Source organism: uncultured Psychrobacillus sp. (genome assembly GCF_938022135.1).
Classification (GTDB): Bacteria; Bacillota; Bacilli; order Bacillales_A; family Planococcaceae; genus Psychrobacillus.
The window spans coordinates 1-57,671 of sequence record NZ_CALIED010000084.1; the positions used below are offsets into that span (position 1 = coordinate 1).

A 57,671-nucleotide genomic window follows, 5' to 3' on the forward strand; every position below is an offset into this window, starting at 1 on the left:
GGCTTATCGCTCACCCCGAGGAAAGCGTCCGGCTGGCGCGGAAATCAATTCTACTTGCCGACTTAGAACACATCATAAATCAACCCTAGTCTTTAACATAGCCTTTATTTAAAAGCTTTGTTAAAGCTATTGGTTGATTTTGACTAACAATTCTTTTTATAGTGATTAAAAAAATATCCTCCCCTAGTTGCACTAGGAGCCCATTATTTTAATGGGTTTTTAATTCACTTTGTTTTAAAGATGGCATATACATAAGTAGAGATTAAATGAGGAGGGGACAGATTGTTACTTTCGGAACTTGCAGAAAAAGAGCTTATTCAAGTGAAAGATGGATCGAGATATGGAAGGCTGGCAGACACTGAATTATTATTTAATCCACAAACGGGTAAAATACTTGGGTTTGAATTATATCAAAAATCTTCATCTTTTTTTCAATCCAATAAAGCTCCTAGGAGAAAAGAGTTTATATCCTGGGAAGAAATAATTCTTATTGGTAAAGATCGAATTTTGTTCAATGAAACTGACTCTTCGATAGAAACAAGTGTATACCCATGAAGAAAAAAATTGCAATTATCGGAACAGACCCACGCTTAAATTTTTTGCAACAATCTGTGTCTGACTATTTAGATACTCAATTGTATCCAACGATGACATGGGATACAGAACTCAGAGAAACTATTTTTGCATATGAACCAGAGGTTATTTTTTTACCGATTCAACCAATCCAAACAGATTGCTCCTTGGAATTGCCTCCCAGTTGTCAAACCCTTTTTATAGGTAAAACAAACGAAAGCATTGATAGGGAATCTAAAAAAGATACTATTCAGCCCTTTTATTATTTAGAGGACGAAGAATGGATTTGGGAAAATGCCAACCTCACTGCTGAGGGCTTTATCAATTATTTTTACTTATATGAAAAACAAGCAATTTATAACAAAAAATTCATCATTACCGGATACGGAAGGGTAGGTAAAAGATTAGCACTTGCTTTGCATCATTTGGGAGCCGAAGTTATTATCTCTGTTAGATCGGAGCTTCAACTTTACGAAGCTAAAAGCTCTGGCTATCAAATAGTAACCCTTGATAATGTTTTGGACCAGCAAGGTAAGGACGCCTATCTGGTTAATACAATCCCTACCAAGTGGTTAAAGAATGAAAATGCAGCCTCTTTCAATCGAGTTTTTGACCTCGCCTCCAATCCGGGCTGTCTCTTGGATAACGAAAATAACATCCCTCTGAATTACAGTCTCTCCACCAGCTTGCCAGGTATGTACTTTCCGCAAGATGCAGGACAATTACTTGCCAGGTCTGTTTTGAAGCATCTTGCTTTTTAGAGGAGGAAAAATAGTGTTAGAAGGTCTACGTATTGGTCTAGGAATCACCGCTTCTCATTGTACGTATGAGGAAGTGATACCAATGATTAAGCAATTTACGGATGTTGGTGCGACAGTTGTGCCAATCATCACTTTTTCAGTTTTAACAGCTGCTACTCGTTTCGGTACAGGAGAAGAGTGGGTAGAAAAAATAGAGGCAGCTAGTGGCAATAAGGTAGTTTCCAAGATAGTAGAGGCAGAGCCTTTTGGTCCTACTAATCCACTAGACTGTATGGTTATTGCACCAATGACGGGTAACTCCATAAGTAAGTTAGCTAATGCACAAACAGACTCACCTGTATTAATGGCTGCAAAGGCCACCTTGCGTAATGGTAAGCCTGTGGTGCTAGGTATATCCACAAACGATGCATTAGGCTTAAATGGAACGAATATTATGAAGCTGCTCACTACAAAAAATATTTATTTTATCCCCTTTGGTCAAGACAATCCATATAAAAAACCTAATTCTTTAATTGCAGATTTCACAAAAATTGTACCTACTGTTGAACACGCAATAAATGCAAAGCAAATTCAGCCTTTACTAATTGCCTATCAATTATAAATATTAAAAATAGTGTATTATTATTTAATTTATGATACAATATCGCCAATATGTTTTGATTTTTGAGAGGAGAGCTTTGCATGTCAAAAAATTATACAACAGCTATTGTAGGAGCTACAGGTGCTGTAGGTCAAAAAATTATAGAGCAACTAGTTAAGAGAAGCTTTCCTTTTTCTACCTTGAAGTTATTAGCTTCCAAAAAGTCTGCAGGAAAACAGATTGATATTGACGGGAAAATTTATACAATAGAAGAAGCTACACCAGAAGCTTTCGAAGGTGTTGATATAGCATTTTTTTCTGCGGGGGGCTCTATTTCAAAAGCATTGGCTAAGGAAGCTAGTAAGAGAGGCGCTATAGTAATAGATAATACGAGCGCATTTCGAATGGATCCGGATGTTCCGCTAGTAGTACCAGAAGTGAATAAATATGCTTTAAATGAGCAACAAGGGATTATTGCTAATCCTAATTGTTCTACTATTCAGATGGTTGTTGCATTAGAACCAATTCGTAAGCATTATGGGCTATCAAAGGTCATCGTTTCGACTTATCAAGCAGTATCAGGAGCTGGGGCTGCAGCTATTCAAGAATTGACTGCTCAAAGTGAGAGAATAATAGAAAGACAACCAAATCCTGAAGTTTTACCTGTAAAAAGTGCGGAGAAGCATTATCCAATTGCAGGTAACGTAATTCCTCAAATTGATGTCTTTAATGAAGATGGTTTTACATTTGAAGAGCACAAAATGATGAATGAAACAAAAAAAATTATGTCTCTTCCGGAACTTTCGATTGCCGCTACCTGTGTAAGGGTGCCTGTTGTAACAGGACACTCTGAATCGGTGTATATAGAGGTAGATAAAGAGAACGTATCCGTTTCTGATATTAAACAATTGTTATCTGAAGCAGAGGGAATTGTTCTTCAAGATAATCCGAATGAGCAACAATACCCGATGCCTTATTTCTCAGAAGATGAAGATGCAGTTTTCGTTGGACGTATTAGAAAAGATCCTTCTAATGAGTATGGTTTCCATATGTGGATTGTTTCTGACAACCTATTAAAAGGTGCTGCTCTAAACTCCATTCAAATTGCTGAAGCATTAATCGAAGAGAAAATATTGTAAGCAAGAATAGTTTTTAGCTTATCTAAGAGGTCGCTTGTTTGTGGGGGGATCGATAAGGAACCACCCATCACTTCCAAGTGGTTGTGGTGTTAAGCTTTCTCTTATCCCTACTTGTGGCACCGCTTGCCTTTAATAATGATAAAATATACTCCATTAAATATATTTAGATTTTTAGAGAGAGTTTTTTCTCTATTCATTTGGAAAAGCGCTAGCAGCCTTGCTCCACAGGTCAAATGGATATAAGCTGCTCGTCGCAAACTAAAACGTTTGCGGTGGCTGAGGAACTGCCTCCTCGCATTTCCCCATTTGCCTGTCGGGGCAGACATAGGCGCCTGCGCTTTTCTATTAAATATAGAGAATTAAATAAGAGGTGTGGTTGAATGAATATAGGAAATGTTTCTACAGCAATGGTTACACCGTTTAGTTCAGACGGTTCTATTGACTATCATAATACTGAAATACTTATTGAGCACTTGCTTTCGAATGGAACTGATTCTCTTGTAGTTAGTGGTACGACTGGAGAATCTCCGACATTATCAACAAATGAGAAATTAGAACTTATACAATTTGTAGTGGAAAAGGTTAATAAAAGAGTACCAATCATTGCTGGTACTGGTAGCAATAATACAGCTGCATCTATTGAGCTTTCGCAAAAGGCGGAATCGCTCGGAGTAGATGCTTTGATGATAGTGACTCCTTATTACAATAAGCCTAATCAACGAGGAATGATTGCCCATTTTGAGGCTATTGCTTCAGCTACTACGCTTCCTATTGTTGTTTATAATATCCCTGGGCGATCAGTAGTCAATTTGGAGCCAGAGTCGATTATTTCCCTTAGTAAGATACCATCCATTCAAATTGTAAAAGAAGCTAGTGGCAGCCTGGATCAGATGACCAAAATCTTAGCTGGAACAAATGAGGATTTCCTTGTGTACAGCGGGGACGACGGCTTAACCTTACCTTTACTTTCAATTGGGGGGAAAGGAATTATTTCAGTCGCTTCTCATGTTATTGGTAACGAAATGCAGGAAATGATACAGCAGTTTCACCAAGGGGAACATGCTAAAGCTGCTAAAATCCATCAACAAATCTTGCCAGTCATAAAGGCATTATTTCAACATCCGAATCCTGTAGTTGTAAAATATGCACTTTCTAAAATTGGCGTAGAGGTTGGCTCCTTGAGACTTCCTTTAGTTGAGATGAACAAGGAAGAGAAGCTAGATTATGATCGTGTTTGGGATAAATTTTTGGAAACGAAATAATGATATGAGAAGCTGGAGTTCTAACTTCAGCTTTTTTTATTTGTGTGAAACGGTGACGTCCGATATAATAAAAAATAGTGGATGTTGGTCGGGTTAACAATTAGGAGGAAAAGAATTGGTAAAAGCTAAAAATGAACTTATACGTATTATACCGCTCGGCGGAGTTGGTGAAATAGGAAAAGCAATGTACGTAGTAGAAATAGACGATGAAATATTTATAGTAGATAGTGGACTTATGTTCCCAGAAAACGAAATGTTAGGAATCGATATAGTTATTCCAGATATTACGTATTTAGAAGAAAACAAGGATCGTGTTAAAGGAATATTTTTGACGCATGGACATGAAGACGCAATTGGTTCTATTGCTTACTTACTGCAAAAGATTCAGGCGCCTGTATATGGATCTAAGCTGACGATTGCTTTAGCAAAAACGCATGTAAAGGCTATGCCAGTAAAACAACAAATAAAGTACTTTGAAGTTACAAACAAAAGTCGTATGAACTTCCAAAACACACACGTAACTTTCTTTCATACCACACACAGTATTCCAGACTCTTTAGGTATCGTATTCCATACATCTGAAGGTGCAATTGTGCATACTGGTGAATTTAAATTTGATCAGTCTGCTAGAGGGAAGTACCGTCCTGATATTGCTAAAATGGCTGGCCTGGGTGAAGAAGGCGTATTTATATTAATGTCTGATTCAACAGAAGCAGAAAGACCCGGACACACAACATCAGAGGCAGTAATCGAAAACCAATTATCTGAAACATTCCACGCTGCTAAAGGTCGTATTCTAGTATCTTTATATGCATCCAACTTTATAAGAATTCAACAAGTACTAGACAAAGCAACGGAAACAGGAAAAAAAGTTGCTATTGCAGGCAAAAGCTTGGAAAATATCTTTGCAATAGGGTTAGACCTTGGTTACTTTACGGTAGCAGAGGACACAATCATACCTATAAAGGAAATCTCTAAGTATAACGATGAACAAATAGTAATCATTGTATCTGGTAATCAAGGAGAACCTTTAGAAGCTTTAGAAAAAATGGTACGTAAGCATCATAAAGATATTAAGATTAAAGATACAGATACCGTGTTAATAACATTTACACCATCACCAGGTATGGAGGTTGGCGTATTTAATACGATGAACTTGATTGCCAAGGCTGGTGCCAAAGTGTTGACTTCCAGTAAAAATGTCCATGTATCTGGGCATGGAAGTCAAGAAGATTTAAAAATGATGTTAAATTTAACAAAGCCTAAATACTTTATCCCAATTCAAGGGGAATATCGTATGCTTATTGCTCACTCTAAGTTAGCCCAAGATATCGGGATGTCTAAGTCAGAAATCTTTATTGCTGATAAAGGCGACATCGTGGAATATAAAAATGGGAAGATAAGAATGAGTGGAAGAGTACAAGCAGGTAACGTCCTGATCGATGGCATTGGTGTAGGAGACGTAGGGAATATTGTTTTAAGAGATCGTAAGCTATTATCTCAAGATGGAATATTCATTGTAGTAATTACACTTAACCGTGCACAAAAGAAAATAGCATCAGGGCCTGAGATTCTTTCTAGAGGGTTTGTATATGTAAGAGAATCAGAAGAGTTGATGGACGAGTCAGCTAAACTAGTAAGAACAATTGTTGAAAAATATGTGAATAAAGAAACGTTTGAATGGACAAACATTAAACAAGAAATCCGTGATACGCTAAATTCATATTTATTCCAACAAACGAAGAGACGTCCGATGATTATTCCAATTATCATGGAATATTGATATCTAAAAATCAGGATTTCCTTTCCCCAGTGGAAGGAAATCTTTTTTATCTTTTTAAGCTGTTATATTTTACCTGTTAGGGACATCCTAATAGAGAATACTTAATGCAAAGCAGGTGATATTCTTGGCAAAGAAGAAAACAAAGAAAAAAGTTAACAAAAATAAAAGTAAGAAGAAATCCCTTCATCCTTTAATGTTTGAAATAATAGGGCTTCTCATATTGGGAATCGCAGTTATTTCATTCTTTGAATATGGCTTAGTTGGAGAAGTACTCGCTTATATTGGGTATTTTTTATTTGGAAATTGGCATATCTCGATACCATTTATGTTCGTTATTTATGCTCTTATTATAATGATCAAACAATCCTTTCCACCGTGGAATCATCGCTTGTTATTAAGTGGAGCCTTTATTTTAAGCAGCTTACTAATATTCAGTCATTTAGCACTTTTTGAGCAACTGTTTGAGGGCAAGGCACTGATGACGAACTCTGTTCTAAGGGAAAGCTACAGGGTCTTAGTAGAAAGTGGAGGTATTACGAATAGAAGTAGTTCTCTAGGTGGAGGTATGATTGGGGCTATTCTGTTTGCCTCATTCCATGTGTTGTTTGACTCTGCTGGTGCAAAAGTTATTAGCTGGCTACTCTTATTAATTGGTATCGTTCTTTTGACAGGAAAAGCACTTGTACCTTATTTGGTAGAAGTATCTCCTAAGATGGCTGAAAGCTTTAAGAACCGACCAAAAGCTGAAAAGAAAAAGCCTTCAACGGAGCAGAAGAAGGTTTCGCGCAGATCTCGTAAAGATGCAGTACAAGAAGAGTCGGAGCAAGCTGTTACCATACTTGACTCCAATCATCCGCCACAAGAAGAAACAGAAGTCCCATCTTCTCCGATTATTTCTGCTTTTACAGAGAGAATCACAAGAAAAGATGAGACAAATGAATCGACAGAACCAACAGAACCTATTGAGATTAATATGGATGCGGATGAACTGGAAAACGAAGATTATCAGTTGCCGAGTATTAATCTATTAGATTCTCCAGAGCACAATGATCAAAGTGGAGAGTTAAATGCAATTCAAGCTAATGCTAAAAAGCTCGAGCAAACGTTCTTAAGCTTTGGGGTAAAGGCAAAAGTCATGCAAGTCCATTTAGGGCCTGCAGTTACTAAGTATGAGGTACTTCCTGACGTAGGAGTGAAGGTTAGTAGAATCGTAAGTCTTCACGATGATTTAGCACTTGCTTTAGCGGCTAGAGATATCCGAATTGAAGCTCCAATACCAGGGAAGTCTGCTATAGGGATAGAAGTACCAAACAAAGAAGTGGCAATCGTAAGCTTACGAGAAGTACTAGAGGCAAAAGAGAATAATAAGCCAAGCCAAAAACTATTAATAGGTTTTGGTCGAGATGTTACCGGACAGGCAGTATTAGCCGAACTAAACAAAATGCCTCATTTACTTGTTGCCGGTTCGACAGGTAGCGGGAAAAGTGTTTGTATAAACGGGATTATAACAAGCATTATGATGCGAGCAAAACCGCATGAAGTTAAAATGATGATGATTGATCCAAAAATGGTTGAGCTTAACGTCTATAATGGGATTCCCCATTTGTTAGCACCCGTAGTTACGGATCCAAGAAAAGCATCCCAGGCATTGAAAAAAATTGTTTCTGAAATGGAAAGAAGATATGACTTATTTTCCCATACAGGGACGAGAAATATCCAAGGCTACAACGACCATATAGAAAAATGGAATGAAGAAAATGAAGAGAAGCATCCTAAACTTCCATTTATTGTAGTGATAGTCGATGAGCTAGCTGATTTGATGATGGTAGCTTCAAGTGATGTAGAGGATTCTATCACACGACTCGCTCAAATGGCCCGTGCAGCTGGAATCCATTTGATAATAGCGACACAACGACCAAGTGTGGATGTTATTACAGGAATCATTAAAGCTAATATACCTTCAAGAATTGCATTTGCGGTATCTTCTTCCATAGATTCGAGAACTATTTTGGATATGGGTGGAGCAGAAAAACTTCTAGGTAGAGGGGATATGCTCTTCCTACCAGCTGGCAGCTCTAAGCCTGTTCGTGTACAAGGCGCCTATTTGTCAGATGCCGAAGTAGAGAGAATTGTCGATTTTGTAATTGAGCAGCAAAAGGCAAACTACCAAGAGGAAATGATTCCAGATGAAGTGGAAGAATCGCAGGAGCAGTTAGATCGAGATGAACTGTATGATGATGCCGCACAACTAGTCATGGAAATGCAAACAGCTTCAGTTTCCTTGATCCAAAGACGCTTCCGTGTTGGATATTCTAGGGCTGCACGTATTATTGATCAGCTTGAAATGGGTGGAATCGTAGGACCATACGAAGGAAGTAAACCAAGACAAGTGTTAATATCAAAACAAGATTACGACCAAGATCCATTGTAAAAAATGTGCTAACCATTTATGAGGAATAACATATGCAAACATACGAAAGATAATCGAGAAGTTCTATACTCGATTATCTTTTTTAATTACTAAAGAATAAATAATTTATTTTTCAAGACATTACAAACATGCGTAAGCAAAGCAGAGGGGTTATCGTGCATTCCTGGAAGGTGACTACCAAAAGTTGGTAAATGTAAAATGCTTCTAAGAAAAATTTGTTTTTTAAAGATTTAAAACAGTAAGGCTAAATAAAATTTATTACTATATTTTGAATGTAATTTTTATATATAATTCCTTTTTTTTACTACAATGTGAAGCAATTTAAAACACTGGCAAAATTCAGTGTTTTCAAGGGTTTTTATCAATTAGTATCACACATTAAGAGATATATTATGACAAAATGATTACATTTATATATTAACAACGTAAAAACAAATAATAATTTCGTAAATAAAGTATTTATTTAAAAGATTAAAAGTGGTATAGTATGTACTGATTAGTAGGAAAGTTTTACATCAGAGGTCTGATCTCTTCATAATGGTGGTGTTTTAAATGACAATAAAAATGGATCAAAGGCATTTATACCTACAAGTAATCGATCGTCTTAAACAAGACATTGAAAAAGGGATTTTCAAAGAAAAGGAGAAGTTACCTTCTGAATTTGAATTGGCCAAGCTTCTTGGGGTAAGTAGAGCAACTTTACGAGAAGCTCTGCGAGTGCTAGAGGAAGAAAATATTATCGTAAGAAGACATGGTGTAGGAACCTTTGTTAACTCAAAGCCTGTTTTTACATCAGGGATTGAACAACTCTCAAGTGTTTCGGCGATGATTAGAAACGCAGGGATGGAGCCTGGTACTATTTACCTTAGTTCAATGGAATCAGAAGCATCTGAAGATGATGCAAAACGATTCCAGTGTGAGGAGGATACGACCGTTGTTACAATGGAGCGGGTCCGAACTGCAGATGGTGAACCAGTGGTATATTGTATCGATAAAGTTCCACAATATTATTTACCGGCAGATTTTCTTATAAGAAAAGAAGGCTCTATTTTTACAGCATTGGAGGAATCAGGTGATATAAGGATTTCGCATGCGGTTACCTTCATTGATCCAGTGGGATATCATGAAGTAGCTTCACCAACCTTAAATTGTGATCCAGAGACTTCGTTGCTGATTTTAAAACAATTGCATTATGATGAGAATGATCGTGTAGTTTTATATTCGAAAAATTATTTTCGAGCAGACAAATTTAGCTTTCATGTAGTTCGGAAAAGGGTGTAAAAAAGTAGTTCCTGCTAAGAAGAAAAATAATGGGGGTTTTCAAGTTGACGAAACGTAAATTTGGTTTAGGCTTATCACTTGTTTTAGCTGCTGGTACAATTCTTGGAGCATGTGGTTCTAAAGATGAGGAAACAAAAAAAGAGGAAGGTTCTAATGCTGGTACTGGAACTGAAGAAACAGCAGACATCTCAATCGCAATGGTTACAGACGTCGGTGGAGTAGATGATAAATCATTCAACCAATTAGCTTGGGAAGGTATTGAAGCATTCGGTAAAGAGCATGGTCTTAAAAAAGGCGATGGCGGTTACGATTATTTACAATCACAATCAGATGCAGATTATATCAACAATATTACTAACTTAGTTCGTCGTGACTTCGACATAGTTTATGGTATTGGTTTCTTGATGGAAAAGCCTATCACTACAATTGCTGAACAGCAAAAAGATGCTCAATTAGCAATTATTGATGCAGTAGTTGATGCTCCAAACGTTGCTTCTGTAATGTTTAAAGAACAAGAAGGTTCTTACCTTGCTGGAGTAGCAGCAGCATTAATGTCTGAATCAAAACAAATTGGTTTTGTTGGTGGAATGGAAATTCCTGTTATTGAACGCTTTGAAGCAGGTTTCCTTGCAGGAGTTAAAGCAGTTGATGACACTATCAAAGTAGATGTTCAGTATACTGGTAAATTTGACGATGCAGCTCTTGGTAAAACAACAGCAAATCGTATGTACTCTTCAGGCGTAGACATTATTTTCCACGCAGCTGGTGGAACTGGTAATGGTGTTTTTGCAGAAGCTAAAGAACGTAAAACAAAAGATAAAGATGCTAACGTATGGGTTATTGGAGTTGACTCTGACCAATACGAAGAAGGAGCAGTTGGCGACACTAATGTAACGCTTACTTCTATGCAAAAACGTGTTGATGTAGCAGTACAAAACATTGCAAAAGAAACAATGGAAGGGAAATTCCCAGGTGGTAAAACGGTTACTTACGGTTTAGCAGAAGAAGGTGTTCAGCTTGCTGATTCACGTGGAGCTATTCCTGAGGATGTTTTAGCGAAAATTGAAGAATATTCTAAAAAAATCGCTTCTGGTGAAATCGTAGTTCCTGAAACTGTAGAATAATTTGACTTAACATCATAAAGGCCGACTTGCTCGGTCTTTATGATATTTTAAATTAATGGACGAAAGATTTTAAATATTTAAAGTCTTTCCTGTATTAATTTAGTACTAGTATTCAAGTAGGGAGTGAAATTCATTGGATTATGTAATAGAAATGCTAGGCATTCGGAAAGAGTTTGGAACTTTCGTAGCAAATGATAATATAACCCTTCAATTGAAAAAGGGAGAAATACATGCTCTTTTAGGAGAGAATGGAGCAGGAAAGTCCACTCTCATGAACGTATTATTCGGTCTGTATCAACCAGAAGCAGGCGACATAAAAGTAAGAGGTAAGTCTGTGAAAATTACGGACCCAAACGTTGCCAATGACCTGGGAATTGGAATGGTTCATCAGCATTTCATGCTAGTGGAAAACTTTACAGTTACGGAAAATATTATTTTAGGTAACGAACCAACTAATGGCGGTGTCGTAAATATTAAGGATGCTGCACGTAAAATAGAGCAACTGTCAGAAACTTACGGATTAAATGTAGACCCTTATGCAAAAATAGAGGACATTTCCGTAGGAATGCAACAGCGGGTAGAAATTTTGAAAACGCTTTATCGTGGTGCTGAAATACTAATTTTTGATGAACCGACAGCCTCTTTAACTCCTCAAGAGATTAATGAGCTTATTCAAATTATGAAGCGTCTTATTAAAGAAGGTAAATCTATCATTTTAATAACGCACAAACTTAAAGAAATTATGGATGTGTCGGATAGAGTCACGGTTATTCGTAAAGGTAAAGGAATTGGTACTGTTATAACAGCAGAAACAAATCCAAACGAATTGGCATCGCTTATGGTTGGACGTCAGGTTGAATTTAAAACAGTTAAGGGCGAAGCTAAACCTAAGGAAGAAGCATTGATCATTAAAGACTTAATAGTGACAGACTATAGAGGTATTGAAAAGGTTAAAGGGTTAAACTTAACTGTTCGCAAAGGTGAAATTCTCGGTTTAGCAGGGATTGACGGAAATGGTCAAAGCGAGCTAATTGAGGCAATTACTGGTCTTCGTAAGTCTAAGAGTGGATCTATAAATCTAAATGGAATAGATATTACAAACAAAAAACCTCGTAAAGTGACAGAGGCGGGAGTTGGACATATTCCACAGGATAGACATAGACATGGTTTAGTTTTAGATTTTCCAATTGGTCACAATATTGCTCTTCAAACCTATTATTTAGAGCCTATCTCTAAAAGAGGAATTATAAATTACAAAAAAGTATCTAACTTAGCGCAAAAAATTATTAAAGAATATGATGTACGTACACAAGGTGAGCATACATTGGCTCGAGCATTATCAGGAGGTAACCAACAGAAGGCCATTATCGGTCGTGAGGTTATACGTGACCCTGAGTTGTTGATCGCGGCGCTTCCTACTCGTGGTTTAGATGTAGGGGCAATCGAATTTATTCATCAGCGTTTAATAGAACAAAGAGACAAAGGGAAAGCTGTTTTACTTCTGTCGTTTGAACTTGATGAAGTTATGAACGTATCGGATCGAATTGCTGTTATATATGATGGACAAATTGTTGATTCTCTTTTACCTAAAGAAACGACAGAGCAAGAGCTTGGTCTATTAATGGCAGGACAAACAAGAGAAAAAGATAAGAAGCAGGGGGATGTAGAGCATGTCGAATAGAGTAGTAAATATACTTGTCCCTGTTATTTCCGTAATACTAGGGTTAATCGTGGGTGCGATTGTCATGCTAATAAGCGGATACGATCCTATCTTGGGATACGCTGCGCTATGGGAAGGTATATTTGGAGATGCCTATAGAATGGGTGAAACAGTACGTCAAATAACACCATACCTATTATCAGGGCTTGCGGTGGCGTTTGCTTTCCGCACTGGGCTGTTTAACATTGGAGTGGAGGGGCAATTACTTGTAGGCTGGTTTGCAGCGGCTTACGTCGGTATTGCATTTGACCTGCCAATGTACATACATCTACCACTAGCAATACTTGCTGCAGCCGTTGCAGGAGGATTGTGGGCTTTCCTACCAGGATTATTAAAAGCAAAACTTCAGGTGCATGAAGTAATAGTAACGATCATGATGAACTACATTGCACTTCATACAACGAATGCGCTTATTAAAATCGTTGCTGATGGTGGCGACAGTACGGAATCTATTAAACCAACCGCTTCACTGACGTCTGCTTTCTTCCAAAGCATGACAGACTATTCTCGTTTACATTATGGAATATTTATTGCGTTAGCAATGGTTTTATTAATGTGGTTCATTTTAGAGAAAACAACTACTGGATATGAATTGAAGTCAGTAGGATTTAACAAGCATGCTTCAGAGTATGCTGGTATGAATGTCTCTAAGAATATCATCTTATCTATGGTTATCTCAGGTGCTTTTGCCGGTCTAGCTGGTGCTATGGAGGCATTAGGTACATTTGGTTACGCAAGTTCTAAAGGTGCCTTCACAGGTATCGGGTTTGATGGAATCGCCGTGGCTTTACTGGGGGCGAATACACCTCTAGGAGTAATTTTTGGTGCTACACTATTTGGATCTCTAAAATATGGAGCAACTAATATGCCTAACGCTGCAGGAGTTCCGATAGAAATTGTATCGATTGTTATTGCGATTATTATTTTCTTCGTTGCCTGTGGATATGTCATTCGCTATTTCCTTGAAAAGATTAGTAAGAAAAAGGAGGCGAATTAAATGAGCTTTTTAGATGTATTATATTTCATCGTTCCATCAGCAATTTTCTATGCAGCCCCTTTAGTTTTCACTGCTATAGGTGGAGTTTTCTCTGAAAGATCTGGTGTAATTAATATTGGTCTAGAAGGTATGATGGTTATGGGTGCCTTTATTTCCATCATTTTTAACCTGACTTTCGTTAGTACGTTTGGCGCTATGACACCATGGGTTGCAGTTATTGCAGCCATGATTGTTTCAGGTATATTTGCTTTGCTACATGCGGTAGCATCTGTATCGTTTAGAGCAGACCAAACCATTTCTGGGGTAGCGATTAATATGTTAGGTGTCGCTATTGCATTGTTCACAGTAAAAATGATCTATGACAAAGGACAAACAGATTATATTCAAGAACGTTTTATACGTTTTGATATTCCTGGTTTAAGTGAAATACCAATCATCGGACCAATGTTATTTAAGGATGTCTACTCTACTTCTATTTTAGCTGTTGCAGTAGCTATTCTAGCATGGTTTGTTATTTACAAAACTCCATTTGGTCTTCGCCTTCGTGCAGTAGGTGAGCATCCTATGGCAGCAGATACAATGGGAGTTAATGTAAAGAAAATGCGATACATTGCAGTAATTATTTCTGGTATGCTGGCTGGTATTGGTGGAGCTGTATATGCTCAATCGATTTCAGGAGAGTTCAGTCACACTACAATTAATGGACAAGGATTTATGGCTCTTGCAGCCATGATCTTTGGTAAATGGCATCCGCTAGGAGCACTTGGAGCAGCACTTTTCTTCGGATTTGCGCAAGCTTTAAGTATCGTTGGGGGACAAATACCATACATTGATCAAATTCCAAGCTATTACTTGCACATTTTACCATATGCATTAACGATTCTTGCAGTAGCAGGATTTATAGGGAAAGCAAATGCTCCTAAAGCGAGCGGTATTCCTTATATTAAAGGAAAAAGATAAATTTTTGCTTAGAATTTACCAATTAATAATAAAAAATATAGCGATTAAAAAGGGACCAATTAAGTTTGGTCCCTTTTGTTTGTATTGATATAATTAGAAGATGTATAGTGAAAAGGTATATGAGTAACACTAGAAAGAAAAAGGGGGAATTCTTTTCATGTTTCAACATTTTGAATTAGTCAAAGGTGTCCAGCTTTATATAAGACCTACAGAACAATTTAAAACCATTAATATTTCATTTAAATGGAAGCAGCCATTAACTGTAGAGTCTGCTGCAGTAAGAGCGGTACTTTCCAATGTACTGCAATATAGCAATGCCAAATATCCAACATATGCATCTTTTAGAAAACGTTTAGATGAATTATTCGGAGCGGTATTATATTTTGACACATCTAAAAAGGGTTTAAATCATATTTTTTCTTTAAATGCCGAAACTGTTAACGATGCTTATCTGTCTAATGAAACTGTGGTAGATGAAGTACTTTCATTATTACAAACAGTGCTTTTCCAACCTAACTTAGAAAATGGAAAATTTGTTGAGTCGGTTGTGAAGCGAGAAAAAGAACAAGTGATAGAACGTATTCAGTCTATGTACGATGATAAAACTCGTTATGCACAGCAACGATTATTAGAAAATATTTTACCCGATCATCCTGCTTCTATTAGCGCTAATGGTACGGTGGAAACAGTGAAGGCAGTAACAAACGAACAGTTATTAGAAATGCATCAAAACCTGCTTACAAAAGAACCATTATCTATCTATATTGTAGGTGATGTAGATGTAGATGAAATGAAAGCTAAAATTAGTGAATTTTTCCCGTTTGAAGCTCGTTCTGCAGACATTCCAAAAGAAACAGAAAGTGCTGTTTCAACAAACGACAACGAGTTTTTACATGAAAAACAGGACATGAAGCAAGGGAAATTACATATCTCTTATCGAACTCCAGTCACGTTTTACTCTAATGAATTCCCAATTATGCAAATTACTAATGGTATTCTTGGTGGCTTTGCCCATTCCAAGATTTTCATGAATGTTCGTGAAAAAGAAAGTATGGCATACTATGCCTCAAGTAGCTTTTCCTCCCTTTATGGTCGCATTTTTGTATTTGCGGGAATTGATGCCAACCTACAGGAAAAAGCTGTTGCATTAATAGACGAACAGCTAAAGGAAATGCAAGAAGGAAATATATCTGATTTAGAGATCAATCAGACAAAATCCATGCTTAAAAACCAGCTTAAGGAATCTTTGGATTCTGCTAGAGGACAAATAGAAATTTACGATCAATATAAAGAACTCGATGAATCCTTTACAGTGAAAAACTGGACCGCTAAATGGGAAGATGTCACGAAGGAGCAAATTCAAGAAATGGCTTCAAATATCGAAAAGGAATTTGTCTATTTCTTATCTGGTAAGGACGGTGCAGACAATGAATGAAACTTACTTTGAACAGCTAGAAGAAACACTATATCACGAAGAACTTTCCAATGGATTAAATGTCTATATTTTGCCTAAAAAAGGCTTTTCCAAAACATATGTAACCTTTACTACAAAATACGGTTCTATTGACCGAGAATTTATTCCTCTAGGTAAAAAAGAGCCTGTTACAGTACCAGACGGGATCGCCCATTTTCTAGAGCATAAAATGTTTGAAAAGGAAGAAGGAGATGTTTTCCAGAAGTTCAGTGAAAATGGGGCTTCTGCCAATGCATTCACGTCATTTACAAGAACTTCTTATTTATTCTCCTCAACAGATAATATATTAGAAAACACTAATACTCTTCTTAATTTTGTACAGGAGCCATATTTCACAGAACAAACTGTTGAAAAGGAAAAGGGTATTATTGGGCAAGAAATTACCATGTATGACGACCAGCCGGACTGGAGGTTATACTTTGGTACGATTGAAAATATGTACAAAGAACATCCAGTGAAAATTGATATCGCGGGCACAATAGAGTCTATTAGTCATATTACAGCTGAGCATCTTTACGAATGCTATAACACGTTTTACCACCCTTCGAATATGGTGTTGTTCGTTGTTGGGGCAGTAAATCCTAAAGAAATGATGGACTTTGTAAAAGAAAATCAGGCTAAAAAAGAATTTAAGGCTCCAGAGGAAATTGTTCGTTTTTACCCAGAAGAGCAGCCAAAAGTAGATAAAATAGAACGAACATTAAAAATGGACGTTCAAAAGTCTAAGCTTTTATATGGCATTAAATCGAACAATGTTAATATTACCGGTGAAGAAATGTTAAATTATGAGTTGGCTATGCAAGTGGCTGTTGAACTGATATTCGGTAGAACATCCTCGTTTTTCCAAGAGGTCTATGAAAAAGGGTTGATCGATGAATCCTATAGTGCAGACTTCTCTATGGAAGAAGGCTACGGTTTTGCGATGATAGGCTCCGATACAGGGAATCCAGAAGAGCTTGGTCAGAAGATCAAAGAAACTATCACTAAATTTGCAACAAATTGGACATTAGAAGAAGAGGACATGAAACGAATTACTAGAAAGAAAATTGGTCATTTCTTACGTTCTTTAAATTCAATTGAATATATTGCAAACCAATTTACTCGTTATAAGTTTAACGATATGAATTTATTTGATGTAGTACCAGCCTTAGAGAACTTAGGTGTGGAACAAGTCAAGAAGGCATTTGAAGCCTTTAAGGATGAGAATACACATACTGTATTTAAGATTATTCCTTCGAAGGAAACAGATAATGGCTAAAAAGTTTGCTCTAGTGGTAGGTGCGTCTGGAGAAATAGGGATTGCTACTAGCCTAAGTATGGCGGAGGCTGGATGGTCCCTGTACCTTCATTTTGCGAGTAACAAAGAAAAAGTGGATGAACTTATAGTTGCCCTCGATCTTGCCTATCCAGAACAGGAATTTATACCTATTCAAGCAGACCTATTAGATACAAGTGCAATTGAAGTCATTGTGAATTCTATTTACTCTCTTCAATCGATAGTCTTTGCCCAAGGCCAAAGTCTTTATAAGGGTATAGAAGAGACCTCTCTGGAAGAAATACGACATCTCTTTCAAGTACATGTAGAGCATCCGATGTTTTTAGCGGGAAGATTAGCTCCTAAGCTACGAAAGAATGAGCATAGCTCTATTATCTTTATTGGCTCTATATGGGGAGAAACAGGTGCTTCCTATGAGGCAGCCTATTCTGCTGCTAAAGGGGCTCAGCATGCGTTTGTGAAAGCCTATGCGAAAGAGGTTGCCATGCAAAAGACAAACGTTAATGTCGTCGCACCAGGTTTTATCGATACAAAAATGAACGCTCATTTAGATGATGAATCTCGAGAGTTTATATTAGAAGAGATTCCTGCAGGTATATTTGGCAAACCACAGGATGTAGCCAATGTGATTGTTTTTTTAGCAAGTGAGCATGCATATTATATTACTGGTCAGGTCATTCGAGTTAATGGTGGTTGGTATATTTAGGAAAAGAAAAGGGGGAAGTTAACTCTCTTTTCTTTTTCCCTTTTATTCGGTTATAAAATCATATATGATAGAACTATTAATGCATTGAGAACGTCATTCTATAAAGGGAGGAATACATGATGGCAAGTGAATGGTTTTTTGAATACGAAATTCAAGTAAATCGTCCTGGACTTTTAGGAGACATTTCTTCTCTATTGGGTATGCTGCGAGTAAATATAGTCACTATTAATGGAGTAGATGAGGGTAGACGTGGTATGCTCATTAAAGCTGAAAAAAAAGAAAATATTGAACGCTTTGAACATATCATTTCCACAATGGAAACAATTCATTTAACTAAGTTTCGTGAGCCGAAGCTAAGAGATCGTTTAGCTGTGCGTCACGGAAGATACATACAAAGAGATGCTGATGACAGAAAGACTTTTCGATTCGTAAGAGATGAGCTTGGTCTACTAGTAGATTTCATGGCTGAGATCTTTAAACAGGAAGGACATAAGCTAATCGGTATCAGAGGTATGCCTAGAGTAGGGAAAACAGAATCTGTAGTTGCAGCAAGTGTTTGTGCGAACAAAAAATGGATTTTCCTGTCTTCCACAATGATTAAGCAAACGATTAGAAATCAACTCGCTGGGGATGAATTCAGCGATCGCAATATCTTTATTCTGGATGGAATTGTTACAAGAAAGTCAAATGATGAAAAGCATCTACAACTTGTTAGGGAAATGATGAGAATGCCTACTATTAAAGTAGTGGAGCACCCAGATATGTTCATCAAGCATTCCGAATATTCTATAGAGGATTTTGACTATATAATTGAGCTTCGTCATAGTCCAGAGGAAGAAATAACGTACGAAATGATGGAAAAAAATCATGCGATGACCGACAAAGGCATGGGTGGATTTGGCGGATTCGGTGAATTTAATTTTTAACGAAGTAGGTGTTTTAATTGACTGAACTTGGTACTCGTTTAAAAGAAGCGAGAACAGCAAAAGGATATAGTATCGAGGATTTGCAAGAAATAACAAAAATCCAAAAAAGGTATTTAGCTAACATTGAGGAAGGGAATTATTCTACAATTCCTGGTGCTTTTTACGTGCGAGCTTTTATCAAGCAATACGCAGAGGCAGTTGGCTTAAATGGGGATGAGCTTTTAGAGACATACAAATCAGAGCTTCCAAGTCCTACAAATGAGGATGTTGCAAAAACTATTCCTGCAACACCGTCTAGAAGAACTTTGGGTGGCCGAGCATCGAACAGATTTATGGAAATTATGCCGATGATTATTGTGGCATTGTTTGTTGTCGCGATAATTGTGATTGTATGGACACTTAGACAGAACTCTCCAGAGACGGAAGAGTCACCTGCAGTAGAAACAGAGGAACCAGTGACTATGGATATCACTCCTCCACCTTCGGATCAAACAGCTACAGATAATGAAGAAGAGGAAGAGGCTGTGGAAGAAGAAATTGAAGAAGAACCAGTGCCTAAACTAGCTTTCACGTTAGAGGGGACTCAAGGGGAAACTTCAACATATACTGTATCTGGTGCAGAAACTTATCAGCTAAAGTTAATGGCTAGCAGCGACAAGACATGGTTAAACTTAAAAGACCAAGCAAACAAAACTTTATATGATAGCTGGGTTAACACTGGAACGCCATATGAGCTAGATGTAACTACAACGGAACAAATTCGCGTGAGAGTGGGTAACGTTCCAGTTACGCAAGTCTTTATTAATGATGAGCTAGTAGAATTCCCAACAGATAAGAGTCCTCAAAATTTAGTTATAAAATTCAGCAAATAGTCATCGATTAGATGGCTATTTTGTTTGAAATATGAAAGGAGTATTTTTTGATGAAAATGAATATACCAAACCAAATTTCTATGTTTCGCATATTTTTAATTCCAGTATTTATGATTTTTATGCTAATTGATTTTAACTGGGGGGAAGCTAGTTTTTTAGGCGCAACCATTCCAGTAAATCACCTAATTGGAGCTATTATTTTTATTATCGCCTCTATTACTGATTTTATCGATGGTTATTATGCTCGTAAATATAATTTAGTAACCAATATGGGTAAGTTTTTAGATCCTCTAGCGGACAAATTGCTAGTTTCAGCAGCATTAATTATATTAGTGCAGTTTGGAGTTGCACCAGCGTGGGTAGTTATATTAATTATCAGCCGTGAATTTGCAGTGACTGGTTTACGCTTAATATTAGCGAATACAGGAGAGGTAGTTGCAGCAAATCAACTCGGTAAAATAAAAATGTGGACACAAATTATCGCGATTTCATCATTACTTTTAGGAAATGTATTTTTTGAAATGTTCAATTTCCCATTTGATATGATCATGCTATACGTTTGTCTATTCTTTACTTTATGGTCGGGATTTGATTATTTCTATTTGAATCGCAAAGTGTTACTTGACTCAAAATAGGAAGGAAGTTTTGGGATGAAAGCAGAGATTATTGCGGTAGGATCAGAATTATTGTTAGGGCAAATTTCCAATACGAACGCAAGATATATATCCTCCCAGCTGGCAGAGTTAGGGATCGATGTGTATTACCACACAGTAGTTGGAGACAATCCTAATCGTTTGTTAGAAGCCATAAAAATCGCAGAAAATCGAGCTGACCTCATTATTTTTTCAGGAGGTTTAGGACCTACTAAAGACGATCTTACAAAAGAAACAATTTCTAAACACCTTAACAAAAATCTTGTATTAGATGATCATGCAATCATTTATATTGAGGATTTCTTTAAAAGAGCTGGAAAAGTAATGACGGAGAACAATAAAAAACAAGCATTAGTTTTAGACGGCTGTACTGTCCTTGAAAACAAGCATGGGATGGCTCCGGGGATGCTGCTTTCCACAGAGAAACATACATATATGTTATTGCCTGGCCCTCCAAAAGAATTAGAGCCGATGTTCCAATTTGAGGCTAAGCCGCTGTTACCTAAACTGCTTTACAAAGAAAATGTAATTATGTCCCATGTCATTCGCTTTTATGGTATTGGCGAAGCAGAGTTGGAGAATGAGGTCCAGGATTTATTGGACAATCAAACAAATCCGACCCTTGCGCCGCTAGCTTCTGACGGCGAGGTAACCTTACGACTTACTGCGAAAGCAGATACGGAGGAAGAAGCTTGGAAAAGGATTGAAAAGCTACAAGCTGAAATCTTAAACCGCGTGGGCAAATATGTGTATGGATATAATAACGAATCGTTAGCCTCCAAGCTTAGAGATATACTAATTGACAATGAGCTAACAATTTCTGCTGCAGAAAGTATGACTGCTGGACTTTTTCAATCGGAGTTGGCGGCAGTCCCAGGAATGGGCGTAGCACTTGTAGGTGGCATTATCACCTATACGGAAGAAGTGAAAATCAATCAGCTTGGTGTTAAGAGAGAAACGATTGATGAACATAGCGTCGTTTCTAGTCAGGTTGCAGAAGAAATGGCTAGTCGAGTCAAAGAAAAGTTTGAAACAACGATAGGTATAGGTATTACTGGAGCAGCTGGGCCAGATGGACACGGAGATCAACCGGCAGGAACGGTGTGGATTGGAATAGCGTATGGAGACGTCGCCCCAATTTCTTATAAATTGAATCTATCCGGTATGAGAAACACAAATCGTTTAAGAACAGTTAAGTTTACTATCCATTATTTGATTCGACTTTTAAGAGAAGAAGGATTATCGAAAATTTAATTTTAACAAAAGAAAACGGCTCAAATTATCATTTTGTGCTGTTTTTTCCTATCAAAATCTAATAGTGTTAAAAAATAAACGAATAGATGTTCGCTTTTTTCTTGTAAATTTCTCAAAGACCGAGTATACTAAAGATAGTAAAAAAAATGATAGTTTCTAGGAGGAAATACATTTGGCTAATGATCGTAAAGCAGCGTTAGAAATGGCTTTAAAACAAATAGAGAAACAATTTGGTAAAGGTTCCGTAATGAAATTAGGAGAGAAAACAGACCGTGAAATCTCTACCTCTTCAAGTGGTTCCCTAGCTCTTGATGCAGCACTTGGAATAGGCGGATATCCAAGAGGTCGTATTATTGAAATTTATGGCCCAGAGAGCTCAGGTAAAACAACTGTAGCGCTTCACGCTATTGCAGAAATACAAAAAACAGGTGGGCAAGCGGCATTTATTGATGCAGAGCATGCGTTGGACCCTGTATATGCACAAAAACTAGGCGTTAACATAGATGAATTATTATTATCTCAACCCGACACTGGAGAGCAAGCCCTTGAAATCGCAGAAGCTCTAGTCCGCAGTGGTGCGGTTGAAATCATTGTTATCGACTCTGTTGCAGCATTAGTACCAAAAGCGGAGATAGAAGGAGAAATGGGAGACTCTCATATTGGTCTTCAAGCTCGCTTAATGTCTCAAGCATTACGTAAGCTATCAGGAGTTATTAACAAATCTAACACTATAGCAATCTTTATTAACCAAATTCGTGAAAAAGTTGGAGTAATGTTTGGTAACCCGGAGGTAACGCCTGGTGGTCGTGCACTTAAATTCTACAGCTCTGTCCGCTTAGAAGTAAGACGTGCTGAAGCTATTAAACAAGGTACAGACATTATGGGTAACAAAACGAAAATTAAAGTAGTAAAAAACAAAGTTGCTCCACCATTTAAAACTGCAGAAGTAGATATTATGTACGGAGAAGGAATCTCTCAAGAAGGAGAAATCGTTGATATAGGTTCTGAATACGATATTATCCAAAAAAGTGGTTCTTGGTATGCTTACAATGAAGAACGTATTGGCCAAGGGCGAGAAAACGCTAAGCAATTCTTGAAAGAAAACCCTGCTATTAAAGAAGAAGTGGCATTAAAAATTCGTCAATCTCTAGGTATGTCTGCTGGTGCACTTGTTATTGCAGCGCATGAGCCAGAGGACGAAGATGGCGAGTTCGAGCTACTTTTAGAAGATGAATAATAGTTAAAGTTAAAAAGATATCAAGAGACTCTCTCTTGGTATCTTTTTTTAAAATCTATTTCTAATATTTTTTGTAGTTTAAACTTATCATAAAGTCCATTTTACTTGAACTTTAGTAGTTGTGAATGAGCTAAATTCAAAATTAGAAGCTTTACCTATTAAAAGCGTTCGTTGAAACGACAGGCAATGAATCTAGTCGGTTGAATGAACATTGATCATTCTTCAGAAAAGGACAACCAGAGCTGAAACTAATTATAATTTCTTTGCTGAGCAGATAAATATCATGATTTTTTTATTGATTGTTCCTTGTGGTTTTACATAATAAAAGAAAATATGAAATTGTTTCAAATAGGAATTATGAAATCATATTATTTAGGCAATACCTAAAGTAATAGATATCCTCTCTCTAAAACTAATAATATTCTTCCGTTTCCTTGACAGAGTATTTCTACATCTATACAATTAAAATTGTATAATTTCTTTATTAAATGACTAAAAAGCAGTACAAATATGCATTCAATTAGCATATATGTGCCGACTGAAACTTAAAAGTATAGCAAGAGGGGGTGTTCGAAATGACATGGGAAATTATCATCTCCGCTTTGCTTGGTCTTATTATCGGTGGCGCTGTTGGTTACGGTTATCTGAAAAAAGTGAATGATTCAAAAGTGACTGGTGCAAAACAATCTTCTGTACTCATTATAGAGGAAGCAAAGCGAGAGGCAGAAGCATTAAAGAAAGAAGCACTTTTAGAGGCCAAAGATGAAACTCACCAATTACGAAATGAAGCTGAATCTGACATCCGAGAACGCCGCATGGAACTGCAAAAACAGGAAAATCGGTTATTACAAAGAGAAGAGAATCTAGATCGTAAAGATGATGCTCTAAACAAGAGAGAAGTAAGTCTTGAGCGTAAAGAAGATGCTCTAACACAAAGACAACAGCATATCGAACAAAAGGAAAGTAAAGTGGATGAACTAGTTGAAGAGCAACAAACAGAGCTACAACGTATTTCTACTCTTACTCGTGAAGAAGCAAAAACTATCATTCTTCAAGAGGTAGAAAATGAATTGGCTACTGATATTGCTGTGATGACTAAAGAATCTGAAACAAGAGCCAAAGAAGAAGCTGACAAGAAATCGAGAGAAATACTTTCACTTGCTTTACAAAGGTTTGCAGCAGATCACGTTGCGGAAACTACCGTTTCGGTTGTAAACTTACCGAATGACGAGATGAAAGGACGAATTATCGGACGTGAAGGACGAAACATTCGTACACTCGAAACATTGACTGGTATCGATCTTATCATTGACGACACACCAGAGGCTGTAATTCTTTCCGGGTTCGATCCGATTAGAAGAGAGACTGCTCGATTAGCCCTTGAAAAATTAGTGCAAGATGGACGTATCCATCCTGCTCGAATTGAAGAAATGGTAGAGAAGTCTAGAAGAGAAGTAGATGAACAAATTCGCGAAATTGGCGAACAAACTACTTTTGATATAGGTGTTCATAACCTACATCCAGATTTGATGAAGATTTTAGGCCGTTTAAGATACCGTACAAGTTATGGTCAAAACGTATTAAAACATTCTACTGAAGTTGCCTATTTAGCTGGTCTCTTAGCTGCAGAGCTTGGAGAAGACGTAACACTTGCTAGACGTGCAGGCTTATTACACGACATCGGAAAAGCAATTGACCATGAAGTGGAAGGAAGTCACGTTGAAATAGGTGTAGAACTTGCAAGAAAGTATAAAGAACATCCGGTAGTAATTAATAGTATTGCTTCCCATCACGGAGATACAGAAGCTACTTCTGTCATTGCCGTATTAGTAGCAGCAGCAGATGCTTTATCTGCAGCTAGACCTGGTGCAAGAAGTGAAACATTAGAAAATTACATTCGCCGCCTTGAAAAACTAGAGGAAATTTCAGAATCCTATGAAGGTGTTGAAAAATCCTTTGCTATTCAAGCGGGTAGAGAAATCCGCATTATGGTTCGTCCTGATCAAATCGATGACATTACGGCTCATCGCTTGGCAAGAGACATCCGTAAGCGAATTGAAGAAGAGCTCGATTATCCTGGTCACATAAAAGTAACTGTAATCAGAGAAACTAGAGCCGTAGAATACGCAAAATAAAGTAAAAGCAATCATAACATTGAAAACAAAAGGCTTCGAAATGAAGCCTTTTTTTCGTGAAAGGACGTTATTGTAAAAATGAAAATACTATTTATCGGTGATATTGTTGGATCAATTGGCAGAGATACCTTGGAAAGCTACTTACCAAGACTAAAAAGAAAATATATGCCAGATGTTGTAATTGCCAATGGGGAGAATGCAGCTGCTGGTAGAGGCATTACGAAAACTATATTTAACTCTCTTTTACATATGGGAGTAGACGTAGTGACGATGGGAAACCATACATGGGATCAAAAAGAAATTATGGACTTCATCGATGATACAGATTATTTAATTCGTCCTGCCAATTTTTCAGAAGACGCTCCGGGTAAAGGAATGACCTCTGTAACGAAAAACGGCCACACTATTTCTGTCATCAATATGCATGGTAGAACATTCTTACCGCCACACGATGATCCATTTAAAATGGCAACTGAAATGGTTGAAGAAGCTAAGCAGCTATCCCCAATTGTATTTGTAGACTTTCATGCAGAAGCGACAAGTGAAAAAATTGCCTTTGGATGGCATTTAGACGGCAAGGCCTCTGTTGTAGTAGGAACTCATACGCATGTACAAACAGCGGATTCTCGTATTCTTCCTGGCGGCACTGCTTATATTACAGATGTCGGAATGACAGGTCCTTATGATGAAGTATTAGGGATGAAAAAAGAGGACGTACTATACCGTTTCCAAACAAATATGCCAACTCGCTTTGAAGTACCGAAGAGCGGTCGTTCGGTGCTAAGTGGATTTTTCGTAGAGGTGGATAACCAAACTGGTAAAGCAACACATCAAGAGAGAATATATATTAACGAAGATTATCCATTTGAAGCATAAAAAAGTCTAAAAAATTTCTTCCGAGCATAAGTTAGTTTATGAACGAAAGCAAGTTCATAAATATAGCGATAAAAGGAGAAATGATAGTGGATTCTTTAAAAGTATCTTCTCGTTCAAACCCCAATTCAGTTGCTGGTGCATTAGTTGCAGTTATAAGAGAACAAGGTTACGCAGAAATGCAGGCAGTAGGCGCAGGAGCATTAAACCAAGCTATAAAAGCTATTGCTATTGCAAGAGGATTTGTTGCTCCTAGTGGAACAGACCTAACTTGCTCACCGGCGTTCACAGATATTATTATTTCTGGTGAAGATCGAACTGCTTTGAAATTACTGGTAGAAAAGAAATCAAAATAATATATAGCAGCAAGGCTTTCTTCACAAAAGGCTTGGTACTCTATATAAAGTTTCACAAAAAGCCGCTACTGTCTTTAGTAGCGGCTTATAATTTGCGTTTCCATACTTTTTTGAATAAATCGTGACGGAGGGGTTCCGTCAAAGGTCTGAAATTCCATAAAAGTACAGGTAATACATAGTGTATATCGCTACTTCGTGATAAACTAATGAAGGAAAAAAGCATTTAAAGAGAACAGTAAGGAGATGTTTATATGTTGCAACAGCTTTCTTGGAAAGTAGGAGGGCAGCAAGGAGAGGGTATTGAGAGTACAGGCGAAATATTCTCTATGGCTATGAATCGCCTTGGGTACTACTTATATGGATACCGTCATTTCTCTTCTCGAATTAAAGGCGGACATACTAATAATAAAATTTGTGTGCGTCCTACTCAAGTACGTACCATTCCAGATAACTTAGATATTTTAGTGGCATTTGATCAAGAAACGATTGAAGTCAATTATAAAGAGCTTACAGAAAAAAGTATCATACTAGCAGATGCTAAATTTTCACCAGAGGCACCAGAGGACTGTTTAGCACCAATGTATATCGTACCTTTTACAGAGATTGCTTCTAGCCTTGGAACCTCTCTCATGAAGAACATGGTGGCAATTGGAGCTACGTCTGCTTTATTAAACCTAGACAAAGCCGTTTTCCAAGGAGTCGTTGATGAAATCTTTGGTAAAAAAGGTGAAGAAGTTGTAGAAAAAAATATGCAGGCGATTCAACAAGGATATGACACGATGGCTGAGCAGCTTGGGGACCGTCTTGGAGAGTGGGAAATAGCTCCAGCTGACGGCAAACAGCGTTTATTCATGATTGGTAATGATGCAATAGCTATGGGCGCATTAACTGCAGGCGTACGCTTTATGGCAGCTTATCCAATTACTCCAGCTTCTGAAATAATGGAGTATATGATTAAAAAGCTACCTCTATTTGGAGGAGCAGTCATTCAAACAGAAGATGAAATTGCTGCAGCAACAATGGCAATTGGTTCTAACTACGGTGGTGTACGTGCATTTACAGCGTCTGCAGGGCCTGGCCTGTCTCTAATGATGGAAGCAATCGGATTGTCCGGGATGACCGAGCAACCATTAGTAATTGTCGACACACAGCGTGGGGGTCCATCTACAGGATTACCGACCAAACAAGAGCAGTCTGATTTAATGCAAATGATCTACGGTACGCATGGGGAAATTCCAAAGGTGGTCATTGCACCAAGTACTGGAGAAGAAGCGTTCTACGATACAATCCAAGCTTTTAATATTGCTGAAGAATTGCAGCTACCTGTCATTATTCTTTCGGACTTACAGCTATCACTTGGTAAGCAAACAGTGGAGCCATTTGATTATTCGAAAATAGAAATCCGTCGTGGTCGTTTAATGGACAACGAAGAGCTTCCAGAAACAGAAGATAAAAGTTATTTCAAACGATACGAAGTAACCGAAGATGGTATTTCACCACGTGTATTACCAGGTATGAAGCATGCAATTCACCATGTAACAGGTGTAGAGCATGATGAAACTGGCAAACCTTCTGAAGCCGCATTAAACCGTCAAGCTCAAATGGACAAGCGTATGAAAAAATTAAAGTTTGTTAACTTCGATGAGCCAGTGTACGTTAACGCTCCTCATGAAGAAGCAGATATATTATTTGTAGGATTCAATTCTACTCGCGGAGTACTAGAAGAACTACAACAAACACTAAATGACAATGGAGTGAAAGTGAACCATGCACATATTCGCTTAATTCACCCATTCCCAACCGAACAAATGCAGCCGCTAGTAGCTAAAGCTAAAAAAGTAGTAGTGGTAGAAAACAATGCAACAGGACAATTGGCAAACATTATTAAAATGAACGTCGGCGGTCATGACAAAATAGTGAGTGTATTGAAATATGATGGCACTCCATTCCTGCCATTAAGTCTTGCAAAACAAGTGAAGGAGATGCTAACAGATGGTAACATTTAAAGATTTTCGTAACAATGTAAAACCAAACTGGTGCCCAGGATGTGGTGACTTTTCTGTGCAAGCAGCAATACAGCGTGCAGCAGCAAACGTAGGCATCCAGCCGCATGATTTAGCAGTCATCTCTGGTATCGGATGTTCTGGACGTATTTCTGGCTATATCCATTCTTATGGCTTCCATGGTATCCACGGCAGAGCTTTACCAATTGCACAAGGTTTAAAAATGGCTAATAAGGATTTACACGTAATCGCATCTGGTGGAGACGGAGATGGGTTTGCCATTGGTATGGGACACACAATCCACTCAATTCGCCGTAATATTGATTTGACCTATGTAGTAATGGACAACCAGATTTATGGATTGACTAAAGGACAAACATCTCCACGTTCAGCAGAAGGCTTTAAAACGAAGTCTACTCCAGGTGGAGCAATAGAACCTTCTGTTAAACCACTGGAGCTAGCACTGACTTCTGGAGCTACATTTGTCGCACAGGGCTTCTCTTCAGATATTAAAGAATTAACTGCAATTATCGAAGCAGGTATCCAGCATAAAGGCTTCTCGTTTATCAACGTGTTCAGCCCATGTGTCACTTATAACAAAGTAAACACATATGACTGGTTCAAAGAGAATTTAACGAAGCTATCTAATGTGGAAGGCTACGACTCCACTAATCGTGAGGAAGCAATGCGAGTAGTAATGGAAAATGAAGGACTAGTAACTGGAATCATCTATCAGGATGAAAATGCACCTTCTTACCAGGATCAAGTACCTGGATATGCTCCAACACCGCTTGTTGATCAAAACTTGAAGATGAGTGAAAAAGAGTTTGATGCATTGTTAAAAGATTTTATGTAAATGAATACTAAGCTCATGAACGATTATCGTTCATGAGCTTTTTTGTGTTTATAGGGATAATTAAGAGTAGAATCTCTGCTAAGGATGTGTGGATGGGAGGTAGAAGTGTTACGTTGGAGAGTGATGGTTGCACATAAATAGTGTGTGTCACGTAAAGAGTAGGAAAGCGCACCTAAGCGAGAGAGTCGTACGTAAATAGTGTGGAGTCGCACCTAAAGGGGTGAGAAGTGCACGTAAAGTAAGTGGAAGTGTCACCTAAAGGCTAGGAAAGTGCACCTAAACGAGAGAGTTGCACCTAAATAGTGTGGAGACGCACCTAAAGGGTTGAGAAGTGCACGTAAAGTATGTGGAAGTGTCACGTAAAGAGTAGGAAAGCGCACCTAAGCGAGAGAGTCGCACGTAAATAGTATGGTGTCGCACCTAAAGGGGTGAGAAGTGCACGTAAAGTATGTGGAATTGTCACGTAAAGGGTAGGAAAGCGCACCTAAACAAGTGGAGCCGCACATAAGTAATAACAAAGTGTCCCATATCAAGTTGAAAACCGCCCATAAAGCATGGACAAGTGTCCCATAAATCACAGTAAACCGCCCATAAACAAAGAAACCGCCCATAAGTAATAGCAAGGTGTCCCATAACAAGTTGAAAACCGCCCATAAAGCATGGACAAGTGCCCCATAAACTCCAACAAACCACCCATAACCAGAAACTCACCAAACCGCCATACCAGAAGTTTCTCCTAAACCACCATTACAACTTAAAAAAGGACCCCCTAAAACAAGGGAATCCCAGCAGAACAAACTCTATTATTCAAATCACAATCTTATCTAATTCCCATTAAGTGCACTATATAAACCAAAAAAGCGCACATATTTTGTCTAAATAAGAAATTTTAAGCTTAATGCCTTGTAGCAATGGAGCACTATTCAGTATAATAGGATGGATATTCGGATTTTGGCGAATGAAAGAAAGGGGAGTTCTTATGAACGAGGAATCACGTTTACAAAGTACTCAAATAAAAGAAACTACTTCTCCCGAGAAAAACGTGGAGAAAGATTATAGCAAATATTTTCAAGCAGTTTACACTCCCCCGTCCTTAAAAGATGCAAAAAAACGTGGGAAAGAAGAAGTGGCTTATCACAACGACTTTTCAATTGCAGATGAATTCAAAGGGATGGGACAAAATCGTAAATTTTATATACGTACCTATGGATGTCAAATGAATGAACATGACACAGAAGTAATGGCTGGGATTTTCATGCAGTTGGGATATGAGCCAACTAATACAGTGGAAGATGCGAATGTCATCCTTTTAAATACTTGTGCTATTCGTGAAAACGCGGAGAACAAAGTATTTGGTGAACTTGGTCATTTAAAGCATTTAAGAAGAAATAATCCTGATTTGCTAATCGGTGTATGTGGATGTATGTCCCAGGAAGAATCCGTAGTAAAGAAAATTTTGAAAACGTACGATCAAGTAGATATGATTTTTGGTACACACAATATTCACCGTCTACCTAACATTCTTAATGAGGCGTACCTATCAAAAGAGATGGTTATTGAAGTATGGTCTAAAGAAGGGGATGTAATAGAGAACCTTCCGCGAGTGCGTAAGGGATCTATTAAAGCCTGGGTTAACATTATGTATGGCTGTGATAAGTTCTGTACATATTGCATCGTGCCATATACACGAGGTAAAGAGCGTAGCCGTCGACCAGAGGATATTATTCAAGAAATTCGCCACCTTGCAGCTCAAGGCTATAAGGAAATTACACTTCTTGGTCAGAATGTAAACGCTTATGGAAAAGACTTTACTGACTTAGATTATCGTTTTGGTGACTTAATGGATGATTTAAATAAAATTGATGTAGCGAGAATTCGTTTTATGACTAGTCATCCTAGAGATTTTGATGACCATTTAATCGAAGTTTTAGCAAAGGGCGGCAACTTGGTAGAGCATATTCATTTACCAGTTCAGTCAGGATCATCTGATATTCTAAAAATTATGGCTCGTAAATATACAAGAGAACATTATTTAGAGCTAGTAAGAAAGATTAAAACTGCTATTCCGAATGCCTCATTGTCAACGGACATTATTGTTGGTTTCCCTAATGAAACGGACGAACAATTTGAGGAAACACTATCTCTGTATAAAGAGGTAGGATTTGAAATTGCATACACTTATATTTATTCTCCACGTGAAGGCACTCCAGCAGCTAAAATGATTGATAACGTGCCAATGGAAGTGAAGAAGGAAAGACTTCAACGTTTAAATGCACTAGTAAACGAAATGTCTGCAGAGGCAATGAAGAAGCTTGAAGGTGATATTGTGGAGGTATTGGTAGAAGGGGAAAGTAAAAATAACCCTGATGTACTTGCTGGATATACCCGAAAAAGCAAACTAGTGAATTTTGTTGGACCTAAAGATATTATTGGGAAGCTTGTTCAAGTTAAAATTACAAATGCAAAAACGTGGTCACTTACTGGTGAACTAGTAGAAGAAACAATTGAAGAAAAGGTGGGTATATAATGACTACTAAATACACTAGAGACGATATTATTGAGAAGGCTAGAGAAATAGCTACTATGATTGCAAATACGGAAGAAGTTGACTTCTTTAAACGTGCAGAAGCACAAATTAATGAAAATCAATCCGTACGCGAGAAAATTGCTAGCTTAAAGAGCTTACAGAAACAAGCTGTTAACTTCCAGCATCTTGGAAAAGAAAAAGCATTGAAGATGATTGAAGGTAAAATAGCTGCAATCGAAGAAGAAATCGACAGTATTCCCATTGTTCAAGAATTTAAGCAATCTCAAGGTGACGTAAACAGTCTGTTACAGCTAGTTGCTAATTCAATCTCAAACAATGTTACTAACCAAATTATTGAATCTACCGAAGGTGATCTTCTTAGAGGAGAAACTGGTTCTAAGGTTAAAAACACTACTTACGATAGCTGTTCATAATGATAAACGACAAAACATACACTGTATCTACACGATACAATGTATGTTTTTTTATTTGGACAAAATTCTTATTGTCTATTGAAATCTCTGGAATTAACGCTCGCTACTTTTCTGCAAATTAACGGAATTTACTTAATTAATTGACATCGTATGAAGTATTTATGATAGAATTATAGAGAACAAAGGGTACTTTTATATAAAAAGGGAGGAAATGTAAAATATGAAAACTAGACAATTTAAATGGTTAGCAGTCTTAAGCATTTTTGCTTTAGTATTTTTAGCAGCTTGTGGAACTAGTGACTCCGATAGTGGGTCAGACTCGGGTTCTGGGGACTCAGCCAAAACAAAAGCAGATTATAAATTTTTAAGTATACTAACTGGTGGAACGCAAGGTACGTATTACCCACTAGGTGGTACTTTTGCTGATTTAGTTACTGAAGAGACAGGTATAAAAACAACTGCTGAGGTATCTCAAGCTTCCGCTGCGAATATGACAGCTTTACATGAAGATGATGAAGGGCAAATTGCCTTCGTACAAACTGATATCGCTTATTATGGTACAGAAGGAACAGAAATGTTCGAAGGAAACAAGTTAGATACGGTAGTTGCAATTGGTGCACTTTATCCAGAAACGGTTCAACTAGTTACCTTAGCGGATTCAGGAATTAATTCATTTGAGGATCTTAAAGGCAAAAAGGTTTCTGTAGGGGCTCCTGGTTCAGGAACATATGCAAATGCTGAGCAACTTTTAGAAATTCATGGTCTATCAATAGAAGATGATATTGAAGCTCAAAACTTAGATTTTGGTGAATCTACTGATGGGTTATCAACTGGACAAATTCAAGCTGCATTTATCACTGCAGGTTACCCAACTTCCGCAGTGGAAGCTTTAAATGCAACTAAAAAAGTAAATATTATTTCTGTTACAGAAGATAAAGCAAAAGAACTTATTGAAAAATATCCTTATTATGCTGTAGATGCTGTGCCTAAAGGTACTTACGGTCTTTCTGAAGAAGTTCCAGTAGTTTCTGTATTAGCAATGCTAGCAGTTAAGAAAGACCTTCCAGAGGATTTAGTTTATGAAATCACAAAAGCGATTTATGGCAATACAGATAAAATTAGCCATGCTAAAGGTGAATTTATTAAAGCAGAAACAGCTCTAGATGGTATTGGAATAGAAGTTCATCCAGGTGCTCAAAAATATTTTGATGAAGTAAACAAGTAATCATTAGTGAAAAGAGGCTTTGATGCGTACAGCTTCGAGTCTCTTTTCTAATTAAGAGAGGCTTTCCACTTCATGAAAAATAAAATAATTATTGTTCTTATAATGATAACTTTCTCTTTTATCTTTATACCTTTTGTACCTGCCCTCTCCTTTACCGAAACACGTACGGAATTACCAATTACTCATTATCTTCCTTTAAAAAAGGAAAAAGAATTCCAAATTATTTTTACTCATACTATACATAAAACAGATGTTATTGAAAATTACCGGGTACTAAATAACAAGGAAATTCTCTTACTATCAATGGAATATAGTGACGTTGCGATTGGAATGCCGAGCTACGCAGAAGAGGGGCAAACACTTGTATATAAAGATGGTTTATACACTCTATCGTATGCTCATGAAGCGTTGCCTTCTTTTACTATGTTTGTAGGAGATGTTGAAGATCAGCTTTTTTTACAATACCAAAAGAAGAAATACAATTTAAAAGTAAAACTAGAAAAAGGGAAATCTTATTTATTCGAAGTGAAAAAGCTATCATTATTTGACATAGCGAGAGGAGTTAACCTGAATGAGCAATAATAAAGGCAATAAAAAAGAGCGGAATGCAGAAGAAAGTAATTTTAAAGAGTTGTCAGCTGAGGAACAGCAAGCGCTGCTAGAGAAATACGATCCAGAATCTAATACACGTAGTGTAGGTAGTAATTTTAAATATGTTATTTATTTTGGCTTGCTAGCATTCTCTTTATTTCAGTTGTATACGGCAATTTTTGGACAGTATCCAGCGCAAATACAGCGTACTGTTCATTTGGGCTTCGGTTTATTATTTGTATTTTTATTATTCCCAGCTCGTAAGAAACTTTCTAAAACAAAAATACCGTTTTATGATTATATACTAGGAGCAGCGGCAATTTTTGTAGGAAGCCATTGGGTAATTAATTACGAACGACTTGTTAAAAGTTTAGGTGGTCTAGAAACCTTAGACTTTATAGTCGGTTTAGTTGCTATTATATTAGTTTTAGAGGCTGCACGCCGAGCTGTAGGCTTGCCGATCACTATTATAGCAGGGTTATTTTTAGTATATGCCTATTTTGGAGAATACTTCCCTGCGTTTATGGCTCATCGAGGACAAAGCTTAGATAATATCGTTAAGCTAATGTTCTTTTCAACGGATGGAATTCTAGGAACACCGTTAGCAGTTTCCTCTACGTATATTTTTGCATTCCTATTGTTTGGAGCATTTCTAGTTAAAACAGGGGTTGGACAGTATTTTAATGACCTGGCAGTAGCTGTTGCTGGGAAAATGGTTGGAGGCCCTGCAAAGGTTGCAATCTTCTCATCAGCTTTACAAGGAACTATTTCCGGGAGCTCGGTAGCAAACGTTGTTACTTCAGGATCTTACACCATTCCGATGATGAAATCATTAGGCTATAGAAAAGAATTCGCTGGAGCTGTAGAGGCTTCTGCATCAACTGGTGGGCAGTTAATGCCACCGATCATGGGGGCAGCCGCGTTCCTTATGGTAGAATTTATCGGTCGTGGAGTCACCTACTGGGATATTGCGAAAGCCGCAGCAATTCCAGCGCTTCTTTATTTTACAGGAATTTGGATTATGACTCATTTTGAAGCAAAACGTTTGGGTTTAAGTGGGTTAACAGATGAACAAATGCCAGATCGTAAAGAAATCTTTAAAAAGATTTATTTAATCTTACCGATTTTCTTAATCATTATTTTAATGATGACAGGTGTACCTGTTATCCATGCTGCGTTATATGGCGTGGTAGCATGTATAGTTGTAGGTGCGATTAACAAAAGTACACGTTTAGGGCCAAAAGAAATTTTAGATGCTTTAGTAGACGGGGCACGAACTGCACTAGGTGTAGTAGCAGCCACTGCTTGTGCTGGGATTATTGTAGGAGTAGTCGTGAAAACAGGATTAGGTCTTAGTCTAGCAACTAGCTTAGTTAAGCTAGCGGGTGGAAGTATTATACTAACCTTATTCTTCGTTATGATTGCATCTCTAATTTTAGGAATGGGAGCTCCAACAACAGCAAATTATGTTATAACGTCGACTATTGCTGCACCAGCTATCATTACCTTACTAGCACCAGATGTAGCACAAAATGCAATACCACTAGTTGTTATATTGTCTGCTCACTTCTTTGTATTCTATTTTGGAATAGTAGCAGATATAACCCCTCCGGTAGCACTGGCCGCCTTTGCAGCCTCGGGTATTTCTGGTGGAGATCCTATTAAGACAGGTGTTCAATCTTCTAAACTAGCGATTGCCGCCTTTATAATACCTTATATGATTGTATTTTCTCCGACGTTGCTCATGATTGATACGACATTCGGGGAAATTATCTGGGTAACATTCACCGCTGTTACTGGAATGATTTCTATTGGAGCAGGTATGATTGGATATTGGTATCGAAAAGTCAGCTGGATTGAAAGAATACTGGCAATAGGTGCAGGTTTATTGTTAATCTATCCAGAAGGTATTTCTGATATTACAGGGTTAATTATTTTCGCTATATTATTCATCATCCAATTATTTACTCGAGAGAAAAAGGAAAAACAAGCTATTGCTCTATAAAAGCTAAAACCACGAGCTAATTATGGCTCGTGGTTTTATTTCATATGTAAAATTATGAATATATTGGTATAATTAAATTTAACAGAATACATAGAATAGAGGATATATTTATGACGTTAAAATTCATTCAAGCTGGTAAGCATACAAATGATATGGTTCACTTTCCTGAATTTGATTTGACAATACAACCGGGAGAGGTAACGGCAATCGTTTCTACAGTAAATGTTAAAGAGCAGCTTTTAAATACATTTCTAGGAAAAACACGACTTTCCAATGGTAAAGTAGAGTATCTCCCAGATAAAAAAATAGGTTTTTTCTTTTTACATGAAGGTTGTTATGAACGACTAACGGTAGTTGAAACTTTAAAATATTATCAAAAACTATTTAATTCCTCTGAACAAATAGAAAGCATATTACAAGCAGTGCAGCTAGATGCTCAAAAGAATAAGAAACTAAAGAGTTTGACTTACTCTGAAAGAAAGCGAGTACAGCTTGCATGGTTGCTTATACAAAACCCTGATATATACATAATGGAAGAACCAGATCAAAATCTCGATATCGAGTCGAAAAGGATTCTTTTTTCACTTTTAAGAGAGCTACGTCTAGCAAAAAAAGTGATCTTAATATTAACTGGCCAAGTAGAAAGTGGAGTTGCTTGTTCCGATAACGTATACCGATTAGATGAAAAAGGACTGCGCCCAGTTTTAACTAAGGAAGAAGACAATGAGGAAGTAATAGATAGGAGTGAGCCGACTACTGAAAAAATTACCGCTACCGATGAAGTAGTAGAAGAAAAAGTAGTTCAGCCAATTCGTTTCGAAAAAATACCGACGAAAGTAAATGAAAAAATTGTATTATTTGACCCTCCAGAGATTGATTACATAGAAAGCACAGAAGGACAAACCTATTTACATATTAAAGGGGAAAGCTTTGCATGTTCCTTTACGTTGAATGACTTAGAAGAAAGATTATTGGCCTTTGGTTTCTTTCGCTGCCATCGTTCCTATATAGTAAATTTACAAAAAGTGCGGGAGGTCATTACTTGGACAAGAAACAGTTATAGCTTAGTACTAGATGACTCAGAAAAATCGTCAGTACCACTCTCAAAGACAAAAATGGCGGATTTAAAGGGAATGTTGGGCCTCAAATAAGCTCCATTCATCTAAAATAACGATTCATTCACCCCAAATTTAACTCCTTTCACCGGAAATATGATGTCTTGTATTTAAATATCTCTTAATCTTAGGTTGTAGATACGAAATGTTCAACCAAACAATTAGGAGGTTTTCAAATGGAAAATGTAATTGAAGTAAAAGGCCTTGCCAAATATTTTTCCAACTTTAAGGCAGTGGAGGATGTAAACTTTCAAGTAAAAAAAGGTGAGATATTTGGATTTTTAGGACCAAGTGGCTCAGGGAAAACAACTACTATTAAAATACTGACGGGTCAGCTAGATCCTACTGAAGGGGAAGCATTTGTTTTTGGAGAGAAAGTATCCAACTTCAAAAAGGCCAATGAGAGAAAAAGATTTGGCGTTCTTACAGACAACAGTGGACTATATAGTAGGTTAACCATTTTTGAAAATCTAAAGCTATACTGCGAATTATATGACTTGCCTATTTCTAAGGTAGATGAGGCTCTGAGCTTTGTAAACCTAACGGAAGCACGTAAGAAGAAAATAGCTGAATTATCTAAAGGGATGACACAACGTGTAGTACTAGCGAGAGCCATTCTTCATGAACCAGAGCTTTTGTTTTTAGATGAACCAACATCTGCGTTAGATCCAACAAACACGTTACATATTTATAATGGCTTACGAGCATTAAATGAAAAAGGGACAACAATCTTTTTAACAACACATGACATGCAAGAAGCTGAAACGCTTTGCGATCGAGTTGCATTCTTAAATAAAGGGAAGATTCAATTACTGGATAAACCTAGTGAGCTGAAGAAACAATTTTCAGATGGAACGATGACCGTTGAGCTAACTAACAATGAAACTATCATACTCAAAAGGGATGAGGCTGGAGCAGATACGATGTTCCAATTGATGAAGGAGAATCGTATTTCCACTGTACATTCCAACGAACCTACATTAGGTGATATTTTTGTCAAAGTGACTGGAGGAGAATTAATATGACATTTTCATGGAAACGTGTAAACGCAATTTTTCAGAAGGACTTTAAGGAATTTAGTAGAAACATGGCAGTCTCAGTTGTTGTCTTTTTACCTATTTTAATGGCAGCTATTTTTAGCCGGATGGGAATGGATCCATTGGTGAATGGTAATTTCACGATAGGCTTTGCGTTAACAATGGTAGGCTCGTATGTTCAATGCTGCTTGATTGCAGAGGAAAAAGAAAGAAATACACTGCGCGGATTAATGCTATCCCCTGCTAATACGTATGAAATTCTTGGTGGGAAAAGTGCATTATCATTCGTTTTAACAATGATAGTGGCTATTGTTAGTGTAATGCTTGCTGAGTATACTCCAGCCAATGTACCTGTATTATTATTAGGATTAGCCTTATGTGCGATATTTTTTATAGGCTTAGGTACTTTACTAGGGTTAATAGCAAAATCAGTAATGGAGTCTTCTGTGATCGTGTTGCCAGTTATTTTATTGTTCTCTATGGGAACAGCAATCGAAAGCTTTAGTGATAAATATCCTATTTTTAGTGTGATTGAATATATACCAAATCTTCAGCTATTAGAATTAGCAACTAGGATAGATGCTGGAGCTGGGTTTGGAGAAGTTTGGAGCCATTTAGGTATAATCGCTCTATGGTCAGTAGTAATTTATATCATTACAGCTATTGTCTATAGAAAACAAATGGTAGATTAATAAAAGGAAATGTAAACCGACTGAAATATTAAAATGAATTTGATAAAGAAAAATAATGCCGAATATAGGAGAAGCTATGTATCCCCCAGAGCTACTCCTTAAGGTATTTAGACGAGAGGATAAGAATAATGTATAGTCCAATTTGATTTAACTCCGTATTAAATGAACGAAATTAATATGGGGGATAATTATGAAACAAAATAAAAATTTTATAGTATTACTAACTAGTCAATCGATTGCAAACCTTGGAGATGTTTTTTATCTAGTAGGTGTTATTAGTGTTTTATATGACTTAACGGGTTCAGCCGCCATTTCTTCCATAGTGCCATTTACGATTACTACTGCAATGTTTATTTCTAGTTTAGTGACTCCTTTATTTCTTGGGAAATATAGGCTAAAGTTCTTACTGGTGTGGTCGCAGGCAGGAAAAACTTTGCTATTAGCATTGTTAGTAGTTTTTCTATTGTTTTTTATGCATTCAACTAATTATTGGTACATTTTCTTTGTAATAGGTGGAATTGCTTTGTTAGATGGCTGTGCCAATCCGATCATGCGAGCTTTCCTACCTCATTATGTGGAAGATGCTCAGCTGATAAAGGCTAATAGTATCGTAGAAACTGTCACTCAGTTATTGCAAATTGGTGCTTGGTTGTTCGGCGGATTGTTACTTTTATTGCTAAGCCCCAATTGGTTAATACTTATAGTATGTGGCTTCTTTTTAGTTTCCACTATACTTACGTTGCTTTTAGAAGATGTAAGTCATGAGGAAAATGAGAAAGATACCCTCTGGAACCAGTTCTGCGAAGGCTGGATTAGTATAAAGAAAACACCGGTTCTTAAAAAAATTATGCTAATGGATATTCTAGAGACGATAGCAGGTGCTGTTTGGATAGCAGCCATTCTATATATTTATGTGGAGACTGCCCTCCATGAAGGAGAACAATGGTGGGGCTTTATTAATGGAGCATTTTTTATAGGATTATTAGTAGGAAGCATTATTTGTATGAAATATTCCACTGTGACAGATACCTATAAGCAATATTTTATCGGCTATGGCGCATTCATTAGCGGTATTCTTACCATCCTATTCGGTTCTATAAGTTTTCCATTACTAGCGATTATAATATCTGTAGGTATTGGACTAACTAGCCAATTGAAAAATATACCGCAACAAACAATTATTCAGCGAAGCGTCCCGAAAGAAAAGTTATTAACCGTTTATACATCTTTAGGTACAGTAGGTACTGGGCTGTTTGGTATATCTTCCTTAGCCATAGGTATTGCAGTAGATTTAGTCGGCGTAAGAATAGTATTTATTCTTTCAGGTGTACTACTACTTTTGGTGAGCTTGGTAGTTTTAAAGAATAGAAGGTTGTTTAATTAAAGTTGTCATGCAGGAGCTCAGTTATATTACTGAGCTTTCTGTATGTTGTTGGAACTGTATCAGTTATAATGAGTGTAAACAACGCGAGGTGATTTGCATGGATCGTGATTTTTTAATACATATTACTTCTGAAAGCCTCAAGCTAGTCAGAGTAGAGAACGACTATACACAAGATAAAATGGCGGAGCTACTAGGAATCTCCAAAAAAACATTAGTACAAATAGAAAAGGGAAGGACACTAGCAAATTGGACGACCACTATCGCTATATGTGCCTTATTCCGTGATAGCCCAACCTTGCAAAATCATATTGGTGGAGATCCTATGGAGGTAATAGAGCTCACTGCCCACGATGTGATTATACGTCCAAAGGATAAAACATTAGGTGGCTATATATGGTGGAAAAATGTTGAAGAAAAAAATGGTTTTCGCTTACAGCAAAATGTACTTAGCAAGCATTTTCGAATAGTAGATGAAGAAAATTATCGAATTCTTAGCACGTTTGATGAAGCGGTAGCAAGAGATAAGTGGAATATTATTAGTCAGAAAATTTAATGTTGTCTAAAACTCCCCTTTAGTGTAAAATTACACTAAAGGGGAGTTTTAGTATGAAGAATATAAACAAATATCAAATTATAATTATAGTTATTTTCATCAGCGCATTGCTTATTAATTTCATGCCTGCGATTAAATTTCCAGACCATCGGATAAGTATTTTCAACTTAGCTATTTCTGTACTGTTCTTAATAGGCATCCTATATTACTCGAGTGTAAAGGATGGCACTGCTTTATATGGCATTGGATTTGTAGCAACCTTAGTTATATTTGTTGTAAATCTTACGGAAAATCATCTTTTCGATTATGTTGTCTTAGATGTATTAGCTAATATACAATATCCTTTGTATGTTATTTTCGTCATTCCACTTTTTGGACTAAACAAATTATTGAATTTGAGCTACGGAAATTTTTCTTTGATTGTTTCTCTCCTATACCTGACCATTTTAGCTGGCAGCCTTTTAAAGTATAAGTGGAAGGTGCGGAATACGAGTTTACTTATTTTGGTTCTTTTGTTTTATTGTTTGCCTTTTGGCTACTACGGCATGTATTTGGATTATACAAAAGGGTCATTGCTCGGATACCTATCAATGATTATCATTTGTATAGCTCTAGCGTATATTTGCAAAGCATTTCTATTTGTACCTGTTCTAGTTGTAGGGAATTTATTATCTGCTATTAGTTCTTTATATTTTATACACATGATGGATATAAAAGAGGATTGGGGATATTTTTTTAAACCATTTAGGCAAACAACTATATTTTTTATTATCTTCCTTTTAAATTGCATCCCACAATGGTTTGTTATTAGATCAACTGGTAGGAGGGATAGGAAAAGATGAAAAATTGGTTAGTTATAATTTTAGTTATAAGTTTATGTGTAAATGTATTGCTGTTTGGCAATATTTTCTGGAAAGGGATGTATACACCTAACGAAAAGGATCGGGTCATTTTAGGAGAAATGGTACAATTAGTAATAAGCAGTCAGAAATTTAAAACAATAGATGAATCAGAGGGAGTTCTTGCAGTCAATCAAATGGTTGATAGAAACAAGGGAGGGGTATTTCCTTATCACTATGACGTAATTGTATATACCAGTGAGCAGGCATATATCTTTGGTTGTAAAGATGATAAATGTGACGTAGTGGGATTAGTAGGGACTATGGCTTCTAAATACGAAGATTCGGAGCAACTATTACCGTTCAAATAATAAATCGGAGTTCGTGTTCAGAATGGATATGACCAATTCCGCCGTTAGATCTTTGAAACGAATATATTTTTTCCTCGTCTAATTCATAAAAATAAAGAGGGATTATAATGTATAAAATAGGTTTCCTTGTGTCTTTAATAGTTCTGTCCTTATGTTTAGTGAGCTGTCAACAAAAGGTTGATAGGAAGGTTGATACCGAACCGTCTGATACGAAACCACTAGATACAAAAGCCCAAGCTATAGAAGAAGATTTTGTATATCGACTTGTGACAGAAAAAGCAGAGTACGGTAAGAATGAACCTATAAAAATTTATGCTGAATTAGAATATACAGGAGAAAAAGATGAAATTGAAATTTTTCATTCAGCTTCCCCGTTTTCTTTCCCAATGGTTGAAACTACCAGAAACTTTGAAATCGGATACGGTATGGATACACCATTATTAAGCACTAAACTAAGAAAAGGGGAACCACTCCGTGCAGAATATTGGGGAAGTGGCGGCTACACTTCAGAGGATAAAAAAGAATATGTAGATTTTATAAGTCAAATTATGAATCAGGAATTTCCAGAAGGACGTTATATCGTAAACGGCTCTGCTGATTTTTATGTGAAAGCTAACGGGAAAACTGAACAAAAGAAAAACTATAACATTAAATTGCAAGTAGAATTTAGGGTTAATAATACTAACTAGAAAAAAATGCTAGATGAAAACAACTACTCTAACGTAAGAAAGGTTGTTAGCTAATTGAAGAAAGTAATAATAGCCATCTTTTTATTCGGATTAATTGTCATTGTTCAAAGCGTTCAAGTTATTTACACGACCCATACATTTATTAGGGTGATGAATTTAATATCTACCATTTTCATTTCTGTGGCAATCGGTGCCTTTATTAGAGAAATGTTTATTTTAAAGAAGAGTAAATAAGTAGAATAATATATGGAAAGTATTTAACTAGGAATCGGTTATTGGAATAAATTAATCACTATCACATAAATAAAAGAACTAGAGGGGATTAGCAATTTATTTGGTAAGCCATTTAATTTCTAAAGCTTTTTTCTTTGCTAGTTGTAGAATTTGAAGTCTAAATGCTTGCTTGCTCTCTAGTTGTTTGATCATCATTTCAAATGTACTAAAATTACTTATAATATAACCCGTTTTCTCATTGTTAAAGTCATAGTTTCCAAGTATTTTTATTTTTGATAGGTACCAAACTGTATATGTATCGGTAGTAGACCAGTACCAGGAAGCAAACGGAACTCTTTCATCTGTTAACGTGATTCCAACTTCCTCCATCACTTCCCGCTCTAAAGCCTCCTCCAAACTCTCACCATTTTCTAAACGCCCTCCAATAGTGGTGATTTGCTGTTCTGCCTTGTCCCACGAAAGCATGATCATGCCTTGTTCGGTTATGGGTATACAATGAACATCAGCAATTCTTCTGTCCTTTGGTAGTGAATCCCTATAATTTAGCATCAAATTCCTCCTTACACCTTAAACTATTTCGATATAAATCTGTAAAAACCTCCTTTGAATAATAAAATGAAAAGCGAAAAAATGTTTACTTAATTTACAAATTTTAGATTATAATAGTATTAACAGATAATTACAATAAATATTTGAATGGGGGAATTATGAGTTGAAAAACTTATATATCATTTTAGCTACTGTCCTAGTAGAAACAGCTATATTATGGGGAGTTTCTATTCTATTAGATTGGAAATTCGTTGATGTCATTTTTCTTGGTAGTTTAGCGGTATTTGGCCTCATCTGGTTTCTTCAACTTAATTCTAATAGAAATAGCAATGAAGAGAACGCTCATTTGAAAGGCTGGAATGGACAGGATGGTGGCGGGGTTACACCTTTTCAATTTAAATTTAGAGGATCTCCTATTGTATTAGGACTACTGCTATTCATTGTAGTGAGCTTTTGCATAACTGCATTCACTTATTATCCTTATTTTATTGATTAATGAAAGAGGTCTAGGTATGGGACGATTGATAACAGAACAAGAGGATTTATTAATAGTGTTAGACAGTCTTTTAAGGGAGCCAAAATTTTTTTGGGACGATTTTTATCGTGATCGGAAAAGAGAGGTTCCTTTTTTCACGGTAAAGCCTGATGAAAATTTAATAGAATATGTGGAACGAAATATATTTAAACAAGGTAATGTGTTAGAGCTAGGATGTGGACCTGGCAGAAATGCCATTTATTTAGCTAATAAAGGATTTGCAGTTGATGCGGTTGATATTTCAAAAGAGACTATACAATGGGCAACCGAGAGAGCAAAAAAAGAAAATATTGATGTTAACTTTATCTGTCAAAATATTTTTGAGCTGAATATTCAGGAAGGTAGCTATGACATTGTCTATGATTCAGGTTGTTTTCACCATATCGCTCCTCATCGGCGAATGAGTTATATCCAACTAATACAGAGAGCACTTAAATCTGGAGGCTATTTTGCGATTACTTGTTTTTCTCCAAATGGCGAATATGGTGGAGCGACAATTTCGGACGAAGAGGTTTATCGTTCACTAAGCTTAAAAGGGGGGCTTGGATATGATGAATCTAAATTACGAGCTATTTTTAAGGATTTTAAGGAGATAGAGATACGACAAATGAGGGAAATAAAACCACCCGCAGAAACACTTGGCTTAGCTGGGTTTATGACAGCAGTTTTTCAAAAAACATGATTGGTGGGAGCAGTTTTATGTCTAAATGGGTACATCAAATGATAGAAACTTCTCGAGGAAGTTTTGAGGTGTTTACAAAAGGAAAGGGAGAGCCGGTTTGCGTTACACACCATTACTCTGAATTCGATGATAGTGGTGATTATTTTGCTAATACTTTTACAAGTACAAACAAAGTGTTTCTTGTAAACCTGAGAGATGCAGGTAACACAGACAAGCCTAGTTCTCCACACGAATTAAGTATGATTGACGCAGTACTTGATTTAGAGTCCATACGGCAGGCCTATGGTTACGAGAAGTGGACTTTTGCTGGACATTCGACAGGTGGAATGATTGGTTTACTTTATGGTATCCATTTTTCTGAATCTCTTAAATCTCTTATTATTGTGGGATCTTCGGCAAGAGAGTTTAGTTCTTCCTCAACTAAGTGTATTTATAATGAAGAACACCCGAATTATGAAAGAATGCAAGAATTAATGCAACTTTTAAAAAATCCACTTCTTACAATAAAAGAACGCTATCAACTCTCAAAAGAAAGAACTCAATTTTCTTTATATAGACCTGATAATTATGAATCATTTTTTTCGAGTAACATACATAAAAAAATATGTGCTAGCAGACTAAACTTTTTTGGGAGGGAGGCTCTGATTTACGACGTGACACGTCAACTTGATAAGGTCAAAACTTCCGTTCATATTTTGTGTGGGAGACATGACGTTCAGTGTCCAGTAGAGTTTTCTTTAGAAATGCATGAAATACTAGAATATTCCACGCTCGATATATTCGAACAAAGTAATCACTATCCATTCATAGAAGAAAAAGAGTTATTTACACAAGTTATAAATAGGTTTCTCGTAGAATGACTACAGTAAGCAAGTTATGTTCTCTAGAAAGAGAGGCTATATAAATATATGAATAAGTATGGCAATGAATTGTTCACAGGAACAGCTTTGTATTATTCCCGGTACAGACCTCTATACCCAGCTACTCTGATTCGATTTTTAATCCAAAGGTTCGCTTTAGACGGAACGGGACAAATGTTAGATTTAGGGTGTGGTGATGGAAGACTTGCGTTAAGATTTGTCGATTGGTTTGAAAGAATAGTGGGAATAGACCAGGAAGCAGAAATGATTCAGCAGGCTACCCATTTACAGCAGGAGTCTAGATTTAGTAATTTCGAGTGGTTTCTAGGCGATTTGGATAATTATAAAACTAATCATGAGGAATCATTTAAGCTAGTAACAATTGCCAAAGCTTTTCATTGGATGGAACGTGAAAAAACACTTGAACTGTTGTTTAGTATGGTTTCACCAGGAGGCGGTATCGCGATTATTGACCCTGCTTTCACCAAAGTCACGCCTAGTTTGTGGGAACTCAAAGTGGATGAAGTTATGAAGTATTGGTATGGTGGAGAACGAAAAGCAGGAAATACGCTTTATCAACCGCCGAGTGAGACTTATGAACAGCTTATTAATCGTTCTAACTTTGACTTGGAAACCATTGAGCTTCCACCATATCAACATAGCTGGAACATAGATTCTATAATCGGCAATATATATTCATCCTCCTATGGTGCTAAACATTTTTTAGGTTACAATTCTCATGTGTTTGAAAGGCATTTAAGAGAGGAATTACTAAAAATTGAACCTACTGGACGTTTCGAGGAAAAAATCCAACTTTCAGTCCAATTAGCGCTTAAATAAGGAGTGTTATCACTATGCATAAACAAATTAAAACCTACAAGGAAGCTATACATATAATTGAAGAATTTGGGCTATTGCCCCTTGCGCCTCTTATCCCTGATTATCCTTCATTAGGAAGTATAACTGCTAAAGAAGTCTGGCATTCAGATACAGAATTTGATCCATGGATGTGGAGGACACAATTTTCGATGGATGGAACGGCAGGATACGGCAAGTTTATTAAGAAAAAGTCGGTGCTCATTTCAAGGGAGCTACTCCCATACTTTAAAAGGGTTTTAGGTGAAGAAGATTCAGTCGAACAACGTTTTGCAGATGGCAAACTATCAAGAGAGGCTTTAGTAGTTTTTCAATTAATTCAAGAAGAACAGGGAATAGATACTAGAGTTTTACGGAAAAAGTCGGGTCTGATACAAAAGGAGCAAAAGAAAGTTTTTGAAAATGCATTGTTAGAACTTCAGGGTTATATGGATATCGTAATTGCTGGAATTCAAGAGAAGACAGATGAACATGGAGAGAAAAATGGTTGGAACTCCACAGCCTTTGAAACCTATGATGCATGGACTATCAGAAATGGGATCCAGAAGCTTGGCCCTAGTAGACAGGAATCTAAAGACTATTTAATTGCTCATTTTGAGAACAAGTGCAATGAGAATGCGATGAAAAAAATAATTAAAATACTGCAATAGAATGTGGGGGTTCAATGGAGTTTTTATATCATATGGTGCCAAAGAAAATGATTGGCGATGAACTATTACCGCTAAATTATATAAAAGGCTTAGACAACGAGCTTTATAAGCAATATAGCGAGAAATATCGTAACAGTCCAGAAAGGGAAAGTCTTTTGCAGAGGAAAATACCTAAACTAGATTGTTTGTGGAATGATGTTATATTTTTATTGCCACTTCATCCAAACTACATTTTTGAAGCATTGTCCGAGTTAGGGGTAAGCATAAAAAAGGACCTATTATTTTATGAAATCCCGATTGAAAGACTACATGATAACTTAAATGCAATCTATTATTATCGCAAAGACAATTACAAGGGACCATCTTCAGATATACCTGAAGAGGAAGTGGAAATTATTCAAATGGACTCTTTTCCAATGTTAAATGCAATCCCCGAAAATACATTAATCTACTTTGCTGAAGAAAGTAAGAAAGGTAAAAACTTCGGGATGTTTGCCTATATTCCTCATGTTTTAAGCCTTGGAAAAATTAATATTTATGGTGTAAATCATGTTAACTGGAGTGAGAAGCCGATTTAAAAAATAGGTATAAACCTAGAAAAAGAACAGCGACTGCTGCTCTTTTTTTTGTATAGAAATTCTAAATTAGCGTATCACACATTTTAGAAGGGTATAATAAATACATAAGAAAAAAAGTAATTGATAAGAAAGGAAGGTTCGATGTCAGAAACTCAAAACCAAGCTGGATGGAATCTAGACAATAGTTATACTAGTCTTCCGCCAATGTTTTTTACAATAATAGATCCTAATCCTGTTAGCTCCCCTAAGCTTACCGTTTTAAATGAATCACTAGCCACTGAGCTAGGATTGAATAAAGACTATCTTAAAAGTGAACAAGGTCTACAAATACTAGCTGGAAATAGTGCTCCAGAAGGAAGTAAGCCTCTTGCACAAGCCTATGCTGGTCATCAATTTGGACACTTTACTATGCTAGGAGATGGTCGGGCATTATTGTATGGAGAACAATTAACCCCTGATGGGAAGCGTTTTGATATACAACTAAAAGGCTCTGGTAAAACTCCTTATTCTCGCGGAGGAGATGGAAGAGCTGGACTTGGTCCTATGCTTCGAGAATATATTATTAGTGAAGCGATGCATGGATTAGGAATACCGACGACACGTAGTCTTTCAGTTGTAACTACTGGCGAATCAATAATCCGAGAAACACTTCAACAAGGGGCTGTAATGACGAGAATCGCTAACAGTCATATTCGAGTTGGTACGTTCCAGTTTGCTGCAACCTACGGGACATATGAGGACTTACAGGCACTAGCTGACTACACGATAAACAGACATTATCCTGCGTTGGAGGATAAAGAGAACAAATATTTACTTTTCCTCGAGGAGGTAACGAAGCGTCAAGCATCACTTATTTCTCAATGGCAGCTAGTAGGGTTTATTCATGGAGTGATGAATACAGATAATATGAGCATCAGCGGAGAGTCTATTGACTATGGCCCATGTGCGTTTATGGATACCTATGATATGAACACTGTATTTAGCTCAATTGATACGCAAGGACGTTACGCATACGGCAACCAACCTGGTATTGGTGGCTGGAATCTGGCTAGACTTGCAGAAAGTTTATTGCCCCTTATTCATGAAGATCAAGAGGAAGCAATAAAACTTGCACAGGAAGTGTTATCTGCCTATCCAGAGCATTTCCAAACAAATTACCTAAAAGGCATGAGAGCTAAACTAGGGTTATTCCATGAAGAAGAAGGAAATCTAGCCCTCGTTCAAGAGCTTCTAGAACTAATGCAGAAGTATAAAGCAGACTATACAAACACCTTCCGAGCTCTAACTATGGAAGAGCTAGATGAAAATGAACTTTTTAAATCTGCTGATTTTAATAAATGGCATACAAAGTGGTTAGATAGATTAGAAAAACAACAAGAATCAAAACAAGAAGCAACACAAATGATGAAGCAACATAATCCTTCTGTCATTCCGAGAAATCACCGTGTGGAAGAGGCGCTAGAGGCAGCAGTTGATAGAGGAGACTATCAAGTGATGGAAAGTTTAGTGGCAGTGCTTCAAAACCCTTACGATTATTCAGCCGATAACCAAGAGTACTCGAAGCTTCCACCAGACTCAAGCTGTGGATATCAAACTTTCTGTGGAACGTGAAATATAGATTCTGGTTTTGACTTTTATTTAATGAAATTAACTTTCTTAATCAATAAGTATCAACAAGAACCTTCCAAACAAAATATGTTTGGAAGGTTTTTTTGTTTTAAGTAAAGAGCATATAAATCATTAGACCTAATAGATTAAGGTAGGTATTATATATCAACTATAATTAAGACTCTTTTAAGACATATCTATAATTATAAAGGGATAATATACTGAAAATTGTAATTATACTGATAAAGGAGGTTGTTTAATGGGGAGAAAACAATTTATTCGTGCTGTTTCTCTTTTTCTAAGCATCATGTTAGTCTTTGCTGTTTTGCCTATGACTAGTTTTGCTAATTCTGTAGAAGAAGATGTAATAGCAAAGCTTAAGGATAGGGGATTTAAGTCCCCTGTAAATCTCGGAATAGGTGCCTCAGAAGTTGTTCTATTAAACGCTGCTTTTGGAAAAGAAAATGGTAGAGATGTAGTTTATGCCACAGCAAATGGTGGTGTATTTAATGTAGTAGATGTAAAGGATAATAAGCTAATATTTTCTCAGCAGTTAGCAAAGGTATCTCAAGTGTGGAGTCATACTATTGCTTCTAATGGGACAGTGTATATTGCTGCACTCGGAGAAGGAAATGTAGGAGAGCTTTGGAGCTATTCTCCAACAACAAAGATTGTCGAAAAGCTAGGAACACCTAATGCTGGACACCAAGCATGGAGTAGTACTACGGATGATAATGGAAACGCATATATTGGTACGTATGCGGAAGGCAATGGGCGTATTTATAAGTATGATGGTGCCACTAAGTCTTTCGTTGACTTTGGAAAGATTGATGCTGACAATGCTAGTTATATTCGTTCTCTCGAATATCATGATGGATACTTATATGCTGGTTTAGGAGTGGAAGGAAAGGTTTATCGTATTAATGTAGAAACGATGGAAAAAGAAGAAATAACAAAAAATGTACCTGACATTTTAGGGAAGCCTGTCAGCCAGATTAAATTCGTTTATGATATGGCTGTCGTCGGTAACTATCTATTTGCTCGTTTTGATGACGGAGGCGAATCGGCTATACTTTTTTATGATTTGATTAACCAAGAATGGGTGTCAGATAAAAAGCTTGGAAAACTGCATGATGGATCAGCAGATGATTTTGGAAGCTTTGGTTTTATCCAGTTACCGGTCAATGGAGATAAGGCATATGTAATTCACAATCGTCACATTGTAGAAGTTGATATTAATACATTAGAGACGCGTGAAACAGGGATTAGATATGGAGCTGGCTTACGAGGAGGAGCATTTGTAGATATGGGAAGAGAAGATCTTCCAGGTCTCTCTCTAGTCACAATGAATAGGACAGGCCAAATATTTGCTGCAAATCTAGAGACAAATAAAACTGTTACCCTGCCAACGGCTATGCAAGCACTTCCACTTAAACTTCATAACCTTGGGGAAGGTCCAGATGGTAATCTTTATATGACTACTTATCCTGGGGGACCAAAGGGTTCGAAATATAATATCCAAACAGGGCAATTTGTAACGTATTCCCAGGGACAGGCAGAGGGAATTGTAGCGGGAAATGGGACCGATTTATATTTTGGGATTTACGGAGGTGCTGCTATTCAAAGGATGAATACAGAAACAATGGCGATAGAAACACTTTTTGATCTTAAGCCGGAGCAGCAGGATCGGCCGTACATTATGAAATTTGTAGAAAATAAATTATTAATCGGTACTATACCGGATTATCAAAAGTTAGGGGGGGCACTTACGATTTATGATTCAGTTACGGGAGATAGAAAAACTTATCGTAATGTGGTTCAGGATCAAAGTATTGTTGGATTAGCCCATAAGGACGGTTTAATTTACGGCTCCACTACAGTAAGAGGAGGACTTGATATTCCTCCGAGCACCTCAAAGGCAAAAATGTTTATATGGGATATAGAAAGCGAGCAAAAATTGAAGGAATTTGAATTAGATATTCCAGAATTAGATGCTCCTCCAATAATTAGTGGATTAACGTTTGATGATAACGGAACATTATGGGGTGCAGTGGACGGCATTATTTTTGCAATGGATCCCGCGACTCATGAAGTGATAAAGTATAAAAATATATATCCAGAGATAAAAAATAGGGGTATGTGGAGACCGGTCCATATTGAAATTGGAAAAGATGGTCTGCTATACACAGATGTAGGTGGAAAGCTTACGGTAATAGACCCTTCCTCTGAAAACTTAGACCATGTTTCATTGATCAATTCAGGACCTGAAATTGACTTTATGGTTCTAGCGAATGACAAAGAAGGAAATGAAAATATCTATTATATAGACGGCGATGCAACTCATCTATTTATGATTCCTGTAGTGGATGGTGGAGAAGTTGTAAATCCTGAGGAACCGATTTATGAGACTGTCAATGTTCCGATTAAAAATGCAGGATTCGAAGACAAGGTCAAGAAAGGAAGCATACCAGGTTGGTCATCCTTATTTGGTGCATTTCCATCCAATGCATCCTTTGAAATAAGCGATTTACGTAAAAAATCTGGTAAGAACAGCTTAAAAATTAATGATACCGATCAAAAGCAAACTGTTTTCGCACAAACTGATTTGATTTCTATAAAAGAAGGAGTCGAGTATACAGCTTCTACTAATCTCTTTTTAGAAGATGGCAGCGTAAGCTTCTTTATTCGTTATTTTGACGAAAAGGGAATACAAGTAGGTAGTGATCGAGATGGTGAAAATATTATCCATATCCGTAACGGTCATAAGGAATGGCAGACGGTAAAAGCGACGGTTACAGCTCCAGAGGGGGCAAAATATGCTCGTCTATTTGCTGGAACATCCAATTACTTTACTACAACAGCTGCTTATTTTGATGATTTTAAATTGAGCTATGAAAAGGAAGTAAAGAAGCCGGGGAAACCTGGAAAGCCAGATAAACCGGGGAAACCTGAAAAACCTAAACCTGGGAAGCCGGGGAAACCAGGCAAGTAAGGTATTAGAAAAAGAGGAGAAAGTGAGTATTCACTTTCTCCTCTTTTTATATGTTATCTCTTTTTCTTCTTGCCAAGCTCGAGTGCGGCCTTACTTTTCTCCACTATTTTCTCAAATTCTATTTGAACATGCACATGATTATTATCATTATAGGAGACGTCTAGTACCTTGCACTTGCGACCTTTAATTCTCAACTCTTCGTCTACTACAGGAATGTTTCTTAATGCTTGAGTTAATACAATTATATTATTTTCATAAAAATGTACTGCGAACATGTGCTTTTCCCCTTTATCAAATAAATTAATTCTGAAATAGAATCTCTATATTTTATGAGATAGAAAGGAATATAGAACAAGAAAAAGTGACAAGATAAAGAATGGTAGAAATTGATTTAATTATGAAGCAGACCGACCGATTATTTGGAAAAACCCTCCGATTAATGAAGTTTACCGACCGATTATTTAGAGAAACCGACCGATCATGAGATAAAACCGTCCGATTACCCTCTAAGCATACAAAAAAACGAAAAAGTTACACTGTATGTTTTACTTTTTCGTGGAAGATTATTATATATCTGTATGATCACTTTCTAATTCATTGAGCTTTTCATAAATTCTTCTTTTCCTGTAAAGCATGATGCCAGCCTCTGCTATATCTTGGATCATTCCTTTATTTGCAAATGCTCCAAATATAATTCCGGCTATGGGTACCATTTGAAAGAGCTTTTTCCACCCAAATTGATCACGATAGGTGAAAAATACTTCCTGCCAGCCTTTTAACTGGGACAGCATATTTTCTGACGTCGGTTTATTTTCATGAAGAACCGATAATTCATTTAAAATGGATTCTTTTCCAACGATATCAGCAGACGCAAATTGCAGACACTTAATGATAAACACACGCTCCTGTTTGTCGTTTGGATCATACCCATGAATAATCGCAATTTCCTGCAAAGTTTTTAGTGCAGTACCAAGAATCACGGGAATATCGATTGCTAGTGTAAATATGCCACCAACCCCCGTAGTCGCACCCTGAAGAGTAGCAAACTTCACACGTCCTTTTTGTAACCTTTCACTCAGTATGATCATATCTTTTAATGGAATGTTCCCAATATCCTCTATAGACTCTATAGGGTCGTAAGGAGTAGATGATTTAATCTTATTAATCATCGTTTGTTCATTGATTAAGTATTTACCACCCGTTTGTATATAGCTGCCTATTTCAGAGACAAGTAAACCAATTTTTTCTTGTATAAAAGCAGGAGTTAACTTATCTAAGACCTTAAAAGGAAGACGTCCGAGCTTTTCCCAAATCCATAAACCCTTCTGATCTTTCTCCCAGGCTTCTATCTCTTCTAAATGTGTATGAAGATAGTCTTTCGTTTCCATCTATCACTACTCCTTATAATAATATCTTATCACTACTATAATCTAATCTTGTTCAACTTACATACATGACGCGCTTAAATCTTTATCGGTTTCAATATTGTTAAGTTACTTGTGCTATGTTACAGGTGCCAGGCACTTGTAACAATTGGAAAATATTATTTCGAAATAATTGTTTACCAATTCATAATTTTCGTGTTAAACTAGCATTTATATATAATTAATCATAAAATTTTAACATATCAAAGAGCAGGTACATCGTTAAATATGCTATCATGTTTAATATCGGAGGGAACAACATGAAAAAACTCTTACATACATGGAACCAAGTAAGTCTCGTTAAACAAATTTTACTGGGTATTCTAATAGGTGTTATTCTAGCTTTAACAATACCTGAAGCTGCAAGCTGGGTTACTATTTTTGGTGCTTTATTTGTTGGTGCTTTGAAGGCTGTTGCACCAATACTTGTATTATTCCTAGTTATTCATGCAATTTCGTCTCATAGAAGTGGTCAGCAAACGAACATGAAGTCAATTATTATACTTTATGGAATTGGAACATTTCTTGCAGCACTTGTTGGTGTTCTTGCAAGCTTCCTATTTCCGGTTACGCTTACGCTTACAACTGGAGTAGAGGATGTTACACCTCCAAGTAATATTGTAGCGGTATTAGAAACTCTTCTATTTAATGTAGTTGATAATCCGGTAAATGCCATTATAAATGCAAATTATATTGGAATTTTAACATGGGCTATTCTTTTGGGACTTACTCTGAAGAATGCTGCAGAAACAACGAAAACTGCTATAGCTAATATTTCAGATGCCATTTCACAATTAGTGAAATGGGTGATCAAGCTTGCTCCTATTGGTATTTTAGGGCTGGTTTTTGATGCAATCGCAACGAATGGTCTTTCTGCTTTAACGGAATACGGCCAATTAATTATTATATTATTAAGCTGTATGCTATTTGTAGCTTTAGTTATTAATCCTTTAATTGTTTACTTATACGTACGGAAAAATCCTTATCCATTAGTATTCCGCACGTTAAGAGAAAGTGGAATTACAGCTTTCTTTACGCGTAGCTCGGCTGCTAATATTCCTGTAAATATGGAATTGTGTAAAAAGTTAGAGTTGAACAAGGATACATACTCTGTTTCCATTCCTTTAGGAGCTACTATTAACATGGCTGGAGCAGCAGTTACAATAACTGTCTTAACCCTTGCTGCCGTTAATACGTTAGACATAAATGTAGATATTGCTACTGCACTAATCCTTAGTGTCCTTGCTGCTGTGTCTGCTGCGGGAGCATCTGGAGTTGCTGGTGGATCACTTTTACTTATCCCATTAGCATGTAGCTTGTTTGGTATACCGAACGAAATTGCTATGCAGGTGGTTGGTGTAGGATTCATCATTGGAGTCATCCAAGATTCATGTGAAACTGCCTTAAACTCATCCTCAGATGTATTGTTCACAGCTACTGCTGAATATGCAAAGGATCGTAAAGAAGGAAAAGAAGTTATTATTCACTCTTAATAAAATCAAGTGCCTCTCTATAATCCTTTATAGAGGGGCACTTTTTATACATATTTTAATTTAATGGAAGGATACTAAAGACAAAAGGAGAATCTTTATGTCCGAGTGTCCACTGTGCAATGCATTCAATGAATTTGAAGAGAACTGTCCAAAGTGTACTAACCCTTTAGAGGACGCTGGCAAGGAAAGTGATTTTCTAGATCCCTATGCTCATTACAACGACCTAGACACCATTAAAATGGCAGACGGTTATTCTCATACAAGCAAGGAAGAAATTTGCCCACATCTCATCACTTGTAATAATTGCGGATACGATGAAGTGAAATTTGTACAAGGAATATGAAACAGCTGAATAATCAGCTGTTTTATTTTTGTGTATTGAAGTAAAATATATGTAATATTGAAAAAATATCGCTTAATGAAAAAAAGAAAAGAAGTCAAATCCATATAGAAAAGAGGAATAGATATAGTTATAAAAACAAAAACGCATTACCCATTTATCTATTTCTTCATTGAGCCGAATGTTGTCATTGTATATAAAATAGAAACTCAAAACTATTTGACAGCAACTGAATTTAAGAACTATGACTGCAAGATGTATGAGATTAATACACCAACTGAATTTGAAGAGTTTCACCATGAAAATTATCGACCTCTCCGTTCACGAACTTGGTTTATCAAGCAGGAAATAATGAGTGACATTGTAGAAAAAATAAACTCCTTCATCCAAGAGTCTCTACAGTTACATCAAAGATCTAAAGGACCTATTCATTTAGTTTCTTCGGAATCTGCAGCCGGGTCTCTTAAGGTAGGACTTCCGAAGCCACATACAGTCATCGCTATCCCAGATAACTTAACTTATGGCCCGTTAGGAAAATTAGTTGAAAGAGCAGAGCAAAAAATACGAGAAGAATGGCTATTTGATCATATAAATGACGAGCAGGAAGAAGGAAATTATGCCAGTAAATTTAGCAATATGTTACGTCAAATAGATGATATTGCCGATTCAATCCCTATATATCTATGGTGTGGAAATAATGTAGCTGAACAAATAGGGATCCGTTTTATGGTTTATTTATTAGGAGAGAAGAAAAATGCTATTTATTTGATAACTGAGGATAAAATAGCTATATCTTATACTTCTCATTTACATTCGGAGCAAATTAAAAAAATATTCGAACAAAACAAAGATGTTTTACCACTTTCCTCAAATGAGCGTTCCACCTATATCGAAGAATGGTTCAAGTTAGTTGATAGTAAGGAAGTCTTGCGCATATGGAATGGCAGAGAAATAATAGGGGTTTCAGAAAATTATTATGATTCCCTCATTCAAGCAACTGCCGAAATGCTGCATAACAGTCAATCTGAAAAAGAGTTTCTTCCCGTAGGAGAAGTCATAGCTGAAATACTTAATAAAGAGATAATAGATCCATTCTTCTTAGAATATAGAGTAAGACACTTAACTTACGATGGTACTTTTAAGATAAAAGGTATTCCTAAATCTATGCACAGCTATAAAATAAAGCTCCAATAGTGATGCATTCGGAAGCTATCCAAAAATTCAAGATCTGCTAGTTATTAAATGAAACAAAAGGAGAAAAAATTATGAAAAAACTTTATATAAAGCAAAAGGTATTAAGTCTAAGTGGCAAGTTCACCGTAAAGGATCAGCAGGAGAACGATGTATATTACGTTGAGGGCAGCTTTATGAAAATCCCCAAAACGTTCTCTATTTTAAATACATCCAGAAACGAAATAGCGCTCATTACGAAAAAAATGTTCAGTTTTTTACCGAAGTTTTTTGTGGAGGTAAATGGAAAAGAAGTACTAACGATTAAGAAGGAATTCTCTTTCTTGAAGGCTCGTTATTCAATTGATGCAGCTGGTATTGAGGTGCATGGTAACTGGTGGGATATGAATTTCCAGGTGTTACAGCACGGAGAAGTGGTAGGGCAAGTTAGTAAGGAATGGTTCACTTGGGGGGATAGCTATCAGGTGGAAATCTGGAAAGAGGATATGGAAGCCATCATCATTTCTCTAGTTATTGCGATTGACTGTGTAAAGGCGGACCAAGCAGCATCTTCATCTGCTACTGCGTCGATTTAAGCTTTAGATTGTCTACCAGCATTTCAAAATATGATTCTTGAATTCGAAAAACAAGAATCATATTTTGATAAAAAAATTTTACCCTTTAAACCAATGCTTATTATAATAATGCTTCAATATCCTTTTCCATATCAATGGTATCTGTAGTAGATTCATAACGATGTAGAACGTTACCATTACGATCTAATAGAAACTTAGTGAAGTTCCATTTAATCGAATTTCCTTGCATATAATGTGGTACCTTTTCATTAATGATGGAACTTAGTATTCGAGAAGACGGATGAGAATTGTTAAATCCTTTAAATGGCTTAACTGTCGTTAGGTAATTAAAAAGAGGTTCGGCCTCTTGATCTCTTACTTTTACCTTAGAGAACATTGGGAATTGTACAC

55 protein-coding genes (1 of these 55 running past the window's edge) are annotated in these 57,671 nt (G+C 36.8%); 51 read left to right on the top strand and 4 right to left on the bottom strand.

Features of this window, described 5'->3' with window-relative positions; genetic code table 11:
* The first annotated feature begins 282 nt into the window (after positions 1-282).
* The 39 genes from Q0371_RS17025 to Q0371_RS17215 all read left to right on the top strand — a co-directional run bounded on the left by Q0371_RS17025 (position 283) and on the right by Q0371_RS17215 (position 42,928).
* Positions 283-555: a YlmC/YmxH family sporulation protein gene (locus Q0371_RS17025; RefSeq protein ID WP_169358638.1), complete on the top strand. Its 273-nt coding sequence runs from the start codon at positions 283-285 to the stop codon at positions 553-555.
* On the top strand, positions 552-1,334 hold the full coding sequence (locus Q0371_RS17030; RefSeq protein WP_169358639.1) for an NAD(P)-dependent oxidoreductase: 783 nt from the start codon (positions 552-554) through the stop codon (positions 1,332-1,334). The genes Q0371_RS17025 and Q0371_RS17030 overlap by 4 nt, the downstream gene beginning before the upstream one ends.
* 13 nt (positions 1,335-1,347) lie before the next feature.
* Positions 1,348-1,935 (top strand): dipicolinate synthase subunit B, encoded by a 588-nt coding sequence (locus tag Q0371_RS17035; protein ID WP_169358640.1) that lies wholly within the window; start codon positions 1,348-1,350, stop codon positions 1,933-1,935.
* Positions 1,936-2,015: 80 nt separating this feature from the next.
* The gene (locus Q0371_RS17040; protein ID WP_251552882.1) at positions 2,016-3,053 is read left to right on the top strand and encodes an aspartate-semialdehyde dehydrogenase; all 1,038 of its coding nucleotides are present in this window, start codon (positions 2,016-2,018) and stop codon (positions 3,051-3,053) included.
* 380 nt (positions 3,054-3,433) lie between these two features.
* Positions 3,434-4,315 (top strand): 4-hydroxy-tetrahydrodipicolinate synthase, encoded by an 882-nt coding sequence (gene dapA / locus Q0371_RS17045; protein WP_251552880.1) that lies wholly within the window; start codon positions 3,434-3,436, stop codon positions 4,313-4,315.
* A 115-nt stretch (positions 4,316-4,430) separates the two neighbouring features.
* Positions 4,431-6,098 carry a ribonuclease J gene (locus Q0371_RS17050; RefSeq protein ID WP_251552879.1) on the top strand — a complete coding sequence of 556 codons (1,668 nt, stop codon included), beginning with the start codon at positions 4,431-4,433 and terminating at the stop codon, positions 6,096-6,098.
* 124 nt (positions 6,099-6,222) lie between these two features.
* On the top strand, positions 6,223-8,529 hold the full coding sequence (locus Q0371_RS17055; protein ID WP_298473318.1) for a DNA translocase FtsK: 2,307 nt from the start codon (positions 6,223-6,225) through the stop codon (positions 8,527-8,529).
* A 552-nt stretch (positions 8,530-9,081) separates the two neighbouring features.
* A complete protein-coding gene (locus Q0371_RS17060) occupies positions 9,082-9,810 on the top strand; it encodes a GntR family transcriptional regulator (protein ID WP_169358645.1) in 729 nt (242 codons plus the stop codon).
* A gap of 44 nt (positions 9,811-9,854) precedes the next feature.
* Complete coding sequence (locus tag Q0371_RS17065; RefSeq protein ID WP_298473322.1) at positions 9,855-10,934, top strand: BMP family protein; 1,080 nt, start codon at positions 9,855-9,857, stop codon at positions 10,932-10,934.
* Positions 10,935-11,067: 133 nt separating this feature from the next.
* Positions 11,068-12,615 carry an ABC transporter ATP-binding protein gene (locus Q0371_RS17070; protein WP_169358647.1) on the top strand — a complete coding sequence of 516 codons (1,548 nt, stop codon included), beginning with the start codon at positions 11,068-11,070 and terminating at the stop codon, positions 12,613-12,615.
* Positions 12,605-13,651 (top strand): ABC transporter permease, encoded by a 1,047-nt coding sequence (locus Q0371_RS17075; protein WP_169358648.1) that lies wholly within the window; start codon positions 12,605-12,607, stop codon positions 13,649-13,651. Before Q0371_RS17070 ends, Q0371_RS17075 begins: the two co-directional genes overlap by 11 nt.
* Entirely contained in the window at positions 13,652-14,611 is a 960-nt protein-coding gene (locus tag Q0371_RS17080; protein WP_169358649.1) for an ABC transporter permease, read from the top strand. It begins immediately after the preceding gene.
* Positions 14,612-14,768: 157 nt separating this feature from the next.
* Positions 14,769-16,046, top strand: coding sequence for a pitrilysin family protein (locus Q0371_RS17085; protein WP_298473328.1), 1,278 nt, complete (start codon positions 14,769-14,771; stop codon positions 16,044-16,046).
* Positions 16,039-17,343 (top strand): pitrilysin family protein, encoded by a 1,305-nt coding sequence (locus tag Q0371_RS17090; RefSeq protein WP_298473330.1) that lies wholly within the window; start codon positions 16,039-16,041, stop codon positions 17,341-17,343. Before Q0371_RS17085 ends, Q0371_RS17090 begins: the two co-directional genes overlap by 8 nt.
* On the top strand, positions 17,336-18,067 hold the full coding sequence (locus tag Q0371_RS17095) for an SDR family oxidoreductase (protein WP_298473333.1): 732 nt from the start codon (positions 17,336-17,338) through the stop codon (positions 18,065-18,067). The genes Q0371_RS17090 and Q0371_RS17095 overlap by 8 nt, the downstream gene beginning before the upstream one ends.
* 119 nt (positions 18,068-18,186) lie before the next feature.
* Positions 18,187-18,993, top strand: a complete 807-nt coding sequence (locus tag Q0371_RS17100; RefSeq protein ID WP_169358718.1) for a YmfK family protein — start codon at positions 18,187-18,189, stop codon at positions 18,991-18,993.
* Between the two features lie 17 nt (positions 18,994-19,010).
* Positions 19,011-19,865, top strand: a complete 855-nt coding sequence (locus Q0371_RS17105; protein WP_298473337.1) for a RodZ domain-containing protein — start codon at positions 19,011-19,013, stop codon at positions 19,863-19,865.
* Positions 19,866-19,921: 56 nt separating this feature from the next.
* A complete protein-coding gene (pgsA, locus tag Q0371_RS17110) occupies positions 19,922-20,500 on the top strand; it encodes a CDP-diacylglycerol--glycerol-3-phosphate 3-phosphatidyltransferase (protein ID WP_169358719.1) in 579 nt (192 codons plus the stop codon).
* Positions 20,501-20,515: 15 nt separating this feature from the next.
* Positions 20,516-21,772: a competence/damage-inducible protein A gene (locus Q0371_RS17115; RefSeq protein WP_169358654.1), complete on the top strand. Its 1,257-nt coding sequence runs from the start codon at positions 20,516-20,518 to the stop codon at positions 21,770-21,772.
* A 172-nt stretch (positions 21,773-21,944) separates the two neighbouring features.
* Positions 21,945-23,009, top strand: coding sequence for a recombinase RecA (gene recA, locus Q0371_RS17120; protein ID WP_277347068.1), 1,065 nt, complete (start codon positions 21,945-21,947; stop codon positions 23,007-23,009).
* Positions 23,010-23,584: 575 nt separating this feature from the next.
* Complete coding sequence (gene rny / locus Q0371_RS17125; protein WP_169358655.1) at positions 23,585-25,144, top strand: ribonuclease Y; 1,560 nt, start codon at positions 23,585-23,587, stop codon at positions 25,142-25,144.
* A 78-nt stretch (positions 25,145-25,222) separates the two neighbouring features.
* A complete protein-coding gene (locus tag Q0371_RS17130; protein ID WP_169358656.1) occupies positions 25,223-26,020 on the top strand; it encodes a TIGR00282 family metallophosphoesterase in 798 nt (265 codons plus the stop codon).
* A gap of 86 nt (positions 26,021-26,106) precedes the next feature.
* Positions 26,107-26,373: a stage V sporulation protein S gene (locus tag Q0371_RS17135; protein ID WP_169358657.1), complete on the top strand. Its 267-nt coding sequence runs from the start codon at positions 26,107-26,109 to the stop codon at positions 26,371-26,373.
* A gap of 251 nt (positions 26,374-26,624) precedes the next feature.
* A complete protein-coding gene (locus tag Q0371_RS17140) occupies positions 26,625-28,379 on the top strand; it encodes a 2-oxoacid:acceptor oxidoreductase subunit alpha (RefSeq protein ID WP_169358658.1) in 1,755 nt (584 codons plus the stop codon).
* Positions 28,366-29,232, top strand: a complete 867-nt coding sequence (locus Q0371_RS17145) for a 2-oxoacid:ferredoxin oxidoreductase subunit beta (protein ID WP_169358659.1) — start codon at positions 28,366-28,368, stop codon at positions 29,230-29,232. The genes Q0371_RS17140 and Q0371_RS17145 overlap by 14 nt, the downstream gene beginning before the upstream one ends.
* 979 nt (positions 29,233-30,211) lie before the next feature.
* A complete protein-coding gene (miaB, locus tag Q0371_RS17150) occupies positions 30,212-31,759 on the top strand; it encodes a tRNA (N6-isopentenyl adenosine(37)-C2)-methylthiotransferase MiaB (protein ID WP_169358660.1) in 1,548 nt (515 codons plus the stop codon).
* On the top strand, positions 31,759-32,193 hold the full coding sequence (locus tag Q0371_RS17155) for a RicAFT regulatory complex protein RicA family protein (protein ID WP_169358661.1): 435 nt from the start codon (positions 31,759-31,761) through the stop codon (positions 32,191-32,193). The genes miaB and Q0371_RS17155 overlap by 1 nt, the downstream gene beginning before the upstream one ends.
* 220 nt (positions 32,194-32,413) lie before the next feature.
* On the top strand, positions 32,414-33,418 hold the full coding sequence (locus tag Q0371_RS17160; protein ID WP_169358662.1) for a TAXI family TRAP transporter solute-binding subunit: 1,005 nt from the start codon (positions 32,414-32,416) through the stop codon (positions 33,416-33,418).
* Positions 33,419-33,490: 72 nt separating this feature from the next.
* Entirely contained in the window at positions 33,491-34,000 is a 510-nt protein-coding gene (locus tag Q0371_RS17165; protein WP_251552868.1) for a DUF1850 domain-containing protein, read from the top strand.
* Positions 33,990-36,014, top strand: coding sequence for a TRAP transporter permease (locus tag Q0371_RS17170; RefSeq protein ID WP_169358664.1), 2,025 nt, complete (start codon positions 33,990-33,992; stop codon positions 36,012-36,014). Before Q0371_RS17165 ends, Q0371_RS17170 begins: the two co-directional genes overlap by 11 nt.
* 110 nt (positions 36,015-36,124) lie before the next feature.
* Positions 36,125-37,165: a LytTR family transcriptional regulator DNA-binding domain-containing protein gene (locus Q0371_RS17175; RefSeq protein WP_298473351.1), complete on the top strand. Its 1,041-nt coding sequence runs from the start codon at positions 36,125-36,127 to the stop codon at positions 37,163-37,165.
* Between the two features lie 140 nt (positions 37,166-37,305).
* Positions 37,306-38,154 (top strand): ABC transporter ATP-binding protein, encoded by an 849-nt coding sequence (locus Q0371_RS17180; RefSeq protein WP_298473353.1) that lies wholly within the window; start codon positions 37,306-37,308, stop codon positions 38,152-38,154.
* Complete coding sequence (locus Q0371_RS17185) at positions 38,151-38,858, top strand: ABC transporter permease (RefSeq protein WP_298473357.1); 708 nt, start codon at positions 38,151-38,153, stop codon at positions 38,856-38,858. Before Q0371_RS17180 ends, Q0371_RS17185 begins: the two co-directional genes overlap by 4 nt.
* 190 nt (positions 38,859-39,048) lie before the next feature.
* On the top strand, positions 39,049-40,242 hold the full coding sequence (locus Q0371_RS17190) for an MFS transporter (protein ID WP_298473359.1): 1,194 nt from the start codon (positions 39,049-39,051) through the stop codon (positions 40,240-40,242).
* Between the two features lie 97 nt (positions 40,243-40,339).
* Positions 40,340-40,795, top strand: a complete 456-nt coding sequence (locus Q0371_RS17195; RefSeq protein WP_298473362.1) for a helix-turn-helix domain-containing protein — start codon at positions 40,340-40,342, stop codon at positions 40,793-40,795.
* A gap of 53 nt (positions 40,796-40,848) precedes the next feature.
* The gene (locus tag Q0371_RS17200; RefSeq protein ID WP_298473365.1) at positions 40,849-41,637 is read left to right on the top strand and encodes a hypothetical protein; all 789 of its coding nucleotides are present in this window, start codon (positions 40,849-40,851) and stop codon (positions 41,635-41,637) included.
* Complete coding sequence (locus tag Q0371_RS17205) at positions 41,634-42,005, top strand: hypothetical protein (protein ID WP_298473368.1); 372 nt, start codon at positions 41,634-41,636, stop codon at positions 42,003-42,005. The genes Q0371_RS17200 and Q0371_RS17205 overlap by 4 nt, the downstream gene beginning before the upstream one ends.
* A gap of 107 nt (positions 42,006-42,112) precedes the next feature.
* Positions 42,113-42,694 carry a hypothetical protein gene (locus tag Q0371_RS17210; protein WP_298473371.1) on the top strand — a complete coding sequence of 194 codons (582 nt, stop codon included), beginning with the start codon at positions 42,113-42,115 and terminating at the stop codon, positions 42,692-42,694.
* Between the two features lie 54 nt (positions 42,695-42,748).
* A complete protein-coding gene (locus Q0371_RS17215; RefSeq protein WP_298473374.1) occupies positions 42,749-42,928 on the top strand; it encodes a hypothetical protein in 180 nt (59 codons plus the stop codon).
* Between the two features lie 96 nt (positions 42,929-43,024).
* Here the strand turns inward: Q0371_RS17215 and Q0371_RS17220 are convergent, their stop codons facing one another.
* Positions 43,025-43,477 carry an NUDIX domain-containing protein gene (locus Q0371_RS17220; protein WP_298473377.1) on the bottom strand — a complete coding sequence of 151 codons (453 nt, stop codon included), beginning with the start codon at positions 43,475-43,477 and terminating at the stop codon, positions 43,025-43,027.
* Positions 43,478-43,640: 163 nt separating this feature from the next.
* Here Q0371_RS17220 and Q0371_RS17225 point away from each other — a divergent pair, with 163 nt between their 5' ends.
* The 8 genes from Q0371_RS17225 to Q0371_RS17260 all read left to right on the top strand — a co-directional run bounded on the left by Q0371_RS17225 (position 43,641) and on the right by Q0371_RS17260 (position 52,258).
* A complete protein-coding gene (locus Q0371_RS17225) occupies positions 43,641-43,973 on the top strand; it encodes a hypothetical protein (protein WP_169358676.1) in 333 nt (110 codons plus the stop codon).
* Between the two features lie 16 nt (positions 43,974-43,989).
* On the top strand, positions 43,990-44,694 hold the full coding sequence (locus Q0371_RS17230) for a class I SAM-dependent methyltransferase (RefSeq protein WP_298473380.1): 705 nt from the start codon (positions 43,990-43,992) through the stop codon (positions 44,692-44,694).
* 17 nt (positions 44,695-44,711) lie between these two features.
* Complete coding sequence (locus Q0371_RS17235) at positions 44,712-45,554, top strand: alpha/beta hydrolase (RefSeq protein WP_298473383.1); 843 nt, start codon at positions 44,712-44,714, stop codon at positions 45,552-45,554.
* Between the two features lie 48 nt (positions 45,555-45,602).
* On the top strand, positions 45,603-46,394 hold the full coding sequence (locus Q0371_RS17240; protein WP_251552856.1) for a class I SAM-dependent methyltransferase: 792 nt from the start codon (positions 45,603-45,605) through the stop codon (positions 46,392-46,394).
* Between the two features lie 14 nt (positions 46,395-46,408).
* Complete coding sequence (locus Q0371_RS17245) at positions 46,409-47,080, top strand: hypothetical protein (protein ID WP_298473390.1); 672 nt, start codon at positions 46,409-46,411, stop codon at positions 47,078-47,080.
* 14 nt (positions 47,081-47,094) lie between these two features.
* On the top strand, positions 47,095-47,658 hold the full coding sequence (locus Q0371_RS17250; RefSeq protein ID WP_298473393.1) for a group-specific protein: 564 nt from the start codon (positions 47,095-47,097) through the stop codon (positions 47,656-47,658).
* Between the two features lie 141 nt (positions 47,659-47,799).
* Complete coding sequence (locus Q0371_RS17255) at positions 47,800-49,269, top strand: protein adenylyltransferase SelO (RefSeq protein WP_251552853.1); 1,470 nt, start codon at positions 47,800-47,802, stop codon at positions 49,267-49,269.
* Positions 49,270-49,525: 256 nt separating this feature from the next.
* The gene (locus tag Q0371_RS17260; RefSeq protein WP_298473396.1) at positions 49,526-52,258 is read left to right on the top strand and encodes a carbohydrate binding domain-containing protein; all 2,733 of its coding nucleotides are present in this window, start codon (positions 49,526-49,528) and stop codon (positions 52,256-52,258) included.
* Between the two features lie 53 nt (positions 52,259-52,311).
* Here the strand turns inward: Q0371_RS17260 and Q0371_RS17265 are convergent, their stop codons facing one another.
* Both Q0371_RS17265 and Q0371_RS17270 read right to left on the bottom strand, forming a co-directional pair.
* Positions 52,312-52,533, bottom strand: coding sequence for a hypothetical protein (locus tag Q0371_RS17265; protein WP_298473399.1), 222 nt, complete (start codon positions 52,531-52,533; stop codon positions 52,312-52,314).
* Between the two features lie 291 nt (positions 52,534-52,824).
* Entirely contained in the window at positions 52,825-53,646 is an 822-nt protein-coding gene (locus tag Q0371_RS17270; protein ID WP_298473402.1) for an EcsC family protein, read from the bottom strand.
* Positions 53,647-53,942: 296 nt separating this feature from the next.
* Between Q0371_RS17270 and sstT the strand changes: the two genes are divergently transcribed.
* The 4 genes from sstT (at position 53,943) to Q0371_RS17290 (ending at position 57,281) form a co-directional block, all read left to right on the top strand.
* Positions 53,943-55,175 carry a serine/threonine transporter SstT gene (gene sstT, locus Q0371_RS17275; protein WP_298473405.1) on the top strand — a complete coding sequence of 411 codons (1,233 nt, stop codon included), beginning with the start codon at positions 53,943-53,945 and terminating at the stop codon, positions 55,173-55,175.
* Positions 55,176-55,272: 97 nt separating this feature from the next.
* Positions 55,273-55,518, top strand: coding sequence for a hypothetical protein (locus tag Q0371_RS17280; RefSeq protein ID WP_169358687.1), 246 nt, complete (start codon positions 55,273-55,275; stop codon positions 55,516-55,518).
* Positions 55,519-55,734: 216 nt separating this feature from the next.
* On the top strand, positions 55,735-56,709 hold the full coding sequence (locus Q0371_RS17285) for a DUF1835 domain-containing protein (RefSeq protein WP_298473409.1): 975 nt from the start codon (positions 55,735-55,737) through the stop codon (positions 56,707-56,709).
* A 71-nt stretch (positions 56,710-56,780) separates the two neighbouring features.
* Positions 56,781-57,281 (top strand): LURP-one-related family protein, encoded by a 501-nt coding sequence (locus Q0371_RS17290; RefSeq protein ID WP_298473411.1) that lies wholly within the window; start codon positions 56,781-56,783, stop codon positions 57,279-57,281.
* Between the two features lie 100 nt (positions 57,282-57,381).
* Here Q0371_RS17290 and Q0371_RS17295 read toward each other — a convergent pair whose 3' ends face one another.
* Positions 57,382-57,671, bottom strand: partial view of a glutathione peroxidase gene (locus Q0371_RS17295; protein ID WP_298473414.1) — the 3' portion only. 262 nt of this gene lie beyond the right edge of the window; only the last 290 of its 552 coding nucleotides appear in the window; its start codon lies off the right edge, out of view; its stop codon occupies positions 57,382-57,384.

Bases quoted from the DNA above. Each gene is read 5' to 3' on its own strand.
- Q0371_RS17030 (WP_169358639.1), top strand. From the start codon at position 552: ATGAAGAAAAAAATTGCAATTATCGGAACAGACCCACGCTTAAATTTT.
- Q0371_RS17040 (WP_251552882.1), top strand. From the start codon at position 2,016: ATGTCAAAAAATTATACAACAGCTATTGTAGGAGCTACAGGTGCTGTA.
- dapA (WP_251552880.1), top strand. From the start codon at position 3,434: ATGAATATAGGAAATGTTTCTACAGCAATGGTTACACCGTTTAGTTCA.
- Q0371_RS17060 (WP_169358645.1), top strand. From the start codon at position 9,082: ATGACAATAAAAATGGATCAAAGGCATTTATACCTACAAGTAATCGAT.
- Q0371_RS17075 (WP_169358648.1), top strand. From the start codon at position 12,605: ATGTCGAATAGAGTAGTAAATATACTTGTCCCTGTTATTTCCGTAATA.
- Q0371_RS17080 (WP_169358649.1), top strand. From the start codon at position 13,652: ATGAGCTTTTTAGATGTATTATATTTCATCGTTCCATCAGCAATTTTC.
- Q0371_RS17085 (WP_298473328.1), top strand. From the start codon at position 14,769: ATGTTTCAACATTTTGAATTAGTCAAAGGTGTCCAGCTTTATATAAGA.
- Q0371_RS17090 (WP_298473330.1), top strand. From the start codon at position 16,039: ATGAATGAAACTTACTTTGAACAGCTAGAAGAAACACTATATCACGAA.
- Q0371_RS17095 (WP_298473333.1), top strand. From the start codon at position 17,336: ATGGCTAAAAAGTTTGCTCTAGTGGTAGGTGCGTCTGGAGAAATAGGG.
- Q0371_RS17100 (WP_169358718.1), top strand. From the start codon at position 18,187: ATGGCAAGTGAATGGTTTTTTGAATACGAAATTCAAGTAAATCGTCCT.
- pgsA (WP_169358719.1), top strand. From the start codon at position 19,922: ATGAATATACCAAACCAAATTTCTATGTTTCGCATATTTTTAATTCCA.
- Q0371_RS17115 (WP_169358654.1), top strand. From the start codon at position 20,516: ATGAAAGCAGAGATTATTGCGGTAGGATCAGAATTATTGTTAGGGCAA.
- rny (WP_169358655.1), top strand. From the start codon at position 23,585: ATGACATGGGAAATTATCATCTCCGCTTTGCTTGGTCTTATTATCGGT.
- Q0371_RS17130 (WP_169358656.1), top strand. From the start codon at position 25,223: ATGAAAATACTATTTATCGGTGATATTGTTGGATCAATTGGCAGAGAT.
- Q0371_RS17140 (WP_169358658.1), top strand. From the start codon at position 26,625: ATGTTGCAACAGCTTTCTTGGAAAGTAGGAGGGCAGCAAGGAGAGGGT.
- Q0371_RS17145 (WP_169358659.1), top strand. From the start codon at position 28,366: ATGGTAACATTTAAAGATTTTCGTAACAATGTAAAACCAAACTGGTGC.
- miaB (WP_169358660.1), top strand. From the start codon at position 30,212: ATGAACGAGGAATCACGTTTACAAAGTACTCAAATAAAAGAAACTACT.
- Q0371_RS17155 (WP_169358661.1), top strand. From the start codon at position 31,759: ATGACTACTAAATACACTAGAGACGATATTATTGAGAAGGCTAGAGAA.
- Q0371_RS17160 (WP_169358662.1), top strand. From the start codon at position 32,414: ATGAAAACTAGACAATTTAAATGGTTAGCAGTCTTAAGCATTTTTGCT.
- Q0371_RS17165 (WP_251552868.1), top strand. From the start codon at position 33,491: ATGAAAAATAAAATAATTATTGTTCTTATAATGATAACTTTCTCTTTT.
- Q0371_RS17170 (WP_169358664.1), top strand. From the start codon at position 33,990: ATGAGCAATAATAAAGGCAATAAAAAAGAGCGGAATGCAGAAGAAAGT.
- Q0371_RS17175 (WP_298473351.1), top strand. From the start codon at position 36,125: ATGACGTTAAAATTCATTCAAGCTGGTAAGCATACAAATGATATGGTT.
- Q0371_RS17180 (WP_298473353.1), top strand. From the start codon at position 37,306: ATGGAAAATGTAATTGAAGTAAAAGGCCTTGCCAAATATTTTTCCAAC.
- Q0371_RS17185 (WP_298473357.1), top strand. From the start codon at position 38,151: ATGACATTTTCATGGAAACGTGTAAACGCAATTTTTCAGAAGGACTTT.
- Q0371_RS17190 (WP_298473359.1), top strand. From the start codon at position 39,049: ATGAAACAAAATAAAAATTTTATAGTATTACTAACTAGTCAATCGATT.
- Q0371_RS17195 (WP_298473362.1), top strand. From the start codon at position 40,340: ATGGATCGTGATTTTTTAATACATATTACTTCTGAAAGCCTCAAGCTA.
- Q0371_RS17200 (WP_298473365.1), top strand. From the start codon at position 40,849: ATGAAGAATATAAACAAATATCAAATTATAATTATAGTTATTTTCATC.
- Q0371_RS17205 (WP_298473368.1), top strand. From the start codon at position 41,634: ATGAAAAATTGGTTAGTTATAATTTTAGTTATAAGTTTATGTGTAAAT.
- Q0371_RS17210 (WP_298473371.1), top strand. From the start codon at position 42,113: ATGTATAAAATAGGTTTCCTTGTGTCTTTAATAGTTCTGTCCTTATGT.
- Q0371_RS17220 (WP_298473377.1), bottom strand. From the start codon at position 43,477: ATGCTAAATTATAGGGATTCACTACCAAAGGACAGAAGAATTGCTGAT.
- Q0371_RS17230 (WP_298473380.1), top strand. From the start codon at position 43,990: ATGGGACGATTGATAACAGAACAAGAGGATTTATTAATAGTGTTAGAC.
- Q0371_RS17235 (WP_298473383.1), top strand. From the start codon at position 44,712: ATGTCTAAATGGGTACATCAAATGATAGAAACTTCTCGAGGAAGTTTT.
- Q0371_RS17240 (WP_251552856.1), top strand. From the start codon at position 45,603: ATGAATAAGTATGGCAATGAATTGTTCACAGGAACAGCTTTGTATTAT.
- Q0371_RS17245 (WP_298473390.1), top strand. From the start codon at position 46,409: ATGCATAAACAAATTAAAACCTACAAGGAAGCTATACATATAATTGAA.
- Q0371_RS17250 (WP_298473393.1), top strand. From the start codon at position 47,095: ATGGAGTTTTTATATCATATGGTGCCAAAGAAAATGATTGGCGATGAA.
- Q0371_RS17255 (WP_251552853.1), top strand. From the start codon at position 47,800: ATGTCAGAAACTCAAAACCAAGCTGGATGGAATCTAGACAATAGTTAT.
- Q0371_RS17260 (WP_298473396.1), top strand. From the start codon at position 49,526: ATGGGGAGAAAACAATTTATTCGTGCTGTTTCTCTTTTTCTAAGCATC.
- Q0371_RS17265 (WP_298473399.1), bottom strand. From the start codon at position 52,533: ATGTTCGCAGTACATTTTTATGAAAATAATATAATTGTATTAACTCAA.
- Q0371_RS17270 (WP_298473402.1), bottom strand. From the start codon at position 53,646: ATGGAAACGAAAGACTATCTTCATACACATTTAGAAGAGATAGAAGCC.
- sstT (WP_298473405.1), top strand. From the start codon at position 53,943: ATGAAAAAACTCTTACATACATGGAACCAAGTAAGTCTCGTTAAACAA.
- Q0371_RS17280 (WP_169358687.1), top strand. From the start codon at position 55,273: ATGTCCGAGTGTCCACTGTGCAATGCATTCAATGAATTTGAAGAGAAC.
- Q0371_RS17290 (WP_298473411.1), top strand. From the start codon at position 56,781: ATGAAAAAACTTTATATAAAGCAAAAGGTATTAAGTCTAAGTGGCAAG.